This is a genomic window from Streptomyces sp. A0958 (assembly GCF_004795035.1).
GTDB lineage: Bacteria > Actinomycetota > Actinomycetes > Streptomycetales > Streptomycetaceae > Streptomyces.
In genome coordinates this window covers 1-44,361 of sequence record NZ_SSBK01000045.1, presented here as the reverse complement: position 1 = coordinate 44,361, position 44,361 = coordinate 1, and the positions used below count along the sequence as shown (strand labels likewise).

Here is a 44,361-nt window from a genome sequence, read left to right as displayed (position 1 = left end):
TGCTGGACGGCCCAGCCGTCCCGCGTCCGTACCTGTGCGCGAAGTCCCATCCCGTTCTCTCTCTCGTTGCTCAGTGGCCCGCCCGGTCGCCGGGCCCGGCCACTCAATGAGTCGGGCCCCGGGGCGGGGACGGCAGGCCGTCCCCTGCCTGCCGTCCCCGCCGCCGGGGCCCATTTCCACTGGCCGGTGCGGCGCCTCCGCTCGAAGTGCCGACCCGCCAGGGGTCTTGTGGGTCCGGGGGTGTGCCCCGGACCGCTCGGGTTACTCGCCCGGGTGGGCGAGCTCGATGTCGTGGCCGTCGATCCCGTGACCGGCCACGGTCAGGGCGCCGGCCACCGGCGGGTAGCCGGTCGCGACGACCGAGTACTCGCCCGCGTCCAGGTCGGCGAAGGCGTACGCCCCGTCCTCCCCGGTGGTCGAGGTGGCGATCACGTTGCCGGCCGCGTCGACCAGCGTGACCCGGGCGTCCGGCAGCGGCCGCCGGCTCGCACCGGCGCGGACGATGCCCTGGACCAGCGCACCGGCCTGGAGCGCGGCCTCGACCCGGGTGACCCCCTGGCCACCGACCTCCACCGGCATGGCCAGCGGGCGGAAGCCGGGCGCGTTGACCGCGACGGTCACCGCGCCGGGGACCAGCTCACCGAAGGCGAAGTCGCCCGTCTCACCGGACTTGCCGGTGGCCAGCACGTCGCCGCGCACATCGGTCACGATGACCATGGCGTCCGCGACCGCCGAGCCGCTTTCGGCGGCCCGCACGGTACCGGCGAGGCCGCTCGTACCGGAGAGCAGGATGTCGTACGCCAGCGGCTCGTCGCCGACGACCACGGTGGACGCCTGCGGCTGGAAGCCGTCGGCGGACGCGATCAGCACGTACGAACCGGCGCCCGGGGCGTCCAGGGTGTAACGGCCGTCGCCCTGTGCGGCGGCGATGCCCAGCTGGCGGCCGCCGAGCGAGATCAGCGTGACGGCGGCCCGGTCGAGGGGAGCGCCCTCGGCGCCGCGCACCACACCGTGGACGGCGGTGCCCTTGGCGAAGTCCACCGCGGCGTCCGCGGGGGCTTCCGCCACGGCCACGGCGGTGTCGACCGCGGTGACTCCGGCGGCTCCCTCGGCGACGGCCTCGGCCGTACCGGCGGGGACCTCGGCGGGCGTCTCGGCCTGTGCCTGGGCGTCGTTGCCGGCCTTCGTCCTGAGCGCGACCTCCTTGATGAAGATCGTGATCACGAAGGCGACGAGCGCGGCCGGAGCGGCGTACAGGAAGACGTCACCGACACCGTGCCCGTAGGCGGCCTCCACGACCGTGCGGAAGGCCGGGGGCAGCTTGTCCAGGTCGGGGATGCCCCCGCCGCCGGTGCCACCGTGGCCCAGGGCCGCGCCCTCGGGACCGAGGTCCGCCAAGCCGGTCTTGACGTAGTGGGTGACGCGGTTCGCCATGACGGCGCCCAGGGCCGAGACACCGATCGCACCACCGAGGGAACGGAAGAAGGTGACGACGGAGCTGGCCGAACCGAGGTCGGACGGGTCCACCTGGTTCTGCGTGGCGAGCACCAGGTTCTGCATCATCATGCCGATGCCGAGACCCATGACGAACATGTAGACGCCGATGTGCCAGTACGTCGTGTCGTACCGGATCGTGCCGAGCATGCCCAGACCGGCGGTGACCAGGAAGCCACCGCTGACCAGCCAGGCCTTCCAGCGGCCGGTCTTCGTGATGATCTGGCCGGAGAGGGTCGAGGAGATGAACAGACCACTGATCATCGGGATCGTCATCACACCGGACATCGTCGGCGACTTGCCGCGCGCCAGCTGGAAGTACTGGCTGAAGAAGACGGTGCCGGCGAACATCGCGATACCGACGAACAGCGAGGCGAGCGACGCGAGCGTGATGGTCCGGTTGCGGAAGAGACGCAGCGGGATGATCGGCTCGCTGGCCCGGGACTCGGTGAAGACGAACAGCAGCGCGAGGGCCACGGAGCCCGCGAGCATCAGGCCGGTCTGCCAGGACATCCAGTTGTACTTGTCGCCCGCGAAGGTCACCCACAGGAGCAGCAGCGAGACGGCGGCGCTGATGAAGAAGGCGCCGGTCCAGTCGACCTTGACCTCACGCTTGACGACGGGGAGCTTCAGGGTCTTCTGGAGCACGATGAGGGCGATGACCGCGAACGGCACACCCACGTAGAAGCACCAGCGCCAGCCCATCCAGCTGGTGTCGGTGATGACACCGCCGAGCAGCGGGCCGCCGACGGTGGCGACGGCGAAGACCGCGCCGAGGTAACCGCTGTAACGGCCGCGCTCGCGCGGGGCGATCATCGCGGCCATCACGATCTGGGCGAGGGCGGAGAGACCGCCGACGCCGATGCCCTGCACCACACGGCAGGTGATCAGCATGCCGCTGCTGGTCGACAGACCGGCGATGACCGAACCGCCCACGTAGATGATCAGGGCTATCTGGACCAGCAGCTTCTTGCTGAACAGGTCGGCGAGCTTGCCCCACAGGGGCGTGGTCGCCGTCATCGCCAGCAGCGAGGCCGTGACGACCCAGGTGTAGGCGCTCTGGCCGCCGCCGAGGTCGGAGATGATCTCCGGCAGGGCGTTGGAGACGACGGTGGACGACAGGATCGCGACGAACATGCCGAGCAGCAGCCCGGTCAGTGCTTCCATGATCTGCCGGTGTGTCATCGGCGTGCCGTCGGAGGCGTCATGCCCTCCGTGCTTGGCGTGGCCGCCCCGCACACCGCTCGGTGTGGTCGTAGCCATTTAAGTCCTTGTCCTTGCTTCTGTTACACGGGTGTACGGGTGTACGTGCCGTCGTGGCTGTCGGCCTGCCGGGGGCGGCAGTCGCCGCTGTGCTTCCCCGGGGCGCATCCTCCGGTGCCGCGACAGGAGAAGCTGTCGCGCAGCCGGGCCAGCAACGTGTTGAGCTGTCCGACCTCTTCGTCGGACCAATCCTGAAGATGACCGGCGAACATCTCGGTCGTCCGGCTGGAGAGGTCGTCGAGGACCCCTTCCCCCGCGGGGGTCAGCCGCAGAATGCGGGACCGCTTGTCCGCCGGGTCGGGGAATCGATCGATCCAGCCCCGTTCCGCCACGTGGGCGACGTGTCGGCTGGTCACCGACATGTCGACCGCGAGGAGCTCGGCCAGCCGGCTGATCCGCATCTCACCGTGCCGGCTCAGCAGAGTCAGCACGGCGGCGGACCCGCCAGGGCATTCGGCGGGCAGGATACGGGCGAGACCTCTCTTGACGGCTCCGATGGCGCTCAGCTGCCGGGCCAGTTCTTCGTACTGACTCCGTGCGGCCACGGAACCCCCAGACATCTCACCGGTCATCTTGTTGCTTAGGGCAACCATAGAAGCCGTTGGTTGCTGCAGGCAAACGAAAAGGGGCTTGCTGGGGTAAAGGAACGCAAAAGGCTGTGTAGGGCACTGGTCAAACCCGCAGGGTCTGCGGTAGAGGAGCGTCGAGTGTGTCGTGCGCCACAGGGGTGGTGGATCGGGAGGCGGAGCCCGGGGGTTGGGCCGTTCGGCCGAGTTCGCTAGTGTCCTGCGATATGGCACACAATCCCCACGCACCGCAGGGTCCCGAGGGCTCCCACGACCCGGCCGGCAGCACCCAGATGTTCCGCGCCTTCGTCGACGAGGGCGAGCCGCAGCGCCGGCAGCAGCCCGCCGCCGTCTCCTCCTCCTCCGGACCGAGGACCGGTCTGATCGTCGGGATCGTCGCGGTGGTCATCGTGCTCGGCGCGGTCGCCTGGCTCGCACTCGGCTGACCGGTAACCCCAGCTTCACGTCCCTCGTCACTTCCAGGCGGCGGTGACGCCCCGGGTCTCGACGTGCATGCCCAGGGGCACCCGCCAGGCGTCCACACAGACGGTGTACGTCTTCTTCCGCGCCGCTCCCGCGTCGATCGGCGCGGGCAGCGGCGCTGTCGATTCCAGGGTCGCCCAGTCGACCCCCAGCCCGCCGATGACATGCGTGGCGAAGGTGACGGTCCCCGACCGCACGGGCGCCCCTCCGGTATTACGGAACTCCACGGTCACCTTCTCGCACCAACGATCATCCGCCGCCGCCCGCACGGGCGCGCCGACGTGCAGGACTGCGGGGCCGGTGGGGTCGGCGGGGGTGGTGGGGCTGGACGGGGGCGCGGGGCTTGTGGGGCTGCCGGGGTTCTTGGTGCTGGGGGTACCTGGGGGGCCGTGCGCGGGCGCTGTGGTTCCCGTGGCCGGTGAGCCAGGCGTGCCGGGCGTGCCGGGTGCCCTGGGGGAGCCGGGTGAGCCGGTCGCGCGGCCGGAGGCGCGGTCGGAGGCAGGTCCCGAGACAGACCCCGGGCCACCGGGCCGCGTCGGGTCCGTACCCCCGCCCTCGGCCGCGCCCGGCGACGGGCTCGCGTCGCCGCCGCCCTTCGTGCCGCTGCGGGCCCCGTCCAGCGGGATCAGCGTGACGTCGTCGGAGGGGGCCACGGCCCCCGAGGGGGCCTTCCCCGGCCCCGTGGCGGCCGCGCCGAGGGCCGTGTAGCCGTCGTTGTCGCCGCCCGTCCCGCCGCAGCCCGCCAGCGCGCCGCCCAGGAACAGCACGGCCGCCGAGGCGGCGAGCACGGTGCCTCGGCGGCCGGCGGGGACGCGTGTCTGACGTCGCATCGCGCCAGTGTGCCTGACGCCCCGTCAGTTATGAACCCCCGCAGTCCGGTTCAGTCGGCGATGAGGCCTTCCCTGAGCTGGGCGAGGGTGCGGGTCAGCAGACGGGAGACGTGCATCTGCGAGATGCCGACCTCCTCGCCGATCTGCGACTGGGTCATGTTGGCGAAGAACCGCAGCATGATGATCTGCCGTTCGCGCGGCGGGAGTTTGGCCAGCAGCGGCTTGAGCGATTCGCGGTACTCGACGCCTTCCAGCGCCGCGTCCTCGTACCCCAGCCGGTCGGCCAGCGAGCCTTCGCCGCCGTCGTCCTCGGGGGAGGGCGAGTCGAGCGAGGAGGCGGTGTAGGCGTTGCCCACGGCCAGGCCGTCGACGACGTCCTCCTCCGAGACGCCGAGCGCCTTGGCCAGCTCCGGAACGGTCGGGGAGCGGTCGAGCTTCTGGGCGAGCTCGTCGCTGGCCCGCGTCAGGGCGAGCCGCAGCTCCTGGAGCCGGCGCGGCACCCGCACCGACCACGAGGTGTCGCGGAAGAACCGCTTGATCTCGCCGACCACGGTCGGCATGGCGAACGTCGGGAATTCCACGCCGCGTTCGCAGTCGAAGCGGTCGATCGCCTTGATCAGGCCGATCGTGCCGACCTGGACGATGTCCTCCATCGGTTCGTTGCGGCTCCGGAACCTCGCCGCGGCGTAACGCACCAGCGGCAGGTTGAGCTCGATGAGTGTGTCCCGCACATAGGCGCGCTCCGGACTGTCGGTTCCTCCCGGGCCCGGGACGGGGCCCAGTGCGGCGAGCCGCAGGAACAGGGAGCGGGACAGTGTGCGGGTGTCGATGGCTTCCGGCGAGCTGGTGAGCGCAACGGGTGCGGGAGCGCTCTTGGTGAGCGTGAGCACCTTCGAGCTGCCCTGTTCTTCGGACATGCCACCCCCTTGAGGTCGCGGACGGTCGCGGTGGCCACGACCATCGGAGGAACGCAGCCTCCACCTGAATACCGGAGGCGGGACTGCGGCAAACTCACTTCCCGCAGAATGTCACATGTCGGCAACACGCTGTAGTGACTTGTCGACAAGTCCAGGGGGAGTCTGTGCAGTTAACAAGGGGTGTGCGGCATTTGGCCGACGGGAATCGCCCCGAGGACGGTCTACCCGTTCGAGCTACGCCTCGATCCTGTTTGCGGATCGAAGTCGGGCGAAACTTCGGGCCAGGAGCCTTGACACGTGCATCTGGGAGACACCCAGTTCGGCACTGATCTGGGACTGCGTCAGGTTGCTGTAGTACCGCAGCAGCAGGATGCGCTGTTCGCGCTCGGGCAGTTGTACGAGCAGGTGCCGGACGAGGTCCCGGTGCTCGACTCCTGCCAGGGCAGGGTCCTCGTAGCCGAGCCGGTCGAGGAGCCCGGGCAGCCCGTCGCCCTCCTGGGCGGCCTCCAGCGAGGTGGCGTGGTACGAGCGGCCGGCCTCGATGCAGGCCAGCACCTCCTCCTCGGAGATCTTCAGCCGCTCGGCGATCTCCGCGGTGGTGGGGGAGCGGCCGTGGGCGGTCGTCAGGTCCTCGGTGGCGCCGGTGACCTGCACCCAGAGCTCGTGCAGCCGGCGGGGCACGTGGACGGTGCGCACGTTGTCCCGGAAGTAGCGCTTGATCTCGCCGACCACGGTGGGCATGGCGAACGTCGGGAACTGGACGCCGCGTTCGGGGTCGAAGCGGTCGATCGCGTTGATCAGGCCGATGGTGCCGACCTGGACGACGTCCTCCATCGGCTCGTTACGGCTGCGGAAGCGCGCGGCGGCGTACCGCACGAGGGGGAGGTTCGCCTCGATCAGCGCGGTCCGCACCCGGTCGTGCTCCGGGGTGCCCGGTTCGAGGCCCTTGAGCTGCCCGAAGAGCACCTGGGTGAGCGCCCGGGTGTCCGCGCCCCGCGACCTGGCGGGCGCGACCGTCTCGTCCGGGGTCTCGGTCTCGATCTCGATCGTCTGCACCACGCCCGGTGCCTGGGCGGACCCGGCCGGTGGTACGGCCGGTGCCGCCTGATGGGTCTGCGCCGTTTGATGGATCTGGGGAGGCACTTGAGGCGCTGTACTGGCCGGCACGATGACGCCACCCCTTCGCGGTCAACTTCAGTCAATTCGTCCGTCAAAAGCGGTCATAGCATCACAAGACATGACCACTATGTGCAAGCACCCCATAGCGCCGTGTTGACCGAGCCTTGGTTTAAAACGCCTCGCCATGGCCTCATCACAAAGAAAAGCCCCTCACCGGCGCGGTGAGGGGCTCGCAGGGCCGAAGCCGTCAGAACGGGTAGTCGGCGATCACCCAGGTGGCGAACTCGCGCCACCGGCCGGCGGCCGCCTGATGGTCCGGATGCTCGATGTAGCGCTTCAGCGCGGCCTCGTCGGCGACGGCGGAGTTGATGGCGAAGTCGTAGGCGATCGGCCGGTCCGTGATGTTCCAGGCGCACTCCCAGAACTCCAGCTCGGGGACCTTGCCCGCCAGCTCCCGGAACGCCTCGGCGCCCGCGACGACCCGGGGATCGTCCCGCTCGACGCCGTCGTTCAGCTTGAACAGGACCAGATGGCGGATCACGCGGTACTCCTAATTGACCAGCTCGGACATGAAGTCGCCGACGCCCTGAGCGGCGTTCGAAATGCCTTCGAACCCTACTTGCACCAGATCCGCGGCGCGGGCGGGGGACGTGATGATCGTGTAGAGCACGAAGACGACGATCACGTAGAGGGCTATCTTCCTCGCTTGAACCATCAGCCCCTGACTCCCCTTCGCTCCCCTGTGCGGTCGGGCGAGTCTATCCGTACGCATGCCCGTATCCGCTGGGTGTTTGCGATCGCTTGCCTAGGTTCGGGGATGGGGACGGCATCCACCTAGAGGACCAACGACCCGCCGATCGGGGCCCTTGGTCCGTCCACGCGGCCCCCGTGACGCGGCAGGATGGATAACGAGCCCTGCGGAGCCGACAGGCTTCCGGGGCCGGGGAACAGGGGCCCTTCCGTGGGACCCGTGCCGTGGCCTCCCCCGACCGCGGCAAGGAGCGGCAGGCCCCGCTCCCGGGGGAAGCGGCTTTGTCCCCCCGAGGCCGCTTCCCCCTTCACCCCACTTCTCGGGCCGTTACTTCGCCGGGCCGTCGCCTACTTCTGGGGGCTGTTACTTCTTGGGGCCGTCGCCCAGCGCGTCGTAGAGGTCCCGGCGGCTGATCCCGAACGGACGGAGCACCGTGCTCAATGTCCGAGCCGTCACGCCCTGTTCGACCAGGAGCGGAATCAGGGGCCGGAGGTCCACGTTCCAGGCGGCGCGCTCCTGGGGCGCCAGGACGAACACGCTCTCGTCGTCGCCCTCGAAGGTCTCGACCGCCTCGGGGAGCGGCATCCAGGACGCCCCGTGCCCGAGGTCCGGGCGCCCGTCCGGAACGGCGATCCGGCGCTCACCGAAGGAGCCGGCCAGCACCTCGCCGAGCACGCCCAGGTCGGCGCCCGGCGCCCGGAACACCACGGGGACCGACGCCGAACGCAGCAGGTCCGCGCAGGGCGAACCGGCGAGCGCCCGCCGGTCGACCCGGCCGAGCTGGATCACCGGCGCGACCGGCAGCCCCGCCGCCAGCAGTGCGGGTACGGCCCCGGTCGCGTCGCCCAGGACCTCGAACCGGGCCCCGAGCCCGGCCGCCTCGGCCAGCCACGCACCGGCCGCCTGCGAGACGCCCTCCAGCGAGCCGGAGGCCACCGCCGCGACCACCCCGCCCTCGGCCAGGGCCGTACGCGCGTCGTCCGGGACGCGCGAGGCGTCCAAGTCCACCGAGGCGTCCGCCGCACGCCACAGCAGCCCCGGCCGCCCCTGCGGTTCCGGCTGGTCCCGGCGGTTCACGAGCACGAGCGGCTGACGCGGCCCCGCCTCGGTGAGCGTCAGGGTCACCTCGTTCGCCGGGTCGGCCAGCGCGGCGACGAACTCCGGGTCGAGCGCGCTCGCCACCAGCGTGCTGCGGACCGCGAAGGTGTCCGGCGAGGCGTGGTCGCTGCGGCGGAGGACCAGCCGGTCGGTCACCGCGTGGAGCGGATTGACCACGGCGGTGCCGGTCGCCACGTGCGGCCCGGCCGACAGCCGGACGGCGACCGGTCCGCGCAGCAGCGCCAGCTCCTGGCCGTCGAAGGCGGCGCCGACACCGATGACACAGGTCGCCCGGGGCGTGATGTCCTGATCGCCGGTGATCTCCAGGGTCTTGGCGTGGGTCGCGCGTACGTTCTCGTGGCCCCTGGCGTGGATCTTCATGGCCTACTCACGGCTAGGTATGCTGTCCCGTTCTTCCGATAAGTCATGGTAACCTGCGCGCCCGCTCGCGGAGTTAGCGGAGTTAACCGTATGCGGCGCCCACGTAGACTCATCGGCATGTTCGAACATCTCCGCCACAAGCCGGGCTCTTCTTTGCTCCGTAAGCGCGAGCTCGTGATCGCGTGCTCGGCGTTCCGCAGCCGCGTCAATCTGTCGAGCGTGGTGCGCACGGCCGGGTGCTGCGGAGTGGAGAAGATCATCGCGTGCGGCAACGCGAAACTCGACCCGAAGATCGCCCGGGACGGCGCCGAGCACGTCGAGATCGAAATGCGCAGGAGCCTTCCTCCGGTGCTGAAGAAGATGCGCGAGGACGGCTACACGATCATCGCGCTCGAACAGGCCACCAATTCGAAGAGCCTGCACGAGATCAGCTTCCCCCGTAAGTCGGTCATCGTGCTCGGGAACGAGCGCACCGGCCTCAAGGAAGACGAACTCGCGTGCGTGGACGAGTGCGTGGAAATCCCGGTCTGGGGCTTCCCGCACAGCTACAACGTCGCCACGGCCGGCGCCATGGCCATGTACGAGTACTGCCGCCAGTTCCCGACGGGCTGACCGGCCGGCTCACTGCTCCTGTTCGGCCGCCCCAGCCTCTTCCCCCGGTCCGGCGGCGACGGCCGTCAGGGTGGCGATGACCTCGGTGCTGGCCGAGTCCAGCCTGCGGGCCCACGACGACGAGACGGCCGCGGCCTCCTCGGCCTTGGTGAGCTGGAAACCGGTGACTTCCCACCCGCAGGCGAGGGCCTTTCCGGCAAGCTCCTCGTCGACGTACGGGTGGGTCAGCTCCGGAAGGCCCTGGATGTCACGGGGCACCGGTTCGCGCCAGATGCTGGTGCCGACCGTCGCGGTGAGCGGCGCATTCGGCTTGGCCACGGACCGCAGCCCGCGCCAGATGTCCTCGTCCCCCCGCACGAGACCGTGCAGCAATTTGCCCCAGGGCATCAGGACCAGCAATTCATCTGCGGCCCCCAGCAGCTCGGGCGGGGCGTTCTCGATCGAGGCATTCACCAGCAGCAGATTCGGTACGCCGCCCTTGGCGGGCTTCCGCCGGCTGCGAATACTCGTCTGCGTCATCCGCTGCCAGGCCGGGTCCACACCCACGACCAGCCAGGACGGATTCTCCTTGGCGATGCGATAGGACGCCCTGGCGTCACCCGTCCCGACGTCCACGACGACCCGGGAGCTTTCCTCGACCAGCTGCTGGAATTCCCCCTCGGGGGCCTTTTCCAGCTTCTTGCCCCGCACGATCTGCATAACGGCCAGTGCTTTCTTTCGATGGCTCCGCAAGCGTTAATCCGCGCCGAGCCGTCTGTCTCGTACGGACCTGGCGGCGGTGGCCGGCCCGTGTGCCGCCCCCGGGCATGGTCCCCCATCCCCGGTCCCCTTGACCAACCGGCTCCGGGCGCCCGGTACCCGCCGGCCGGGCACACGCAAAACCGCCCCCGACCCGTTCGCACGGTTCGGAGGCGGTTGACGCTGGCGGTAGCGGTGGGATTTGAACCCACGGTGAGTTTCCCCACACTCGCTTTCGAGGCGAGCTCCTTCGGCCGCTCGGACACGCTACCGAGAGAGAGCTTAGACCATGTCGGCCGTCCGCCGAAATCCGATACCGGACAGCGCCTCGCGGACAGGCCGTGCCAGGTCAGCGGTGGCGGAAGAAGGCCGTCAGCCGGGCCGCGCAGTCGGCCTCCAGGACGCCGGGGATCACCTCGGGCCGGTGGTTGAGGCGCCGGTCGCGCACGAGGTCCCAGAGCGAACCGGCCGCGCCCGCCTTCTCGTCCCGGGCCCCGTAGACGACCCGGCCCACCCGGGCCTGCACCAGGGCGCCCGCACACATCGTGCAGGGCTCCAGGGTGACGACCAGGGTGCAGCCGGACAGCCGCCACTCACCGAGCGCGGCGGCGGCCCGGCGCAGCGCCAGGACCTCGGCGTGCGCGGTCGGGTCGCCGGTCGCCTCGCGTTCGTTGTGGCCCGTGGCGAGCGGCGCCCCGTCCGGGCCGAGGACGACGGCGCCGACCGGTACGTCACCGGTCGCCGCCGCACGGTCCGCCTCGGCCAGGGCGCGGCGCATGGCCGCCCGCCACGGGTCCCGCACGGGATCGGGCGGGTCGTTCGGGCTCGGGTCGCGCGGGTGGGGTGCTTCGGTCACCCGCGGACCCTAACGGACGGTCTCCAGGACCTCGGCCGCGCCCAGCGCGTCCGCGATCTCCGCCAGGGCGTCCGTCCGCAGCATCAGCAGTTCGGCCTCGGGGAGCCCGAGGTCGGACAGCACCCCGGTGTCACCGAGCGGACCGGCCGGGACGACACCGGCGCCCGGCCCGTCCTCGTCGTCGCTGTTGTCGTTGTCGTTGTCGGCAGTGTTCGGCTCGCCGTCCTCAGTACCGTCGAGGCCGACGAGCTCCTCGAGGGCGGCGATCGTGTCCTCGGCCCCTGGTTCGCGGCCGAGCAGCTCATCGGTGAGCAGAATCTCCCCGTACGAGGAGCGGGCGGCGGCGGAGGCGTCCGAGATGTAGATCCGGGGGTCCTCCTCACCGTCCACCCGGAGGACGCCGAACCAGGCGTCCTCCTGCTCGATGAATACGAGCACCGTGTCCTCGTCAACCGAGGCTTCACGGGCCAGATCCGTCAGGTCGGACAGGGTCTCCACATCATCGAGCTCCGTGTCGCTCGCTTCCCACCCGTCTTCGGTGCGCGCGAGCAGTGCGGCGAAGTACACCGTGACTCTCCCACTGGTCTCGGGGCCAAGGGCCGGTCCGGCGGGAAGGCAGTCGGTGGTCCGGCTGCCCCTGCGTCCCGCCCATTCGGAATCGTGGCAGAAACCAGGGCTTCGCGAGAGTAGTTCGGCCGTTGAGTCGGCCACCAGTTCTCCCGGCCGCCGTCACCAGGGGGTTTTCCGCAGGCCGGAGGGCTACCAGCGGAATGTGCGCATCCGCATCGCCTGGCGCATTCGGGCGGCCTTGACGCGGCGCGGCTGGACCCGGTCGCGCAGCGCCTTCGCCTCGTGGAGCTCGCGGAGGAACTGGGCGCGGCGCCGCCGACGCTGCGCTTCGGTCTCCGGTGCGTCCGGCGCGTCCGGCGTGTCCCGGGGGTCCTCCGCGCTCCCTGCCCCGTCGGCCATCGGCTCGTCACCCCCAAGGCTGGCTCCGTCGCTGGGTCCGTATGCCACCACCTTCCCCCCGAACGTGTGGATGATGCCAGCGCACGCGTACGGGAGGCGCGGCTACTGTGGGAGTCATGCGGATCCACGTCGTCGACCACCCGCTGGTCGCGCACAAACTCACCACCCTGCGCGACAAGCGCACCGACTCCCCGACCTTCCGGCGCCTCGCCGACGAGCTGGTGACCCTGCTCGCGTACGAGGCGACCCGCGATGTGCGCACCGAACAGGTCGACATCGAGACCCCGGTGACACCCACCACCGGCGTGAAGCTGTCGCACCCCCGCCCCCTGGTCGTGCCGATCCTGCGGGCCGGCCTCGGCATGCTGGACGGCATGGTCCGGCTGCTGCCGACCGCCGAGGTGGGCTTCCTGGGCATGATCCGCGACGAGGAGACGCTTCAGGCGTCCACGTACGCGAGCCGGATGCCGGACGACCTCTCCGGCCGCCAGGTGTACGTTCTGGACCCGATGCTGGCCACCGGCGGCACGCTCGTCGCGGCCATTCAGGAGCTGATCAAGCGCGGCGCGGACGATGTCACCGCGGTCGTGCTCCTCGCGGCCCCCGAGGGCGTCGAGGTCATGGAGCGCGAGCTCGCCGGCACCCCGGTGACCGTGGTCACCGCCTCGGTCGACGAGCGGCTCAACGAGAACGGCTACATCGTGCCGGGCCTCGGCGACGCGGGTGACCGCATGTACGGCACCGCCGACTAGCTCCCACCCGATCCACCCGATCCACCCGATCCACCCGATTCACCCGGGCCGCGCCCGGCGGCGTCCTCAGCAGGGGGACGGCGCCGGGGCCGGCTTGGTCAGGGCGGTCAGCGCGGCGGCGGCCGCCTGCGGCTTGCTGAACTCCTTGAACTTCGTACCGATGATCAGATCGACCTCCCCGTTCTTGCGGGCGTCGGTCTTCGTCGCGGCCCCCGGCAGCTGGGTTCCGAGCACCGGGAACGAGCCGTCGACGGCGGCCGGGGCACCCAGCAGCAGCCCCGTCCCCGGAACCTTCTTGTCGTACGCGTCGGTGGCGTTGCCCACCTCGCCGATCTTGAAACCGCGCTTCTTCAGCTCATCGGCGGCCGTCTTGGCGAGACCGCTGCGCGAGGTCGCGTTGTAGACGTTGACCGTGATCTTCGCGGGCTGCGGCAGCACCTTGGCGGGCGCCGACGGCTTCGGGGACGGGCACTGCGTGCGATCGGCGGCGCTGGCCGTCTTGTCCCCGCCCGTGAAGACATCGATGAGCTGCAGCGTGCCCCATCCGGCCAGCCCGAGGGCGACCACGGAGGCGATGGCCGCGAGGACCAGTTTGCTGCGGTGGCGGGGGCGTCGCATGCGGGGGTACTTGTCACCCGTGATGCGGTATTTTCCGCCCATGCCTGGGGGAGTGAGCATGCTCATGGGCGAAGCGTAGTGCGACCCGGTGATGATGCCTACTAAATGATCAATCGACCGCACCCGTCCGGGTGGGAAAACACCCGAACGATCCCCGTGCGCACCCCGCCCGCCCTAACCGAGTTCGAGCACGCGGGCGTGCAGTACCTGGCGCTGCTGGAGCGCGGCACGGACCGCGCGGTGCAGCCCGTCCTCCAGGTAGAGGTCGCCCTGCCACTTCACGACGTGCGCGAACAGGTCGCCGTAGAACGTGGAGTCCTCGGCGAGGAGGGTTTCGAGGTCGAGCTGGCCCTTGGTGGTCACGAGCTGGTCCAGGCGGACCGGGCGCGGCGCGACGTCCGCCCACTGCCGGGTGCTTTCCCGGCCGTGGTCGGGATAAGGCCGCCCATTTCCGATGCGCTTGAAGATCACACGGAAAGCCTACCGGTCAAGGGCCACCGCCCGCAGCCATGGGCGCCACCGCGCTGCGGGCCACGACGCCATACAAGAACGGCATATAGGACCGCATTCCGGAATTGGGGGCGCGGGTGCGCCGCCGCTCACCGGCTCTTCGCCGCCGCCTTCGCGGCCTTGGCGGCCTGTTTGGCCTCCTGCTTGTACGCGCGGACCTCGGCGAGCGAATCCGGCCCGGTGATGTCGGCGACGGACCGGTGGGAGCCGTCCTCCCCGTACGGCCCGGCCGCCTCGCGCCAGCCCGGCGGCCGGACACCGAACTGCTTGCCCAGCAGCGCGAGGAAGATCTGCGCCTTCTGCGTACCGAACCCGGGCAGCGCGTTGAGGCGCCTGCGCAGCTCCGCCCCGGTGGCGACATCGCGCCAGACCGCCGCCGCGTCACCGTCGTACTGCGCCACCAGGAACTGGCACAGCTGCTGCACCCGCTTGGCCATCGCGCCCGGATAGCGGTGCAGCGCGGGTTTGGCGTTGAACAGCTCGGTGAACGCCTCCGGGGCGTACGTGGCGATCTCGTGCGCGTCCAGATCGTCCTTGCCCATGCGCTGCGCGAGCGCGTACGGCCCGGCGAAGGCCCACTCCATCGGCACTTGCTGATCCAGCAGCATGCCCACCAGGGCGGCGAGCGGACTGCGTGCGAGAAGTTCGTCCGCCGCCGGCTCCTGGGCGATCCGGAGGGTGATGTCTCGGCCTGCGTCGCTGTTGGTCATGGGCCGAATCATGGCGAGCGCGGAAGGCGACGGCCAGCACAACCACCGTCGGCGGACCGGTTTGCAGCCGTTTGCCGCTGTGCCGGTCACTCTCCGTCGGCGGCGCCGGGTCAGGCCCGTACGGGCGTCCGGGCCGTCGTGCTCTCCGCAGCCGGGCCCGAGGCCGAGGCCGGGGCGGCGCCCGGGGCAGCGGTCGACGCCCGGCGGGTGGTGCGGCGGTCGGCCTGTGCGAGGTGGGCGATCACGTGCGAGTGAAAGCGGTCCACGGCGTTGTCGACACTGCGGATGAAACCGGACTCGGCGTTGCCGCGCGTGGCACCCATGCCCTTGAACAGGGAGAGCCGGAATCCCGTGATCCGGCTGCCGTCCCGGGGGAGCACGTCACCCGGTTCCGGACGGAGGCGTTCCAGCGTGCCGCGCGGCCCGCTCTGGCCCTCGACCAGCGTCTCGACGTGCAGATCGGCGGGCGCCTCGGCCAGCTGCCGCATCAGCCGCTTGGCCGACGTCAGGGGGTACGCCCCCTCCGGCACCGGGATCTCCACCGAGGTGCGCAGCTTCCCGGTCCGCAGGTCGGCGACGATCGTGATGGTGCCGGGCGAGCCGTCGACGCGCAGCTCGGCGGCGAGGCGCCCCTCCTCGCACAGCCGGTCGGCGAGCGCCGCCCGGCGCGAGAGGGCCGTGGTGCCGCGCTGGGTGCGCTGGACGGGCAGCGCCTTCTGGCCCAGCTCACCGCCCAGCCGCAGACAGACCTGCCGGATGAGCCGTTCCCAGCTCTCCACGACCTCGACGGCACGCGGGTCGCCCTGGCTGAGGGTCTCCTCGTCGATGCCGTTGCGCACGGGCACCCAGGAGGGGCCCATGTTCTGGAAGCCGTGGCAGCCGGAGTTCTCGTGCTGGAGGTAGTGCAGGAGCTCCTGGAGGAGCCAGGCGTGGGCGGCGTTGCCGACGCCCTCGTGCCGGATCAGCATCTGCGCCTGGTGCGCGACCTCCGCCCAGGACAGGTGCCAGAGCGCCACCTTGTGCTTGCGCCGCCCGTCGGTCTTGACCTCGACCAGCGGGCTGCCTTCCAGGGCCACGTCGTTGGACAGCGTGATCACGGCCTCGTAGCCCCGGCGCGCGGCGATGTCCATGTAGTTCTGGACCTGCTCCGACTTCAGCGCGTTCCCGTTGGTCTTCGTCTCCACGAGGGCCGTCCACAGCTTCCCGGCCCGCTCCACCCGGATCACCCCGTCCGGGCGCTTGGGGGTGTCGCCGTGCGGCAGCGAGACCTCGGTGAAGGTCTGCATCCGCCCGGCGGGCGCCCCGAAGGCGGCGGTCAGCCGGCGCCCGAACTCCGGCACCTGCGCCATCACCGACAACAGCACGGAGGTCGCCCGCACCTCCCGCTCCTTGTCGCTCTTGAGGTTCGGCGCGGGGAACAGCCGCGCGGCCCGCCAGGCGTCGTTCTCGGCGAGCGACTTGGCGGCGACGGACGGAAGCGTCACCTTCTTCTTCGCGGTACGGGGCCCACGGGCCCGCTTGGGCGCGGCAGCCACCGTTTCCGGCGTCTCCTGCGTCCGAGGCGCCTCCTGCGTCTGCGGCGTCTGCTGCGGGGGTACGGAAGGGGCCGGTGCGGGGACGGCTTCCGCGGCCTGCTCCACAGGGGGACCGCCCGCTTCACCGGCGGCGGAAGCCTCCTCCCCCTCACCCTCCCCCTCGTCGTCCACATCGATGCCGAAGTCGGTGGCGAGCCCCGCGAGGCCGGTCTCGTACCCCTGGCCGATGGCCCGGTACTTCCACTCCGTGCCGCGCCGGTACAGCTCACCGAAGATGAAGGCGCTCTCCACCGACGCGTCGGTGATCGAGAAGCCGAGCAGCACCTCGCCGGAGCGGTCGGCGACGGTCATCCGCAGATCGTCCAGGTCGCCGAAGCGGGAGCCGCCGTACCGGCTCGCGGCGACGACCAGGCGCTCGACGTCCTCGGGGACGGCGGTCAGGTCGAGGCTGATGCGGTCCTCGCTGCCGCCGTCGGTCGGCGTCTTGCCCAGCAACTGCACGCTGCCGTCGGCGGCGGCCGGGTTGTTGTAGTAGAAGAAGTCGCCGTCGGTGCGGACCTTGCCGTTGCGGTCCAGCAGGAGCACGGACACGTCCGCGTCGCCGTCCCCGGCGGTGCTGCTCCAGCTCAGGCTGGCGATGACCGAACCGGCATCGTCGCTCAGGTCCGCCAGCCCGACGTTGGCGCCCTTGGTCATCTCTCGCATGCAGTCCCCCAGACGCGCGGCCGCGTCGGGTCCCGCCCTGGCTACGGCAGCAAGTTGATCCGTGACACAGCGCAACTCGCTGCACACCGGAGAACCGTATCCCTCGTATGGACTACAAGTGAAGGAATCGTGAACTCCGAATGGACCGTGCAAGGACGGGCTCCGCCCGCCCCGCGGTATTCCGGATCGCACGGGGTGCGGTGATTGCTACCGTCGGTTCCACAACTCACCGGCCCCTCCTCCCCCACCGGAACAGAAGGATCTCCCTGATGCATGATGCCCGCGCCCTGATTGACATGGGTGCCGAAGCGGTTCGTCGGCTCGCTCGTCGCGGTTACTCGCTGGACCTGCCCGCACTGGAGGAGCTCCAGTCCCGGCGGAACCAGAACATCCGCTCGGCCGACGAGCTGCGGGCGGAGTCGAAGCGGGTGGCGAGCGAGGTCCAGCAGACGGCCAGGCAGGGCGGTGACATCACCAAGCTGAAGGAGCGGGCCCGCGAGCTGAAGGACGAGATCCGGGCGATCGAGGCCGACCAGGAACAGGTGCGGGAGCAACTCCGCGACCTCCTCCTCAGCATCCCCAACCTCCCGTCCGACGCGGCACCGGACGGCGACACCGACGCGGACGCGGTCGAGGTCAGGCGGGTGGGGACGCCGCCCGCGTTCACCTTCGAACCGAAGGACCACGTCGACCTCGGCGAAGCCACCGGCATCCTCGACTTCGCCCGGGCGACCAAGCTCTCCGGCCCCCGCTTCGCGGTCGCGCGCGGCGCCGGCGCGGCCCTGGAACGCGCCCTGGCGGCCCTCTTCCTCGACCTCCACACCCGCCGCCACGGGTACGTCGAGCACGCGGTCCCGTACCTGGTCACCCGTAAGACCATGACCGGCACCGGACAGCTCCCGAAGTTCGAGGAGGACCTGTTCAGGACGGGCGTGGCCGACCGCGAGCTCTTCCTCATCCCCACGGCCGAGGTCCCGCTGACCAACCTCTACGCGGACGAGATCATCCCGCCCGCCGAGCTGCCCCTGGCCCTCACCGCCCACACGCCGTGCTTCCGGTCCGAGGCCGGCTCGTACGGCCGGGACACCCGGGGCCTGATCCGCCAGCACCAGTTCTCCAAGGTCGAGATGGTGCGGATCGTCGACCCGGAGCAGGCCGGCGCCGAACTGGAACGCATGGTCGGCCACGCCGAGGCCTGCCTCAGGGAACTCGGCCTCGCCTACCGCGTCGTCACCCTCGCGGCCGGCGACACGGGCTTCTCAGCCCGCCTCACGTACGACATCGAGGTCTGGATTCCGAGCCAGAACACGTACCGCGAGATCTCCTCGGTCTCCGACTTCGGCACCTTCCAGGCCCGCCGCGCCAACATCCGCACCCGGGGCGAGGACGGCAAGCCCAAGCTCGTCGCCACGCTCAACGGCTCCGGCCTGCCCATCGGCCGCACCCTGGCCGCACTCCTCGAACAGTGCCAACAGGAGGACGGCTCCCTGATCCTCCCCGAAACGCTGACCCCGTACCTCGGCTTCCGCCGGATCGCGGCGGACGGGACGCCGGAGGCGTAGGCGGGGCTCAGGCAACCGTCACCGGGCGCGGGCTGCCGTGGAACACCTGGCTTGCGTGCCAGGCGCGGTGGTCCGGTGCGATCGGGCGGACGCCCGGCTGCGGGCCGATGAGCGGACGGCCGGCGAGCGCGACGACGTGCTCGCCGGCCGCCGCACTGTGACCGACGAAGCTCTGCGAGACCAGGATGCGGTGGCCCTCGCCGACACCGAGCACACCCTTGTCGAGCAGCTTGTGGTGCAGGGAGCACAGGCAGAGCCCGTTCTCCACGTCGTCGGGCCCGCCGAACGCCCACCACCGCACATGTGCGGCCTCCAGCCCGACCGGCACCGCGCCGATCCGCCCGTCGTAACCGCAGAACGCACACCGGTACTCGTACGCCGTCAGCACCAGCTCCCGCATCCGCCGGTCCCGCCGCCGCCGCACGGCCGAGACCTCGACCGTCTCGGCCCGCTGGAGCTCCAGACCGACGGTTTCGCACAGCTCGTCGTGGAGGGAGGGCGGGAAGTTGAGGTCGAGCAGCACCCGCGCCATCCGCCCCAGCAGGGACGGCTCGCGCCGCAGCGCCGACCGCAACTCCGGCGCCAGCCGCCCGGTCGCACCCGTCGCCCGCAGTTCCCGTACGCCGGTGCCGGGACTCCCCGCCCCGCGGTCGGTGCGCACCTCCCACACCCCGTCGCTGACCAGGTGGTGGAAGGGGTAGGCGGGCGTCGTCGGGTTGGCCGGACCGTACTCGGCCAGCAGCCGCTTCAGGTCCCCCTCCACGGCGCTGTACCGCAACTCGTCGGCGGCGTCCTGCTGGAAGCGCGCGAGCGCGTAGAGGACCAGCAGCGGCTTGTGCGGGGCACGGGCCCCGCTCCTCGTCCACTGCCTCAACTTCGCGGTGCGCTCCAGCCAGTCCATGACCGTGGATCGTAGGGCCACGGCCGTGGACCGACAGCGCTGGAGCCCCACCGCCCGGCCCACGCACCCGCCCGCCCCCTCCCGTGCGCGGGGCAGCGGCCTGCCGGCTCAGCCCAGCCACACCTCGCTCGTGGCGATCTTCTCCAGCTCGGCGAGCGTCAGGGCGGGGGCCTCGCGGGTGGCGGCCTCGTTCTGGTTCCCCGAGTTGAAGGCGGAGATCACGACCCGGAGCCCGTCGGGACGGATCGTGTCGACCTCCGTCATCTTCACGCCCGCACCGCCCTTCTCACCCGGCCCCTGACGGGTACTGACCTTCGTACCGTCGGGCAGGACCTTCCCGCCGGAGCCGATGAGGCCGCTCGCCTCCGCATTCGGCTGGACGTTGATCTGCACGAAGCTCTTGCCCCGGCCGTCGTCGACCACGAGGTACGCGTACTCCGTCTCCTGCTTCCCGGAGGCCTTCACCGACAGGCGTTCGGGAAGCTGCGCGGTCAGCCTGCTCAGGATCTCGTCACCGCTCATGCCCTGCGGGGCCGGCTGCTCCTGCGACGGCTCCTCGGGCTCGGGCAGGGCCTGGACGATCGGGAGCCATTCCTCGGCCCGGGCCAGCGCCTTCAGCCGGTCAGGGGCCAGCGGCGGGGTGGACCGGCTGACGGGAGCGCCCTTCTCCGCGGGCGCGTTCCACTCGGTCACCGAGACCCGGTAGCCCTCGGGCGTCAGCAGGTCCGCGTACCACCACTTGGTCTCCTCGCGCCGGTCCGGGTACTCCCAGCCCTTGAACAGCACGAGACGTGAGCCGTCCTCCAGGGCGGTGGCGGAGCAGTCCTCGAACACGGTCAGATTCTTGTCGGGGCAGGACAGTTCGCCGTCCGCCGGCTCCTGGCCGGGGGACTGCCGGCTGAGGCTCACCGACACGGCTGCCTTCCCATGCCCGTCGTCGTACACGACGGAGGCCCCCGCGTCGCGCTGCCCCTGCCCCCCCGGCCGCTCGGTGCGTCCGTCCTCCGGCGCGCTGAGCTCCGCCTCGGGCAGCAGCCCCTCAAGCGCCCTGGCCACCTGCTCGTCGGGGGAGGCGGGCCCGGACGACTTCGCCGACGCGCCCACCGCCACCCCGCTGCCCTCGTCCCGCGAGGCGTTGCCGATGCCTCCGGTGACGTACGACCCGCCGAGCCCGATCACGGCCAGCGCAGCGACGCTCCCGCTCACCACGGCGCTACGGCGCAGCACCTTCCGGCGCCGACCGCGCGCGACCCCGCCGTCCACGAGGGGCCGCCCCGCCACGGAGAACTCCTGCCCCGCCTGCCTCAACGCCTCGACGAGCCCGTCCTCGAAGGCGTCCCGGTCCTCCTGAGCCCTGTTCTCGGACATGCCGACCACCACCACCGTCCTGTTGAAGAAGAAGAAAGAGAAATGGCCGCGCGGCCGGCTCAGCGCACGGTCAGCTCACCGATGCTGCTGCCGAGTTGCTCACGCAGCCGGGCGAGCGCCCGGGTACTGCGGGTACGCACGGCCGCCGAGCTGACATGCAGCGCGTCCGCGGTCTCGGTGACGGACCGGTCCTCCCAGTAACGGAGCACGATCACCGCCCGGTCCTTGGGCGGCAGCCCCCGCAGCGCGTCAAGGAGCGTGATCCTCAGGGCCGAGTCCCCCGAGGGCCGCTCCGCCCGGTCCGGCAGCTCGCCACTCGGCCGTTCCCCCGCCGACCTGCGCCGCTGGTGGCCGAGATAGCACCGTACGAGCACGGTCTGCGCGTACGCCGCCGGATTCCCGACCCGTGCTACGCGCCCCCACACCGCGTACATCCGCCCGAGCGTGTCCTGCACAAGATCCTCGGCGAAGTGCGTGTCCCCACCGGTCAGCAGACACGCCGAACGAAACAGCGGCCCCATACGAGCCTCCGCGAACTCACGAAAGACCCCCTCCTCGGCCTGCCTCACCCGCTACCCCCCTTGTCCCCACATCCTTCTAGATGCGGTGACGGCCGGGGAATGTTTCACTCCCCGGCCCGACCGACCGAGATGCCTGCGGGGTCAATGCACCTACGGGACAGCCCTTGGGGTGGGCCTGTCCGGCGGGTGTCGCGAAGCCGGCGCAGAGCAGGCGGACGCTCCGCGTGAACTTCTCGTCCTGGCTCAGGCGTGGCGTCGACGGGCTCATGACCAGCGGGAACCGCTCGTACAGCTCGGCGTAGCGCTCGGCGGTGACGGGCGGTGGGCGCCACCTACTTCCTGGGGTGCCACCCTCGCCCTCGCCTTCCTCGCCCGCACCCGCCTGCCCAGGAAGTCGCCCTCGCGGCCGGTGCCCCGGCGCTCGGCCTCGCGATGTGGCTCGGTCGCCTGAGTGCTGCGGTCAGGCCGTACGGCCGAGGGCCGGGCGAGCCGTCCGGCTGCCTGACTCCGGGCCGTACCACTGCATGGCCTGGCCGGTGACGGCGGCGATACATTCGAAGTCGTGGTCGCGGTGCAGGAGGGTCAGCCCCTGAAGTTCCGCGGTGGCGGCAACGACGAGGTCTACAGCTCCGGCGCTGCGGTGTTGACCACGCTGGGTCAACAGCTCCTGCACTTGCCGAGCACGACCGTACGCGCGGTCGTCGATGGGCACCCAGCCGAAGAGCGACCGCAGGTCCTCGATGTTGCGCGCGCGGTCTGCGGCGGAGCGGGCTCTGTAGAAGAACTCCAGCTCGGTGACGGGGCAGGTCGCGATGAGCCCGGCCGAGGCAGCCTGGTCCCAGCCGTACTGCTCGGCGTCACCGTAGAGAAACCGGGCGAGCGCACTGGTGTCGAGCAGGAACTGTGCCGCACTCACCGCCGGTAGTTCCTCTTGTCCTCGAAGAGCTCCAGGTCGAAGCCTCCCTCGCCGGCCGCGGCCCGTAGCCGGGTGAGAGCAAGGGCCCGTCGGCGGTTCTCGAGTACCTCGCGCAGAGCGGTGTTGACCGTCTCCTTCTTGGTGCCGGTCCCCAGCGCTTGAGCCACGTCGGCCAGCAGCTCGTCGTCGAGGTCGATCACTGTGCGACTCATGAGTACCTCCAGAGATATCAACTCGTACCGCAAATCTATCCCTTGGTATAGCAAGTGGCCTGGCTGTCCGACGGCGCCGACAGAGGTCCTTCCGGCGGCTGAGCGTGGTGATGCACGGGCCGGCGTGCGGCATGCCGCACGCCGGCTGGCCGTGCCGGACGTGTCCTGTAGGGAGGGGAGCGTGCGGTGGCTCACTGCGGTGCGTCGCGGTGCGGTGGACCGCGTGAAACCGGCGCAGGAGGCCGGGGCGAGCGGACCGGAGGGCTTCGAAGGGTCTCGTTGAGACTACAAACGTCGAAGGCCCCCGCGCAGCGAGCTGCGGGGGCCTTCGACGTATTGCCCGGTGAGAGCAATGGCGGAGGATACGAGATTCGAACTCGTGAGGGGTTGCCCCCAACACGCTTTCCAAATGTTCGTATGGGGGTCCGGCGGGGGCCGTGTGTGTCCTGACCTGCGGCGGAACGTTCGGGGTGGCCTCGTCTGAACGCGGTCGGACGGGGGTGAATGAGACCAGAACCGAGACCACAAACCCCGACCTCTTACGAGGCCAGGCCCGCGCCCGAAGGAGGCATCCCAGTGTTCATGGCGTGTCCCCCAGTCGTTCCAGTACGCCAAGGCGCGGCCCGCAGTCGCTGGCAGGTTGCCAAGGAAAATCCCTCAAACTGTCGGCCCGTATTGCCACCCTCGCTTCTCTGCCTTGTCGCGCAAGAGGCTCGCTCGCTTCTTCCGTTGCTTGGGGCTCGCGACAGCCTTGAAGTCAACGAAGGCATGTGCCGGAGGACGCTCTTCGTCGTCCTCAACTTGAGAATCGTCAACGGCTCTGAGGTTTACCTCTTGAACCTCTGTGATGTCGACGCAATAAACGCCAGCCGACTTCAAATTAAGTGTCTCGGTGTGATACTGGTGAGCGTCTTCGGGGCTAACAAGCGAGGCTCTAGTTACAGATACCTCGCCCGAGTCCTTCGGGGTGGGGCTGAAGAGTTGACTGGTGACTCGACCTTCATGAATCCAGATTGGGTGAACTTGGCGCCAAAGCCTCTCTTCTTGATCCGCTATCTCGAACTCGCCAGGTCGAAGATTTGAGTCATCAGTCGGCATACCTTGCGATCCCCCCGATCACGAACTCTGTAATCTCACTCAACTGATGCCAGTGAAACGCCCTGTCATCCTCTTCGTCGTCATCTGACTTCGAGAATGCGTAAGCTTCGACCTTCCCGTCTGTTGCGACAGTCAGCGTCACTTCCCCTGTTGAGTAAGGCCACTCAAGCTGTACCCCGCCATCTTCTGTTGGGTATATGTAGGGACGCCGCACCTGCGTGTCGATGAATTCGAGCAGTAGCGACTCGACTTCTCGGAGGACTTTTCGACTTACCTGCTGACCGACGCCATCCAGCCATCCTGATTCGAGGTCGTGCAGCTCGCTTAGGCGATCGGACCAATCAGCCGGTAGTACGGGTTCAATGGACAGGACATCCTGAATCTCGATGATCTCCTCATCCATTGACTGAATGGCAACAGCGCTGATGGCCACGGTAGGCGCCATTGTCGAGCGATCAAGATGCTGTCTCAGGTCTGCAACGATGTCATCCGATGAAAAACGCCCAAGGATTGTCTTCTCGCCCCGAGTGAGGCGGAACTCAAACGTGCCTCTATCCGCGCTGATGCCAGTTACTTGTCCCAAAACGAGCGTCTCGATCTCGAATCTTTCGAGGCGTGCTTGTTCCTGAATCTTGCGGCGAATGGGTTGCGAGTAAATTACGGCATCAGGAGTCCCGCTATCGAACTCGATGAACTCGTCGCCTCGCAGGGTTCTCCCGAAACTGGAAAACTCGCGCAACGCATGCGGAGGGAAGCCTTGAGGGATGCCGGACCCTTTTTGAATCGAGAGGAGTGCATCCTGAATAACGATTCTGGCTTCTTCGAAGATGTCTGCGTCGCTATCGTCGAAGAGTGCGTCGGCGTCGACGGTGGTCCGCTCCAGGACGGGAACGACGCTGCCCCGCTGGATATCGGACAGGCGAAGCGAAAAGGATGAGGCGAACCCCCTGGGGACGCGTTGGCGTGTCGCGTGGCGCTTCTTGTAGAGACCTCGGGCCACGTCCACTACCAAGCGCTCATACCTGGCGAACTCTGCCAAGACCTCAACGGGTAGGCCCGCTTGCTCATAACGCCCGCCTCGCAAGCGCCAAGATCCAAAAGTCCGACTGTCCGTGCCCATGCCCCCACCCTACTGAGCCAGCGCCGGAACCCTGGATGTGCACTCCAACGCAGACCAATTTTGCTCCGTCGCAACGTCAGAAGCAATCGAACAGCGTCATCGCTGTGGGATGCGCGTCCTGTGCCCTCTCGTGGTTGCGCTACCCAGTCACTCTCTGGGGCTAGGGGGCTGACCAGCCAAAATGCTCCCGAGTGGCGACATTCAGGATAGACGGGCGGCCTTGCGAAGACTGTCGCATACAGCTATGGACTGCGTCGGAGGAGGGCGCCTGAGGCCGTGTCGCGATCCAGCTGGGCTTGACGTATTGCAGGGTGACCGATTGCTGCTCTCGGCACGACACGATGGGTGCGATTGGAGGCTGGCGCGTCGATTTTCGGCAGCACCACGCGCAGGCTGAGAGACCGCCGTGGAGAAAGACGTCCTCCCCGTTCATTGTGATCAACTCGGGCTGTGGCACAACGGTGTCTCGTTGCTCTCGCTGGGGATGGGATCGGGCGAGGGGCCGGGCGGTAAAGGGGGCGCTGGAAGGAGACCTACGAGTAGGGGGTTCTGCCGACGGGCAGTGGCTGGAGGCCAGCCAGCTACTGGGCATGTCGTTGAAGACCGGGGGCCGCTCGTCGATGGACAGGCAGAAGTCGGAGTTCCGTGAATCGCCACGGGGTTCTCGAGGCGGTGACGAATGCGGCGGGGCCTTCTGGGAGGTGCGTGAGTACGCCCAGGAAGAGGGTGTGGGAGACCGCTAGGAGGGGGCCGTGGCGTTGGGCAGCGTGGTGGAGGAAAGTGGCGCAGTGGCGGGCGCGGGTGTGTAGGTCGGTGAGGCTTTCGCCGTCTTCGCAGCGTAGGGAGGGGTTGGCGAGGCGGCGGGCTCGCCAGGCGCGATAGACGGGCGGGTAGGTCTCGGCACTGCGGCCGAGCACGATGCTCGGGGCGCGCCACTCCGCGAGGAGGCCGGAGGTGGCCACGATCGGCAGGCCCGTGAGGTGCGAGACGAGGGTGGCGGTCTGGCGGGCACGGGGAATCGGGCTGGTGACGATCGCGGTGACGCCCTCAGGGAGGGGCAAGGAGCGGCGTACCTGCTCGCGGCCCTCCTGCGTGAGGGTGGCCTCGTGTGGGGCGTGGTAGCCGGGGCGGTGGCCCTCGTAGGCGCCGTGGCGCATGAGCCAGATGTCAGCCAAGGATCCAGCCTCCGTCGACGCGCAGGGTCTGGCCGGTGATGAAGCCGGCGTCGTCGGTGGCGAGGAAGGCGACGGCCGCGGCGACGTCTTCCGGCCGGCCCCGGCGTTGGACGCACTGGCGGGCGAGCTGGCGGACGGTCATGGCCTCCGGGTCGTCGACGACTGCATCTTCGGCGGGGACGCGGATCGAGCCGGGAGCGACGCAGTTCGCGGTGACGCCGGCGGGGCCGAGTTCACGGGCGAGAGCACGGGTGAGTCCTTCGAGGCCGGCCTTGGCACTGATGTAGCCGGCGAGGTCGTGGCGGCCCGCAGTGGCGAGGACCGAGCCGATCGCGATGACGCGGCCCCAGCCGGTGGCCGTCATGGCGGGGGTGAGTTCGTGGGCGAGGAGATAGTGGCTGGTCAGGTTGGTGGCCAGGGTGTCCTCCCAGTGGGTCGGTGTCGTCTCTGGCCACGATCGGCGCGGGTAGGCGCCGGCGTTGCTGACCAGGATGTCCACCGGGCCCAGGGCCTCTTGGGCTCGACTGCACAGGGACCGTACGGCCTCGGCGTCTCGAAGGTCTGCCGACAGGGAGATGCAAGAGGGGAGGGAGGCTGAGAGCTCCTCTGCCGTTCGGTCGTCGTCGAAGTGGGCGAGCGCGATTGTGGCGCCGTCGGCTGCGAGGCGGCGGGCAATGGCCGTGCCGAGGCCGCCGGTCGCTCCAGTGACCAGGGCGGTGCGGCCGTTCAGGGGGCCGGGCATGACGACTCCAGGGGGCAGAAGTAGGTGGCGGGGTCGAAGGCAGGGCTCATCGCTTCGGCGAGCCGGGCGAGGAGGACGAGTCGGTCCGCTGGGGCCAGGTCGGCGAGGTTGTAGACGCCGAGGATGCGCATGGCCAGGTAGGGGCGGAGAAGGTTCGCCAGGTCCGCACCGGGCCAGAGACGGTCGGCGACCGGCCGTACGAGCTGGTTCCAGTACGTGGTCACGGCGGCTCGCCGGGGAGCCGCGAGCCGTGGGGCGTAGTCGATGCGGATGGTGCTCGTGGTGTGCTCGATGTCCGCTCGTCGGATCTCGGGGGTGTTGTCCGGGACGCGGGCGAACGTGGCGGGGTGGTCGGCGAAGGCCGCCGGGTTGTACATGGGCACGAGCCAGCCGCCGAGGGTGGAGGCGTACCAAAGGAAGTTGGCGAACTCGCCGGGGATGCTGTTCATGCCGGCGGTGTCGTAGTCGAACCAGGCGAGCGGGTGGGCGAGGTTGACGTCGGTGGGGTCGCCCTGGGTGAGCGCTGCCCAGACCGGCTCGGTCGCGGCGAAGTGGGCCCGGAGCCAGCGGAGGGTGGCGACCCAGTCCAGGTGTTGCCGACGGCCGTTGATGTTCAGGGTGTAGGTGTCGAGGCGGGAGACCAGGACGTCGATGAGGCCGTCGGCGATCAAGAAGTCCCTACCGCCGTAGTACTCGTCGAGTCGGCCGCCGGGGGCCGCACGGTCCCAGTACAGCTTGCGTACTACGCGTGTCGGGTCGGTGGGCCTCGCCGTCGCGAGGATGGCCTCGCGGTAAGCGGCGGTGAGTTGATCCAAGTAGGCGCGGAGGCCGTCGCTCGCCTGGCTCGCGTTGAGGAGGTCGAGCAGGAGCCCTCGGTCAGTGCCGCCGGGCAGACGTTCGTACGCGAGGAGCCGCCCGCCCGGCACACGCAGGTGGGCGTGGAGGGTTGGCACCCGGTAGTGCGGGGCCAGACGTGCGTGCCCGCGCACCTCGGCGAGGCTTTCCACCGGGTCGCGCGTGTACTTCAGCAGCAACGGGCGGCCGAGGAGGTCGATGGGACAGAGCAGGTTACGAGTGAAGCGCCGCACCGGGCCGAGCCGCAGAGGGCTGCGGAGGGTCATGGCCGCACCCCGTTGAGCAGGTCGAGGCACACTCGGGCCAGTTCTGCGGGCGGGAAGGCGTCCATGTGAACGTCGACGTCCGGGGGAATGGCGTCTCGCACGGGGCAGAGGTCGCCCTGGTGCATGCGGTCGGACAGGTCGGTGGCGATGGCGTGGTGGTGGGGGAGCCCGGTGCGCCACTTGCTGTGGCTGTGGCGTGCGTACAGGCCGATGACGGGCCCCTCTGCGGTGCGCGTCATCGCGGCGAGGTGGGTGAGGCCGGTGTCGTTGCCGACGATCAGGTCGCAGTGCGGGAAGAGATCGGCGAGCTGTTCGGCCGGCACCCCGTCCAGGTGGAGCACCTGAACGTGGCGTCGAGGGGCCTCTGCGCTGACGCGAAAGCCGCCTTCCGGGGCGCCGCCGATGAGCAGCAGCCGGGCCTGTGCTTGCTGGGCTTCGGCGATCTGCTCGACGAGGGCGATGTACCGCTGGGCGGTGTAGTCCTTGCGCTCCGGCCAGCTGGTGGCGGTGATGGCGGCGATGGTGAGGCCGCCCAGCCAGCCCACCGATCGCAGCTCCTCCACGAGATTGTTCGGGCCGGTCGCGAGGGTCGGTGCGAAGGGAGCCGTGCCGGGGAGGCGGATACCGAGGCGGCGTTCCAGCGCCAGGTAGTGGCGGGCCGGCAGGTCCGGGTGGGCGCGGCCGTCGCTCGACCAGCAGGGCGGGGCGGCTGGATCGAGTACCAGGCTCACCACGGCTTCGGAGCCGTGTGCGTCGATCCCCGCGCGGTCTCCGATCACGGCGCGTCGACCGTGGGGCGTGGTGACTGGGGGTTGAGTGATCAGCCCGGTCCGGGCGATCAGCCCCGCGTACGGCCCCACCGCCCGGACGGACGTGCGAACCGACCGCAGCCGCAGCCAGTCGAGCACCGCTCGGACCCCCGTAAGAGCGAGGAGGGTGTCTCCGAGCTTCCCCTCGAAGGCCACCACGACCTCGCCGCACCCGCTCAGGCGGTGGACGAGCTCGGCGGAGGCGGTCAGCGGGAGCGGCGCGCCGAGAGGGACGCTGCCACGGTCGTACCCCAGCGGAGTGGTGTGGACGGCCCCGGCGGGGACGACCGCGGAGCCGTGGTGGAACCGGACCCCTGGCGGGGCGACCGAGCTCACGCCGGGCCCTCGATCGTGGTGAGCGAGACCAGCGGCAGCTCAAGATCGTCGAGCAGGGCGCGGGCTCCGCGCGTGGTGTCCTCCACCAGACAGGCCGCCGCCAGCGGGACGGCGCCGGCCTCGCGGAGGCGGCGGGTGAGGTCGGCCAGGGTCCTACCGGTGGTGATCTCGTCGTCCACGATGACGATGCGCTGTCCCGGAGCGATGCCGTAGGCGAATACGTCGGTGCGCATGGCGTGCGGCTCGCAGAAGCGGACCGCGCCGTCCAGGGGGAGGTGCAGCTTCCAGGCGATCTTGTAGGGGAGGCGGGCGGCGTCGGCCAGGGAGACGGTGGGCAGGATGCCGCCCGCGTCCAGGCCCAGGAGGAAGTCCACGGAGCCGGCGCCCTCCGGCAGCTGCTTCTGGAGCAGACGCCACAGATCGGCCCCCGTGCTGGCGAGGGTGTCGGGATGCACCGGGCTTTCCAGGCCATCCAACGAGTGGATGACCCGCTCGCGGCGGCTCGTGGCTCCGACGCTGAGCCGCTCGACGATTCGGGCGGAGAAGGGCGGCACGGTGAGGGTTTCGGGCATGACGAAGCTCCTGTCGGTGGAGAGGGGAGAAGGAGAGGTGCCTGGTTCAGGCGGCGAGCTGGAGGGCGTACCAGGTGAGGAGCTGGTCGACCGCCGCGGTGACGGGCTTGAGCACGAGCTCGGTGTCACCGTCACGCCAAGCGTTCGCGACCTCGGCCAGAGGAGGGACCGCGAGGGCCCTCAGGCCCGGCATGCGGGAGGCGGCGGCGAGGATCCGGTCGGGGCCGGACTCCCACTGGTTGTGCTCGCGCAGGAGAAGGCGGCAGGCGAGCACGAGGTGCTTGTAGAGCTGCCGCAGGGCGGTCGCCCCCTCCGCAGTACGCAGACGGCGCATGGTGAGCATGACCTGGGGCAGTTCACGGACGGCGGCGAACGCGAGCTCGTCCCGGCTGATCGTCGGAAGTTCGAGGTCGGATGCCGCATGCAGGACGGGGCTGCCTTGCTGGAGCTGGTGAAGGACGAAGGCCAGGCGTGGAGTGAGGCGTCGGGCGGTCAGTTCTCCGGGCGTGACGAGGGTGGGGCCGAGAGAGGCCGCATTGCCGAGGGCCGTCCGGTACTGCTCCAGGGCCTCTTGGATGCCGCCGCTGACCTCGTGCTCGGCGATCACCATGAGGTCCAGGTCGGACCAGCCGGCGATCCAGGTGCCCTCTCCGGGGCTTCCGGTCAGGGCGACGAGTCGGACGCCGGATCCGTACGCCCGCACCGCGTCGGTGAAGTCGGCCGTCGCCGACGCGACTGCTGCCGGAAGACCGAGCCCGTACGGGGTGGCCACGCGCAGCGCAGTCGTAGAGGGCGGGGCGGCGATGCGCCGGAGGCGGGCGCGAAGGGCTGCGATGCTGCCCGTGTTGTCGATGACGTGGTCGGCTAGAGCGGCGACCTGGTGGGCGCCGCGGCTCATCTTGATCTCGTCCTTCGCGGCGACGGCCTGGGCCGGTGTGCCGGACCGCTCGACGCGTACGGCGAAGGAGGCGTCCAGGTAGACGATCTGGAGCGTGTCGCCCATGAGCTGCTTGAGCTCGGCGATCGAGGCATCGTCGTGGACGGACTCGATGGTGAACAGCTTCGTGTCGACGTGGGCGTCCGCGAAGCGGTTCAGCTCGCCGAGGAGCAGTTCGGCCTGCCGACGGGCCGAGAGGGCGTACGGGTCCGCGAGCCCTTCCCGATGGGCTGCCTGCCGTAACAGGAAGCCGATCTTGAGGCGTTGGGCGCCGCAGGTTCGCTGAACGAACTGTGCGCTGGTGCTCTTCCCGCACTCGCTCAGCCCACCGAAGGCGAGCACCTGGCGCAGATGCCGACTCGGCTTGATCTCCGCCGGAGCGACGTCCTCCCGCCCGTACAGCTTGAAGCGGGCCGGCACGGGGAGCCGACGACGGCCGGCGACGACTTCGGAGACCAGCGCGTCGAGAGCGGCGCACAGCTCCTCACGTTGCCCGTGAAGGGCCGGGACACGTCGCGCGGCCAGCTCATCGCGGCCCGCCGCCCGCTCGCTGTGCCAGATCCGCAGTGTCAGCACCGACATGCGGTCCACGACGGAGGCGAGCGTTTCGGTGTGCAGCGGCACATCGGCACGGCCCGCGTCCGCCAGCGAGCCGAGCACTTCGTCTGCCCGCTCGGCGAGGGCGTTGCGTTCGGCGTTGAGCTGGTCGATCTCTCGCTTGCAGTCGGCGACCTGGGCGGCGGAGAGCAAGGCGCTACGCACCCGGTCCTCGGTGTCCCACAGGCGCCCGTTGACGGTGTGGAGCCGGGTGACGGTGTCGTCCAGGCGGCGCCGGTCCTTGTCCTGGAGGGTGGCCATGGCGCGGGTGAGCCCCGGAGGCAGCACCAGGGGCGGGGAGTTCTGGGTCATCGGGGACTTCCGTCGGTGAGTGGAGTGAGGCCGAGGTGATGGAGTACGGCGCTGTGCACGTCGTCCAGGGAGCGGTTCTCGCAGTCCACGACGGCGGCGTACGTGCCGTGGCTGGCCTGGTGAAGCAGAACAGCGTGCAGTGTCTTCTGGTAGGCCGGGTAGATCCCGGTCCACGGGCGGCCCTCGCGGGCGCTGGTGATGGCGTAACTGCGCTCGGCGTCGAAGGACGCGAGCAGCAGCACCGAGGTCTCTGATGCGGTGGCGCGCGAACCGGCGATTTCCGTCACGGTCTTGAACGCCTCGCCCACCGTCAGCCCGTCCTTGACCACGCATGTCGCGGTGGCCACAGCGAGGAGCATGGGCAGGCCACGGTCCAGCAGTCCCGTACGACCGGGCTCGCGTGCGGCGGCCCGCTTGGCGTGACCGACGAGCAGCATCTCCGTCAGCTCGACCGTCGTGGACGTCTCGAACCACCACCGGGCGTAGTCGCCGGCCGCTACCCGCGCCCACGGCTCGGGGTCGTGCTCGTGGACAGCCCCCAGCGGCTGAAAGGCGTGCCGGCGCGCGGCCAGCCGATCGAGGTGAGTCGTCTTGCCGACGTTGTCAGGGCCGTTGAGGCTGACGAAGTCCGGTAACCGCTCCATCGCTCATGCCTCGCGGATCGGTGTGTCAAGGACGGAGGTGATCGCGTCGGTGTTCGTGGCGATGAACTCGGCCAACTCCGGCGGCATCAGGTTCAGCTCACGGACGGCCTGGGCGGTGAAGGGCACCCGGACCACCTCGTACCCGCCCCGCTCCGGCTTGTCGAACTCGGTGCCCGTCCGTGCGGCCAGGTCCATCGATTCCAGGCGCGCCGCGAAGATGTGCTGGACTCCGACGCCTCCCTCCAGCGCGTCGGTGATGAGGTGCACGAGCTCGGCGCGCTCCAGCTTGCCGCCCAGCTCCTCGAACACCTCCCGGTGCAGCGCCGCCTCGATGGTCGCGTCCTCTTCCTCGACGCCTCCGCCGACGGATACCCAGTACGGCTCCCTGCCGGGCTTGGTGCGCTTGATGAGGACCAGTTCGTCGCCGTCGAGAAGGATGGCGCGGGCGTTGCGCTTGACGATGTCGGTCATGCCGTTTGCTCCTTGGGTGTGTAACCGGAGAGAACGGGCGGAGGGGCGCTTTTGGGCCGTGGCCGCTTTCCCCGGTTCGTGAATACAGCATGGTGCAAACTGATCGCTGAGTGTGACGCACGGGTGCTGCAGCAATGCCGCAGTAATGCCGAACAGGACTGCTCGCACAGGGTGTTTCGGCGTTTCACCAGGCGACGGACGGGGGGTACGACGGTGGTGACTGTGCAGAGATGGTCCGGGCGTGAAGCACGGCTGCTGCGCGAGGCCCTTCGCATGAGCCTGCGTGACTTCGCCGCCTACCTCGGAGTCAGTGACCGGACCGTGTCGAACTGGGAGGGTGGCGGCGCGGGTTACCAGCCGCGTGCCGAGTCCCAGGCTGTGCTCGACACCGCACTTGACCGCGCATCGAACGAAGCGCAGGCGCGCTTCGCGGCGGCGCTGGGAACGAACGGCGCTGCGCCGCCCGTGACAGGCCAAATCGAAGTCGACTCCCACAAGTTCCTGCCAGTTTTCATCGGCGTCGAACGCGCCGGCCGACTCCGTGCGCACATGAGACCGAGTGCGCACGACGGTTGGCTGGAGTCCTCCTCGGCCCACGTCGACCACCCCGAGGCACAGGAGTGCGTCCTTCACGTCTTCGCGTGCGGGGTGGCCGTCTTCCACCTCGTTCAGCCGCACCAGCCTGCCGCGCTCACCGACCTTGCGGTCTGGCGGTACCGCTCCTACGCCTCCGACCTTCCCTGGGCACGAGACAAGCTCCGCGACCTCCTGGACGAGGAACCCGCCGGCGTTCCCAACCCCGAGTACGTCCTCTCCCTCTACTGGCTCACCTCGGGCCCCTGGTCCGGCGACGCCCACGACACCGCACTGCGCCTGCTGTCCACGCCCTCTGTCCTGGTCGACCGCGGCGCCCCGGACGGCCCAGCTCCTCTGGGCGGTGCGGTCGAGGAGTCTCTCCTCGCCACCGGCTTCGACCACCCCGACATCGTGTCCTTCGGCGTACGGGGTGTGTCCACCGCCTACGCGGGCTGGTCCGGCGTTGCCTATGCCTCTCACTCCCGCGAGCGCAGCCTCACCATCGACGAGTTGGTTACCTGCGAACTGACCGTCCAAGCCCTCTGGTGCTTCACCCGCCAGGTGCAGCAAATGATCGAGGACGGCCAGGACCCCTTCATGCCCGAGCAGTACGGCTGGCGCTTCCTGCGTGCTGCCTCCTCCCGGCTCACCACCGCCCGAGCCCAGGAGACCGCTCAACACGTTCTGATGCGGGAGGCCATCATGAAGACCAGCGGGCTGGCCGAACGGCTGCGCGCCGCGCAGGACGCTCTGCGAGAGGGCGTCGGGTGAGAACACAGGGCAGGAGAAGCAACGGATGGACATCGGCAGCGCCGCGCTGGTCGTGATCGACATGCAGAACGGCTTCGTGAACGAGCGAAGCCGCCACGCGGTGCCCGCGATCTCCGATCTTGTCGCGCAGTGGACCGGAGCCGGCCGACCTGTGATCTTCACCCGGTACTTCAATTATCCGGACAGCCCGTACGAGCGCTTCTTCCAGTGGCGCCGCCTCCAAGAACCACCGGAGACCGACATCGTCCCCGAACTCGCGGAGGCGGCAGCCCGCGCGCACGCGGTCGTCGACAAGACCGGCTACACGCTCTTCACCCCCCAGGCAGCCGAACTGGTCCGCGGGGGCGGCTGGACCGACCTCGTCTTCTGCGGGATCGCTACCGAGAGCTGCGTCCTGAAGTCCGCGGCCGACGCCTTCGAACACGGCCACGCACCCTGGATCGTCACCGACGCCTGCGCCAGCGACGCCGGCCCTGACGTACACGACGCCGGACTCGTCGTCGCACGCCGCCTGATCGGAACCGGCCAACTTGTCACCACCGAGCACGTGGTCGACCAACTCGCGGCGTATGCAGGGGCCCCGGTGCTGGAATAGCTCCATGGGCGACACGCTGTACGACACCGACCTCATCATCATCGGCGGCGGACCCGCCGGGTGCGCTGCCGCACGCATGGCCGCCAGCGTCGGCATGGGCTCGATTCTGGTCGAGCCGGACCGGCTGTGCCGGAACCTGTACCGGATCCCGGCTCTGAACAACGTCCTCGGCGGCTACACCGGCGGCCCCGAGCTGGCCGACGCCATCGTTGCCGAGCTGAAGAACACGGAGCTGTGCCGCCTCGCGCTCGGTAGGTACGTCACCGAGCTTCGCGCCGCCGACGACCAGGTGACCGTCACGTTGGACACGGGCGCTTCCCTCACCGCCCCGTACGCCATCGTCGCCACGGGCGTCGGCCCTCTCCAGCCCAGCGAAGCGCCCTGGATCACCGCCCCCGCCGGCCTGACCCTGCCTGCGCTCTGGCAGACCGACGCCGACGACGCCCAAGGCCGGACCCTCCTCGTCCTCGGCGGCGACCGCCCGATCGGCACCTTCCTGCGCGCCCACCCGACCACGGACACGCGCCTTCTCGTGGCGTACCCGGCGACGGACGCGTACAAGATCGACGAGATCCGCGACGACTCACGGGTCACGCTCCTCCCCGCCGATCACCTGACGCTGCACGGTGGGGAAGGTGCCCAGCTGTCGGCCGAGGCAGTGGGAAGGGACGGTGTCCGCCGGACGATCACGGCGGACGCGGCGTTCCTCAGCCTGGGAAACGCCCCCGCCGCCCCACCCGGAGACCTGATCCGTGGCACGGACGGATACTGCCCGCCCACCGACCAGCACCCCCGCGTCATCGTGGCCGGCGACCTCCGCTCCGCCCGCTTCCAACGGATCATGACCGCCCTGGGGTCCGGCAGCGAGGCAGCGCTGCACGCGTACTACGCGGCCCGGGACCTGCTCATCAAGGGGTGAGGCCCCGGCGTTGTGCATCAGGGGATGGCTCTTGGAGGGGGGAACCCTTGTGACCAGCAGGGCAGAAGTGGCGGTCGCTGCTGCCATCGTCGCTCGGGACGCGCGCGTTCTGCTCGTACAACGACGCGTGACGGAAGGCGCCCTCTCGTGGCAGTTTCCGGCGGGAAAGATCGAACCCGGTGAAACACCCGAAGAAGCCGCCGTACGTGAGACCCAAGAAGAGACCGGACTACGAGTGGCCCCACAAGAGTCACTGGGGTGCAGAGTGCACCCTCTGACGGGTCGGGAGATTCACTACATCGCATGTCGGCCCGTTAGGGGCGAGGCGGCCGTTGCGAGCGCTGGTGAAGTGGCCGACACGGTCTGGGCCATGCTCGGTGAGATTCCTCAGTACGTGCCGTACGGGCTGTTCGAGCCGGTGCAGCGCTATCTCGACGCTGTTCTGCCGGCGTGAGCCCTGCCGAGCATGCTTCCTTGAAACGCCACGAGTGTGCGGCTGGCGCGGCAGGGCTGGAACGTGCGGTCAGCGCCGCCGTGGGGAGCCATTCAGAGGCATGACGTCGCTCCGGAGTACTGGCTCCGGTGGGGCGACGGGGCGCTTCCCGTGAGTGAGTGGAACCTGGAGATTCCGAGGGCCAGAAGGAAGATCGGCTGACCTCCGTAGCCGCCACACGAGTACGTCACTCATGTGCGCTGCCGAGCCCAGTTCCCTGCGGGCCGCTGCCGCGGTGAGCAGAGTGGTGGCGCTGTGCCCGGCTGCCTGAACTTCGTCGAGCGTGGCAACGAGAGCGTGCCAGCCGGGTTCGGCGATGATCCGGTCGGCCAGTTCAGGCAGGGCTAGCCGTACGAGGGCGGCATGGCGGTGTTGCCGGGAGGGAGCCATGCGTACGCCTCGCTGGTGCAGAGCCGCTATCGGGCGCTCGGCGGCGGTCCGGTAAGCCAGGCGGAGATGTTCAGCAGCCCGGTGCGCGGCTTCAGCCTGCTGGGCATGCTGCTTCCCGGCGTGCCAGTGAGCGGCGGCAGAGACCAGAAAGATGAGCATGTCGATGGCCATCGCGGTGGCGGCGCCGTCCTCGCCTCGGCCGAAGGCCGGGCCACTCTGCACGAGGTCACGGGCGGCTCGGCGCGGGGCGTGGTCGTGGCCGCGTGAGGCACGTACGTGAGAGCGGGAAGCGCGCTCGAACGCGGCCGCTGCGGCTTGGAGCTCGTGGCGGGTGTGGGCCGCAGACGTCTGGGCGAGGGCGTCGAGCACTTCCCCGGTGGCGGCGATCTGCGCGGCGACGACGCCGTTCTCGCCGTGGTCGACGACGAACAGGGCCTGCCAGGCGGCGCTGGTGGCGCGACGACGGGCGGATGCAGGTCCGGTCACCGGCGGCAGGGCCGGCTGCTGGGCGGGGTGGTCAGGGTTCCCGTTCCAGCGCTCGCGGATACGGGGCAGGGAGAGATCCGGGGCGAGCTTGGAGCCGGAGTAGAAGACTGGCTTGCCCGTGGCGTTGCGGTCGCCGGGGAGGGCGACGGTGTAGCCGAGGGGGTCGCCCGACGGTGCGACACGGCGTCGCACGAGCAGGCCGGCCCCGGCGAGGCGGTCGAAGAACTCCTCCTCGCTTCCGGCGCCGGCCACCGAGCGCCGGACCGCCTCCCGCAGTTCCTCGCGCGGGGTGCGTTGTCGACCTTGGCGTTCGGCCTTATGACGTTCGGCGCTGGTGGGTCGCTTGGCGGCGGTGCCATCGCCCGGCGTGACCCGGCGCAAGCTGTAGTCCGTCTCGATGAGGCGGGCCTCGGCCTGAGCGCGGCGGGCTTCGTTGTGCAGGCGGGGCCGACGGCCGTCGTCGCGGACCAGGGTGGCGACGATGTGGATGTGGTCGGCGGCGTGCCGGACGGCCGCCCACCGGCAGGCGGCGTCGTCGCCCTCGGGGTCGATGCCGGTGGCGGCGACCATGCGGCGGGCGATGGCTGCCCAGGCGTCGTCGGGCAGAACCGGGTCTTCAGGGCTGGCGCGTACGGACAGATGCCACACGTGCTTGTCAGGGCGGCGGCCGGTGGGCAGGGCGTTGACGGGCTGGTCGAGCAGCCGCTGCAGCTGCCCGTAGGTGGCCTGCGGATCGCGGCCCGGGTCGGGCATGAGCGGGTCGAAGGCCGCCACGAGGTGCGGGTCGGTGTGCTCCTCGTGCGTGCCGGGGCCGTACAGGTAACGGATGAGGCCGATCGTCGCGCTGCCGCGCTTATGGATTCGAGGGATCATGCCGGGCAGCCACCGTCCCGGTGGGCGAGCAGGGTGTCGGCGGCGTCTTCCATCCGGCGGGCAGCGTTCAGGACGGCCTGAGCGGCGGCGTCGAGGTGGGGTGCGTCGGCGCCGGAGTTGAGTGCCTTGGCGACCTGATTGAACAAGCCATGAATCCGACCCAGGTGCCGGCGGGCGGCGAACACCTCATCGAGGACTTCCCGCTCGGTGGCGATCTCGGCCGCAGTGCGGGTCAGGTCGCGGGCCGCCTTGTCGACTGCGTAGGCGAGGAAGGCGGCATTGGTCATCTGGCACTGGGCGGCTGCGTCGGTGAAGCGCTGGTACTCGGCGTCGTTCATGCGGCAGCTGGGCTGGTGCAGGCGCTTTCGGGGCTTCGGCTGACGGGCGCGCTGGCGTCGCCGCGAAAGGGGCTCGGCCTGCCGTCCCCCTCCTGGCTGCGGTCCGCCTTCGGTCGCAGCCTGCCGGTCCGGCGCCCCCTCGCGAAGGGCCGGTCCCGCCGCCCTTGGGGCGGGAATTCCGGGAGCATTGCTCCCGGGACAACTTGCTCCGCCTTCTGCTGGGGTGGTGGTCGGCTGCTGTTGGCATGCGGCGGGTTCGTGATGGGGGTCGCGCACGGGATCTCCGTCTCAGGTCACCGCTGGGGTGAGTCGTTGCGGTCTTGGGTCAGGAATCTGCGTGTGCGGCCCCGATCCGGGACTTGAACTCGCGGACGACACGGCCCACGACGTTGCTGGAGACGCTGTAGCCGGCGTCGCGCACGGCGTCCTCCACACGGTCGCGTCCGACGCTGCCGGTCTCCTCGTACACGCGGCGGGCGGACGCGAGGATGACCTCGTCGGAAGCGCTGGGCTTGCGCACGGACCGCTTCGGCTTCGGCGTGTGATGCCTGGCCGATGGGGTGAGTGAGGTGCTGCCCGTAGGAGGCGGAGCGGCGTCTTGCGGGCGCGCCACCTGGTGCGAGCGGGCGGCCGTTTTCGGGCTGGAGTGGTCGGTGGGATTGGGGCCGGCGCCCGGGTCGGGCGCCCCGTCGACCGGATCTGACGGGTGCGGGCGGGCGTGGTCTTCTGCCCGCCCGTCGCGGTCTGCCCGATCGTGGTCGGTCGCTTGCCCGTCGGCTTCTGCCTGGGAGGATCCGGGCTGCGCAGTGGGCAGGTCGAGGGGCTGCCCGACGGGCAGGCTCCAGCGCTCGGGCAGATTGACGGTGGCCAGGGCGGCTGCTTGACGGCGGGTGGCGAGCTGGCGCAGCAGCTGCTCGTTCCGGAACGGGTCGGCATCGATGCCGGAGCGGGCGAGCGCCTTGGCAAGCCGACGTATGGTGCGGCGGCCTGCCCGTTCGGTCCGCTGTCCGGGAGTCATCTCAGCGAGGCGAGTAGCCAGGGCGACGGCCCGCTGCGTGGCCCGATCGCGGATGATCTCAGCCGCGCCCTGGTCCTGTTCGAAGACCCCCAGCCGGGCGAGCAGCCGCTCGCGGGCCTGCCGAGTGAGTACAGCGCCGAACCCGTGGGAGGTGGCGTCGGGAGTGCGCTGACGGAGCTCGATGCCCATGGCCAGGTGCCACAGCACGGCCGCCATCACCGGGCCGGTGAAGGCGCGTACGGTGCCGCCGACCGGGCCGGACTCGGCGTAGGCGGGAATGGTCTGCATGGCGGTGATCACCCAGACCAGGACTCCGGGCAAGCCGGCCGTCTGCCGTGGACCATGCAGGTTCTGCCGGGCCATCAGCGCCATCGAGAACAGGGCGAGTTCAGCGGCGGAGAACATCGCTGTGCGCTCGGCGGTGTTGCGCATGTCGAGGTAGTGGGCGGCGAACCGCCAGCTGGTGTCCGCGCTGTAGGCCGTGCACACGAGCGCCGCCACGGTGGCGGTGACGACGGCAGCCGAGGGCCGCCGCTTCCGATCATGGGGGAGGCGTTGGCTGCGTCGGGCCCTCAGGCCCGCGAGCAGTGCACCGGCGGCAACCGCCAAGACGGCGGCGGGCAGGAGCGGGCTGTCGGCGTACGGGAAGGGGGCGGTGGCGAGTGTTTCGGGTATGGCGGGCGGCATGCGCGGATCTACTCCGGGGGAAGGGCGGGGAGACGACCACGGCGTTCACGGAGGGGGCGTACACGCGGGCCCCCTTCTAAAGGGGGGCCCGCGCGTGATCGCTTAGGCACGTGTACGGCGTGTACGGGCGCGTGATCGCTCTACCTGCGGTTTTTCGGTGACCGTGTGCCCTGTGAGCGGTTCACGAGGGTGCACGGGCGTGGAGGCCACGTGCACGGTCCCGTGAACGCTTCGAGGGGGCTGGCGAGGAGGTCAGCCGACGGCGGTGAGGTGGCGGGCGGAGGCGTAGTAGCGGGCCTGCTGGCCGCCTCCGGCCCCTCCGGCGATGCCGTCGGTCTTGGTGGCCAGGCCGCTGTCGACGAGGCGGCCGAGGTGGCGTCGGGCCTTCTCGATGTCGGCGCGGTGGGGTTCGCCTCCGCCGATGAGGACGGTGGCCAGGTCGCGTGCGGTCAGCCCGTTGGGGGCGTTGCGCAGCAGGACGGCGGGGTCCTTGGTGGGGTCGACGATGGTGGTGCCGCGCACATGGTCGTGCGTGACGTCCAGGGGGCCGACCTCACCGGTGGGGGTCTTGAGGTGGTGCAGGGTGACCGCAGGATCTCCTGCCCGTCCGCTCACGAACAGGACACTGCCCGCGCCGGCGGTGATCCAGGTGGAGCCGTAGACCTGGTCCAGGCTGGGGCGTTGCCCACGTGGGGCGTCCGCGGTTGCCTTGCGCTGGTGATGCAGTTCCAGGATCTCCACGCCGTTGCGCAGGGCGCGCATGCGGGCGTTGTGGAAGGCGACCGCGAGACTGTCGTCGACCATCGTGCTGACCGCGTCCTTGAGGCTGTCGATCACGATCGTGTCGGCCTCGTGGGCGGCGGCGAGATCGGCGAGGAGGTCGGGCTCCTTGTCGAGGGTCGCGGGCAGCGGGCCCTGCCAGACCACGAGCCGCTCGCGCAGGATCTTCTCGTCGGTCGAGAAAACGCGGCGGGCCATGGCCTTGGCGATCTGCTTGGGGCGGTCCATTGCCAGGTAGAGCACTCGCCGGCTTGGGGCGACGGGCATCTCCAGGACGGTCTCCTGGAGACCGAGGCGGGCGAAGATCACTTGATGGGCCAGCGTGGTCTTGCCGACGCCCGGAGCGCCGACGATCATCAGGCTCTCGCCCGGTGCCCAGACGGTCTTCTCACGCGTACCCCACAAGGGCTCGGCGTCCGCCCCGCTCTCTTTGACGAATGACCACCCGTCGGTGGCGAAGCGGGACAACCGTCCTTGCCCCGAGGCGAGCGCACGCTCACGCTCTGCGCGCACTTCCGCTTCGACTTCGCTGCGGATCGCCTCGGGATCGGCGCCGGGTTCCCGGGCCCGCTGGAGGGTTCGTACCGCCGAGGTCACCAGGCGGCGAAGGTCAGCCTTCGAGCGGAGGATCTCCGCGTGGTATTCGGCGCTGCTGGTGCCGTAGGGGGCGTTGGCGAGTTGAGACAGGTAGGTGTGGCCACCCACGCGCTGTAGGTCCCCTTGCTGCTGGAGCAGCTCGGTGAGGACGATCGGGTCGGTGGGTTTGTCCTCGCGGTGCTGAGTGAGGAGCGCGCGCCAGATGGTCTCGTGCGCGGGCCGGTAGAAGGCGTCGTCGCCGAGGATGGGCCTGACCGCGGCGATGACGCCGGGTTCGTGCATGCAGGCGCCGAGGACTGCGCACTCGGCGTCCAGGTTGAATGGATGCTCCGTCGGGGTGGAGCCTTCGTCGAAGCGGGATGGCGTCTGGGATGGCAGGGTCGTACCCTGGTTCACGGAGCTCCTCACCCGGCAGGCCATATGGGGCGGCAACCCCGGCCTCCGGTTTCGATCGTTCAGGGATGGATGGTTGTGCGGTGGAGCCTCTATTCGGCCCCGGTGTTCGTAGCACCGGGGCCGCTTGCGTGTGCGGTTCCCTCCGTCGCTGTACGGCGGAATACGACCATAGCCGAGATTTTCGGCAACGCAATGCCTTGCATTTCAATCCGCAACGATGTTTAGTTGTGGACGCTGGATCGATTGGACCTGTCGACGTGTGAAGGGAGGCGCGAGTGAGCGGTGAGGAAGGCGCGGAGCGCGCCGGCCCAGGTCGACCGGTGCCGGAAGATCACGTCGCCGCACGCGTCAAGCTGGAACGCGAGGTCCGTGGTTGGAGCACGGTGAAGCTCGCCGAGGAGATGGCTGCTGTCGGTCATCCGATCAACCAGTCCGCGATCTGGCGCATCGAGAGCGGCAAGCCCCGTCGCAGGGTGAACCTCGACGAGGCGCTCGGCTTCTGCAAGGTTTTCGACCTCACCATGCAGGACCTGACCGGCCCGCCGGGGGAGCTGGCCACGCCCCGCATTCGGCAGCTGGCCCATGAGTACGTCCAGATGACGCGGGAGTACCACCAGCTTCGAGCGGCGATCGACCGGAACCAGATGCACCTGGGCGAGATCCAGAGGGAACTCGATGCCTACGGGGACAAGGGACCCGAGCGGAGAGGGCAGGTCGACGAGCTCCTCCGGCTCGAAGAGCGGGCGTTGATGAGAAGCATGCACCCGTCCCGGGCCCACCTGCGAAACCAGGGGCAGCGACCCGTCGGCGAATAGCCGACCACTGTCTCTTCCACGGCGCTACGAACGCCGAGAACACCACACGTGGCGACCTCCGTCGCCGACGATCAACCATCCATCCCTGAACGACGCCACCGGCCAGGCCGGCGGGAGTTGCCGCTCCCGCGACGCCGCGAGGCCGGCGGGAGGAGTATCCCCATGCCGCAGCCCACGCTGCCCATTTCCCAGATAGCCCAGCTCCTGGACGTCCCCGAAGACGCCCTGCGCATCCTGATGGCCGAGCGGCGACCCGTCGGCGACACGACCTTGGTCGCCCTGACCGTCTCCGAGGCCGCCCGTCGAATCGGCATCGGCCGCACCAAGCTGTACGAGTACGTCTCGTCCGGTGAGATCGCCTCCGTCAAGATCGGGAGCTTGCGCCGCATTCCAGCGGAGGCGGTGAACGACTTCATGGCCCGCCGACTGTCGGCGACCGATTTCGGGGCCGCCGCGTGACTCGCACCTCCACACCGAAGTCTCGCCAGCCCAACGGCGCCTCCTCCATCTACCTCGGCAAGGACGGCCGCTGGCACGGCCGAGTCACCGTCGGCGTCAAGGACGACGGCACCCCGGACCGGCGCCACGTCAGCCGTAAGACCCGCGCCGAGGTCACCAAGGTCGTCCGCGAGCTGGAGCGCCAGCGCGACAAGGGCGCGGTGCGCAAGGCCGGCCAGTGGTGGACCGTGAAGACCTGGCTCACCCACTGGGTCGAGAACATCGCTGCCGCGCATGTCTCGGAGAACACGATCGACGGCTACCGCGTCGCCGTCTATCACCACCTCATCCCCGGCCTCGGCGCCCACCGACTGGAGAAGCTGCAACCCGAGCACCTGGAGCGCTTCTACAAGAAGATGCAGGACAGCGGCAGCAGCGCTGGCACCGCCCATCAGGCGCACCGGACTCTCCGCACCGCACTGAACGAGGCCGTACGGCGCCAGCACCTCACGACGAACCCGTCCTCCATCGCCAAGGCCCCCAAGGTCGAAGAGGAAGAGGTCGAGCCGTACACGGTCGAGGAGGTCCAGCACCTTCTCGCCGAGGCTGCCAAGCACCGCAACACCGCCCGCTGGGTCATCGCGCTCGCACTCGGCCTGCGCCAGGGTGAGGTCCTCGGCATGCATTGGGCAGACGTCGACTTCGACCTCGGCGTTATCCGCGTACGTCGCGGCCGGCTGCGGCCCCGCTACAAGCACGGCTGCGGAGACCGCTGCGGACGCAAGCCCGGCTTCTGCCCTCAGAAGATCAACACGCGGCGCGAGACCAAGAACGCGAAGTCCCGCGCCGGCCAGCGGCCTATCGGCGTACCCGAAGAGCTGCTCCAGCTCCTGCGCCGGCACAAGGAGGACCAGGCCCGCGAGCGAACCGTGGCCCGTGACCTCTGGTCTGAGAAGGGGTACGTCTTCACCTCGCCGACCGGCGAGCCTCTGAACCCGAACACGGACTATCACAAGTGGAAGGAGCTACTGAAAGCCGCAGGCGTCCGAGATGCCCGTCTCCACGACGCCCGCCACACGGCCGCCACGGTCCTGCTCATCCTCGGCGTCGCCGACGCGGTCGTCGACGCCATCATGGGCTGGGAGCCCGGCAAGTCCGCCCGGATGCGTCGCCGCTACCAGCACCTGACCAGCCGCGTCCTCAAGGACACCGCAGCCAAGGTCGGCGGCCTCCTGTGGGGTACGGACGAGACCGCGGGAAGCGCTGCGCCGCCGGAGGCCAGCCAGAGTCCCGTCCCCGCCGAGCTGGTGGTCCACGTCGCCCGCCTCGGCGAGCGGTGCGTGCCCTTCCTCTACCGCGAGCACGCCGACGAGGTCGTCGCACGCTGGGGCGAGGACTGGCCCGACTACGCCGCCGAGGTCGAGGAATGGGACCGGTGGCGGTGGGAACACCAAGGCCCGGAGGGCGCGAGCGCCATCCGCGACCGCATACCGGAGCGGGCCGTGGTCTTCCACGCCCGAGCCTTGTTCCTCCCCGGCGGGGAACGCACGGCGACCGGAGGCCCAGAGCATTGGTCGATGCCGGCCTGGGACTTCGAGACAGACCGCTACACCGACCGCGCCTCGGCCTGGCGCACCGCCCGACGACCCGGCACGGGCCAGGAGGTCGAGGCGCAGGTGCGAGGCATGGACAAGGCCGCCGTAGAGGCTGCCTTCGCCGAGGCGTGTGCACAGGCTGTGGATGAGGTTCCCCCGAGATGCGAAAGATGCTGACAGCGGGTCAGATGGGTGTCATGAGAGGAGCCCAGACGATGCCTGCCCCGAGAAAGTACCCGCTGGAGTTGCGTGAGCGTGCGGTCCGGATGTACC

45 protein-coding genes and 1 tRNA gene are annotated in these 44,361 nt (G+C 69.9%); 11 read left to right on the top strand and 35 right to left on the bottom strand.

Going from position 1 to position 44,361, the window contains the following annotated elements; all coding sequences use genetic code 11:
• Window positions 1-261: 261 nt before the first annotated feature.
• Both E6P78_RS29225 and E6P78_RS29220 read right to left on the bottom strand, forming a co-directional pair.
• A complete protein-coding gene (locus E6P78_RS29225) occupies window positions 262-2,757 on the bottom strand; it encodes an MFS transporter (protein ID WP_136206649.1) in 2,496 nt (831 codons plus the stop codon).
• Between the two features lie 23 nt (window positions 2,758-2,780).
• On the bottom strand, window positions 2,781-3,302 hold the full coding sequence (locus tag E6P78_RS29220; RefSeq protein ID WP_136206648.1) for a MarR family transcriptional regulator: 522 nt from the start codon (window positions 3,300-3,302) through the stop codon (window positions 2,781-2,783).
• Between the two features lie 248 nt (window positions 3,303-3,550).
• Here E6P78_RS29220 and E6P78_RS29215 point away from each other — a divergent pair, with 248 nt between their 5' ends.
• Window positions 3,551-3,769 carry a hypothetical protein gene (locus E6P78_RS29215; RefSeq protein ID WP_136206647.1) on the top strand — a complete coding sequence of 73 codons (219 nt, stop codon included), beginning with the start codon at window positions 3,551-3,553 and terminating at the stop codon, window positions 3,767-3,769.
• Between the two features lie 27 nt (window positions 3,770-3,796).
• Here the strand turns inward: E6P78_RS29215 and E6P78_RS29210 are convergent, their stop codons facing one another.
• From E6P78_RS29210 to E6P78_RS29190, 6 genes are all read right to left on the bottom strand, one after another.
• On the bottom strand, window positions 3,797-4,636 hold the full coding sequence (locus tag E6P78_RS29210) for a hypothetical protein (RefSeq protein ID WP_136206646.1): 840 nt from the start codon (window positions 4,634-4,636) through the stop codon (window positions 3,797-3,799).
• Window positions 4,637-4,686: 50 nt separating this feature from the next.
• Window positions 4,687-5,553: an RNA polymerase sigma factor SigF gene (locus E6P78_RS29205; protein ID WP_136206645.1), complete on the bottom strand. Its 867-nt coding sequence runs from the start codon at window positions 5,551-5,553 to the stop codon at window positions 4,687-4,689.
• A 234-nt stretch (window positions 5,554-5,787) separates the two neighbouring features.
• Window positions 5,788-6,612 carry an RNA polymerase sigma factor SigF gene (locus E6P78_RS29200; protein WP_136206652.1) on the bottom strand — a complete coding sequence of 275 codons (825 nt, stop codon included), beginning with the start codon at window positions 6,610-6,612 and terminating at the stop codon, window positions 5,788-5,790.
• 307 nt (window positions 6,613-6,919) lie between these two features.
• Window positions 6,920-7,213 carry a Dabb family protein gene (locus E6P78_RS29195; protein ID WP_136206644.1) on the bottom strand — a complete coding sequence of 98 codons (294 nt, stop codon included), beginning with the start codon at window positions 7,211-7,213 and terminating at the stop codon, window positions 6,920-6,922.
• Window positions 7,214-7,222: 9 nt separating this feature from the next.
• On the bottom strand, window positions 7,223-7,357 hold the full coding sequence (locus E6P78_RS33940; RefSeq protein ID WP_276607236.1) for a hypothetical protein: 135 nt from the start codon (window positions 7,355-7,357) through the stop codon (window positions 7,223-7,225).
• Between the two features lie 429 nt (window positions 7,358-7,786).
• Window positions 7,787-8,902 carry a DUF371 domain-containing protein gene (locus tag E6P78_RS29190; RefSeq protein WP_136206643.1) on the bottom strand — a complete coding sequence of 372 codons (1,116 nt, stop codon included), beginning with the start codon at window positions 8,900-8,902 and terminating at the stop codon, window positions 7,787-7,789.
• 117 nt (window positions 8,903-9,019) lie between these two features.
• Between E6P78_RS29190 and E6P78_RS29185 the strand changes: the two genes are divergently transcribed.
• Window positions 9,020-9,514 carry an RNA methyltransferase gene (locus tag E6P78_RS29185; RefSeq protein ID WP_136206642.1) on the top strand — a complete coding sequence of 165 codons (495 nt, stop codon included), beginning with the start codon at window positions 9,020-9,022 and terminating at the stop codon, window positions 9,512-9,514.
• A gap of 9 nt (window positions 9,515-9,523) precedes the next feature.
• Here E6P78_RS29185 and E6P78_RS29180 read toward each other — a convergent pair whose 3' ends face one another.
• The 5 genes from E6P78_RS29180 to E6P78_RS29160 form a co-directional block, all read right to left on the bottom strand.
• Window positions 9,524-10,213: a class I SAM-dependent methyltransferase gene (locus E6P78_RS29180; RefSeq protein WP_136206641.1), complete on the bottom strand. Its 690-nt coding sequence runs from the start codon at window positions 10,211-10,213 to the stop codon at window positions 9,524-9,526.
• A 223-nt stretch (window positions 10,214-10,436) separates the two neighbouring features.
• Window positions 10,437-10,524, bottom strand: a tRNA-Ser gene (locus E6P78_RS29175).
• A gap of 77 nt (window positions 10,525-10,601) precedes the next feature.
• Window positions 10,602-11,030: a tRNA adenosine(34) deaminase TadA gene (gene tadA, locus E6P78_RS29170; RefSeq protein ID WP_240799416.1), complete on the bottom strand. Its 429-nt coding sequence runs from the start codon at window positions 11,028-11,030 to the stop codon at window positions 10,602-10,604.
• A gap of 87 nt (window positions 11,031-11,117) precedes the next feature.
• The gene (locus E6P78_RS29165) at window positions 11,118-11,675 is read right to left on the bottom strand and encodes a hypothetical protein (protein WP_136206639.1); all 558 of its coding nucleotides are present in this window, start codon (window positions 11,673-11,675) and stop codon (window positions 11,118-11,120) included.
• A gap of 192 nt (window positions 11,676-11,867) precedes the next feature.
• Window positions 11,868-12,077 carry a hypothetical protein gene (locus E6P78_RS29160; RefSeq protein WP_136206638.1) on the bottom strand — a complete coding sequence of 70 codons (210 nt, stop codon included), beginning with the start codon at window positions 12,075-12,077 and terminating at the stop codon, window positions 11,868-11,870.
• Window positions 12,078-12,193: 116 nt separating this feature from the next.
• Here E6P78_RS29160 and upp point away from each other — a divergent pair, with 116 nt between their 5' ends.
• Entirely contained in the window at window positions 12,194-12,829 is a 636-nt protein-coding gene (gene upp, locus E6P78_RS29155) for a uracil phosphoribosyltransferase (RefSeq protein ID WP_136206637.1), read from the top strand.
• 66 nt (window positions 12,830-12,895) lie between these two features.
• Here upp and E6P78_RS29150 read toward each other — a convergent pair whose 3' ends face one another.
• The 4 genes from E6P78_RS29150 to E6P78_RS29135 all read right to left on the bottom strand — a co-directional run bounded on the left by E6P78_RS29150 (window position 12,896) and on the right by E6P78_RS29135 (window position 16,907).
• Window positions 12,896-13,489 (bottom strand): LytR C-terminal domain-containing protein, encoded by a 594-nt coding sequence (locus E6P78_RS29150; RefSeq protein WP_136206651.1) that lies wholly within the window; start codon window positions 13,487-13,489, stop codon window positions 12,896-12,898.
• A 132-nt stretch (window positions 13,490-13,621) separates the two neighbouring features.
• Window positions 13,622-13,918, bottom strand: coding sequence for a type II toxin-antitoxin system VapB family antitoxin (locus E6P78_RS29145; protein ID WP_003955420.1), 297 nt, complete (start codon window positions 13,916-13,918; stop codon window positions 13,622-13,624).
• A gap of 128 nt (window positions 13,919-14,046) precedes the next feature.
• Window positions 14,047-14,667, bottom strand: a complete 621-nt coding sequence (locus E6P78_RS29140; RefSeq protein WP_136206636.1) for an HhH-GPD-type base excision DNA repair protein — start codon at window positions 14,665-14,667, stop codon at window positions 14,047-14,049.
• Window positions 14,668-14,777: 110 nt separating this feature from the next.
• Window positions 14,778-16,907 carry a TerD family protein gene (locus E6P78_RS29135; RefSeq protein ID WP_240799415.1) on the bottom strand — a complete coding sequence of 710 codons (2,130 nt, stop codon included), beginning with the start codon at window positions 16,905-16,907 and terminating at the stop codon, window positions 14,778-14,780.
• 269 nt (window positions 16,908-17,176) lie between these two features.
• On the opposite strand from E6P78_RS29135, the gene serS reads away from it, so the two are divergent.
• Window positions 17,177-18,469, top strand: a complete 1,293-nt coding sequence (serS, locus tag E6P78_RS29130; RefSeq protein WP_136206635.1) for a serine--tRNA ligase — start codon at window positions 17,177-17,179, stop codon at window positions 18,467-18,469.
• 7 nt (window positions 18,470-18,476) lie between these two features.
• Here the strand turns inward: serS and E6P78_RS29125 are convergent, their stop codons facing one another.
• From E6P78_RS29125 to E6P78_RS29060, 14 genes are all read right to left on the bottom strand, one after another.
• Entirely contained in the window at window positions 18,477-19,370 is an 894-nt protein-coding gene (locus E6P78_RS29125; protein WP_136206634.1) for a phosphorothioated DNA-binding restriction endonuclease, read from the bottom strand.
• A 108-nt stretch (window positions 19,371-19,478) separates the two neighbouring features.
• Entirely contained in the window at window positions 19,479-20,738 is a 1,260-nt protein-coding gene (locus E6P78_RS29120; protein ID WP_136206633.1) for a hypothetical protein, read from the bottom strand.
• Window positions 20,739-20,797: 59 nt separating this feature from the next.
• Entirely contained in the window at window positions 20,798-21,307 is a 510-nt protein-coding gene (locus E6P78_RS29115; protein ID WP_136206632.1) for a SigE family RNA polymerase sigma factor, read from the bottom strand.
• A gap of 412 nt (window positions 21,308-21,719) precedes the next feature.
• Window positions 21,720-22,175 carry a PIN domain nuclease gene (locus E6P78_RS29110; protein ID WP_136206631.1) on the bottom strand — a complete coding sequence of 152 codons (456 nt, stop codon included), beginning with the start codon at window positions 22,173-22,175 and terminating at the stop codon, window positions 21,720-21,722.
• A complete protein-coding gene (locus E6P78_RS29105; RefSeq protein WP_136206630.1) occupies window positions 22,172-22,387 on the bottom strand; it encodes a type II toxin-antitoxin system VapB family antitoxin in 216 nt (71 codons plus the stop codon). Before E6P78_RS29105 ends, E6P78_RS29110 begins: the two co-directional genes overlap by 4 nt.
• A 1,087-nt stretch (window positions 22,388-23,474) precedes the next feature.
• Window positions 23,475-24,605: a hypothetical protein gene (locus E6P78_RS29100; RefSeq protein ID WP_136206629.1), complete on the bottom strand. Its 1,131-nt coding sequence runs from the start codon at window positions 24,603-24,605 to the stop codon at window positions 23,475-23,477.
• 581 nt (window positions 24,606-25,186) lie between these two features.
• On the bottom strand, window positions 25,187-25,780 hold the full coding sequence (locus E6P78_RS29095) for a histidine phosphatase family protein (RefSeq protein WP_136206628.1): 594 nt from the start codon (window positions 25,778-25,780) through the stop codon (window positions 25,187-25,189).
• On the bottom strand, window positions 25,773-26,522 hold the full coding sequence (locus E6P78_RS29090) for an SDR family NAD(P)-dependent oxidoreductase (protein WP_136206627.1): 750 nt from the start codon (window positions 26,520-26,522) through the stop codon (window positions 25,773-25,775). The genes E6P78_RS29095 and E6P78_RS29090 overlap by 8 nt, the downstream gene beginning before the upstream one ends.
• Complete coding sequence (locus E6P78_RS29085; RefSeq protein ID WP_136206626.1) at window positions 26,507-27,643, bottom strand: hypothetical protein; 1,137 nt, start codon at window positions 27,641-27,643, stop codon at window positions 26,507-26,509. The genes E6P78_RS29090 and E6P78_RS29085 overlap by 16 nt, the downstream gene beginning before the upstream one ends.
• Window positions 27,640-28,788 (bottom strand): glycosyltransferase family 9 protein, encoded by a 1,149-nt coding sequence (locus tag E6P78_RS29080; protein WP_136206625.1) that lies wholly within the window; start codon window positions 28,786-28,788, stop codon window positions 27,640-27,642. The genes E6P78_RS29085 and E6P78_RS29080 overlap by 4 nt, the downstream gene beginning before the upstream one ends.
• Window positions 28,785-29,360, bottom strand: a complete 576-nt coding sequence (locus E6P78_RS29075; protein ID WP_136206624.1) for a phosphoribosyltransferase — start codon at window positions 29,358-29,360, stop codon at window positions 28,785-28,787. The genes E6P78_RS29080 and E6P78_RS29075 overlap by 4 nt, the downstream gene beginning before the upstream one ends.
• A gap of 46 nt (window positions 29,361-29,406) precedes the next feature.
• A complete protein-coding gene (locus E6P78_RS29070; RefSeq protein ID WP_136206623.1) occupies window positions 29,407-31,206 on the bottom strand; it encodes a DUF4254 domain-containing protein in 1,800 nt (599 codons plus the stop codon).
• Window positions 31,203-31,850 (bottom strand): hypothetical protein, encoded by a 648-nt coding sequence (locus E6P78_RS29065; protein WP_136206622.1) that lies wholly within the window; start codon window positions 31,848-31,850, stop codon window positions 31,203-31,205. Before E6P78_RS29065 ends, E6P78_RS29070 begins: the two co-directional genes overlap by 4 nt.
• Window positions 31,851-31,853: 3 nt before the next feature.
• Complete coding sequence (locus E6P78_RS29060) at window positions 31,854-32,321, bottom strand: NUDIX domain-containing protein (RefSeq protein WP_136206621.1); 468 nt, start codon at window positions 32,319-32,321, stop codon at window positions 31,854-31,856.
• 213 nt (window positions 32,322-32,534) lie between these two features.
• On the opposite strand from E6P78_RS29060, the gene E6P78_RS29055 reads away from it, so the two are divergent.
• The 4 genes from E6P78_RS29055 to E6P78_RS29040 are packed head-to-tail and all read left to right on the top strand — an operon-like array spanning window position 32,535 to window position 35,636.
• Window positions 32,535-33,668 (top strand): helix-turn-helix domain-containing protein, encoded by a 1,134-nt coding sequence (locus E6P78_RS29055; RefSeq protein ID WP_346765634.1) that lies wholly within the window; start codon window positions 32,535-32,537, stop codon window positions 33,666-33,668.
• 25 nt (window positions 33,669-33,693) lie between these two features.
• Entirely contained in the window at window positions 33,694-34,263 is a 570-nt protein-coding gene (locus tag E6P78_RS29050; RefSeq protein WP_136206619.1) for an isochorismatase family cysteine hydrolase, read from the top strand.
• A 4-nt stretch (window positions 34,264-34,267) separates the two neighbouring features.
• Window positions 34,268-35,182 (top strand): FAD-dependent oxidoreductase, encoded by a 915-nt coding sequence (locus E6P78_RS29045; RefSeq protein WP_136206618.1) that lies wholly within the window; start codon window positions 34,268-34,270, stop codon window positions 35,180-35,182.
• Between the two features lie 49 nt (window positions 35,183-35,231).
• Window positions 35,232-35,636, top strand: a complete 405-nt coding sequence (locus E6P78_RS29040) for an NUDIX hydrolase (protein ID WP_136206617.1) — start codon at window positions 35,232-35,234, stop codon at window positions 35,634-35,636.
• Window positions 35,637-35,705: 69 nt separating this feature from the next.
• Here the strand turns inward: E6P78_RS29040 and E6P78_RS29035 are convergent, their stop codons facing one another.
• The 4 genes from E6P78_RS29035 to E6P78_RS29020 form a co-directional block, all read right to left on the bottom strand.
• Window positions 35,706-37,424 carry a mobilization protein gene (locus E6P78_RS29035; protein WP_136206616.1) on the bottom strand — a complete coding sequence of 573 codons (1,719 nt, stop codon included), beginning with the start codon at window positions 37,422-37,424 and terminating at the stop codon, window positions 35,706-35,708.
• Entirely contained in the window at window positions 37,421-37,762 is a 342-nt protein-coding gene (locus E6P78_RS29030) for a hypothetical protein (RefSeq protein WP_076967746.1), read from the bottom strand. Before E6P78_RS29030 ends, E6P78_RS29035 begins: the two co-directional genes overlap by 4 nt.
• 325 nt (window positions 37,763-38,087) lie before the next feature.
• A complete protein-coding gene (locus tag E6P78_RS29025; protein WP_168712731.1) occupies window positions 38,088-39,467 on the bottom strand; it encodes a hypothetical protein in 1,380 nt (459 codons plus the stop codon).
• A 252-nt stretch (window positions 39,468-39,719) separates the two neighbouring features.
• Window positions 39,720-41,240, bottom strand: coding sequence for a DnaB-like helicase N-terminal domain-containing protein (locus E6P78_RS29020; RefSeq protein WP_136206615.1), 1,521 nt, complete (start codon window positions 41,238-41,240; stop codon window positions 39,720-39,722).
• 320 nt (window positions 41,241-41,560) lie between these two features.
• Between E6P78_RS29020 and E6P78_RS29015 the strand changes: the two genes are divergently transcribed.
• From E6P78_RS29015 to E6P78_RS29005, 3 genes are all read left to right on the top strand, one after another.
• Complete coding sequence (locus E6P78_RS29015; protein ID WP_136206614.1) at window positions 41,561-42,055, top strand: helix-turn-helix transcriptional regulator; 495 nt, start codon at window positions 41,561-41,563, stop codon at window positions 42,053-42,055.
• A 162-nt stretch (window positions 42,056-42,217) separates the two neighbouring features.
• The gene (locus tag E6P78_RS29010) at window positions 42,218-42,514 is read left to right on the top strand and encodes a helix-turn-helix domain-containing protein (protein WP_136206613.1); all 297 of its coding nucleotides are present in this window, start codon (window positions 42,218-42,220) and stop codon (window positions 42,512-42,514) included.
• A complete protein-coding gene (locus tag E6P78_RS29005) occupies window positions 42,511-44,265 on the top strand; it encodes a tyrosine-type recombinase/integrase (RefSeq protein ID WP_136206612.1) in 1,755 nt (584 codons plus the stop codon). Before E6P78_RS29010 ends, E6P78_RS29005 begins: the two co-directional genes overlap by 4 nt.
• Window positions 44,266-44,361 lie beyond the last annotated feature (96 nt).

Bases quoted from the DNA above. Each gene is read 5' to 3' on its own strand.
- E6P78_RS29225 (WP_136206649.1), bottom strand. From the start codon at position 2,757: ATGGCTACGACCACACCGAGCGGTGTGCGGGGCGGCCACGCCAAGCAC.
- E6P78_RS29215 (WP_136206647.1), top strand. From the start codon at position 3,551: ATGGCACACAATCCCCACGCACCGCAGGGTCCCGAGGGCTCCCACGAC.
- E6P78_RS29210 (WP_136206646.1), bottom strand. From the start codon at position 4,636: ATGCGACGTCAGACACGCGTCCCCGCCGGCCGCCGAGGCACCGTGCTC.
- E6P78_RS29205 (WP_136206645.1), bottom strand. From the start codon at position 5,553: ATGTCCGAAGAACAGGGCAGCTCGAAGGTGCTCACGCTCACCAAGAGC.
- E6P78_RS29190 (WP_136206643.1), bottom strand. From the start codon at position 8,902: ATGAAGATCCACGCCAGGGGCCACGAGAACGTACGCGCGACCCACGCC.
- E6P78_RS29185 (WP_136206642.1), top strand. From the start codon at position 9,020: ATGTTCGAACATCTCCGCCACAAGCCGGGCTCTTCTTTGCTCCGTAAG.
- E6P78_RS29180 (WP_136206641.1), bottom strand. From the start codon at position 10,213: ATGCAGATCGTGCGGGGCAAGAAGCTGGAAAAGGCCCCCGAGGGGGAA.
- tadA (WP_240799416.1), bottom strand. From the start codon at position 11,030: ATGCGCCGCGCCCTGGCCGAGGCGGACCGTGCGGCGGCGACCGGTGAC.
- E6P78_RS29160 (WP_136206638.1), bottom strand. From the start codon at position 12,077: ATGGCCGACGGGGCAGGGAGCGCGGAGGACCCCCGGGACACGCCGGAC.
- upp (WP_136206637.1), top strand. From the start codon at position 12,194: ATGCGGATCCACGTCGTCGACCACCCGCTGGTCGCGCACAAACTCACC.
- E6P78_RS29150 (WP_136206651.1), bottom strand. From the start codon at position 13,489: ATGGGCGGAAAATACCGCATCACGGGTGACAAGTACCCCCGCATGCGA.
- E6P78_RS29140 (WP_136206636.1), bottom strand. From the start codon at position 14,667: ATGACCAACAGCGACGCAGGCCGAGACATCACCCTCCGGATCGCCCAG.
- E6P78_RS29135 (WP_240799415.1), bottom strand. From the start codon at position 16,907: ATGCGAGAGATGACCAAGGGCGCCAACGTCGGGCTGGCGGACCTGAGC.
- serS (WP_136206635.1), top strand. From the start codon at position 17,177: ATGCATGATGCCCGCGCCCTGATTGACATGGGTGCCGAAGCGGTTCGT.
- E6P78_RS29125 (WP_136206634.1), bottom strand. From the start codon at position 19,370: ATGGACTGGCTGGAGCGCACCGCGAAGTTGAGGCAGTGGACGAGGAGC.
- E6P78_RS29120 (WP_136206633.1), bottom strand. From the start codon at position 20,738: ATGTCCGAGAACAGGGCTCAGGAGGACCGGGACGCCTTCGAGGACGGG.
- E6P78_RS29105 (WP_136206630.1), bottom strand. From the start codon at position 22,387: ATGAGTCGCACAGTGATCGACCTCGACGACGAGCTGCTGGCCGACGTG.
- E6P78_RS29100 (WP_136206629.1), bottom strand. From the start codon at position 24,605: ATGGGCACGGACAGTCGGACTTTTGGATCTTGGCGCTTGCGAGGCGGG.
- E6P78_RS29090 (WP_136206627.1), bottom strand. From the start codon at position 26,522: ATGCCCGGCCCCCTGAACGGCCGCACCGCCCTGGTCACTGGAGCGACC.
- E6P78_RS29085 (WP_136206626.1), bottom strand. From the start codon at position 27,643: ATGACCCTCCGCAGCCCTCTGCGGCTCGGCCCGGTGCGGCGCTTCACT.
- E6P78_RS29075 (WP_136206624.1), bottom strand. From the start codon at position 29,360: ATGCCCGAAACCCTCACCGTGCCGCCCTTCTCCGCCCGAATCGTCGAG.
- E6P78_RS29070 (WP_136206623.1), bottom strand. From the start codon at position 31,206: ATGACCCAGAACTCCCCGCCCCTGGTGCTGCCTCCGGGGCTCACCCGC.
- E6P78_RS29065 (WP_136206622.1), bottom strand. From the start codon at position 31,850: ATGGAGCGGTTACCGGACTTCGTCAGCCTCAACGGCCCTGACAACGTC.
- E6P78_RS29060 (WP_136206621.1), bottom strand. From the start codon at position 32,321: ATGACCGACATCGTCAAGCGCAACGCCCGCGCCATCCTTCTCGACGGC.
- E6P78_RS29050 (WP_136206619.1), top strand. From the start codon at position 33,694: ATGGACATCGGCAGCGCCGCGCTGGTCGTGATCGACATGCAGAACGGC.
- E6P78_RS29045 (WP_136206618.1), top strand. From the start codon at position 34,268: ATGGGCGACACGCTGTACGACACCGACCTCATCATCATCGGCGGCGGA.
- E6P78_RS29035 (WP_136206616.1), bottom strand. From the start codon at position 37,424: ATGATCCCTCGAATCCATAAGCGCGGCAGCGCGACGATCGGCCTCATC.
- E6P78_RS29030 (WP_076967746.1), bottom strand. From the start codon at position 37,762: ATGAACGACGCCGAGTACCAGCGCTTCACCGACGCAGCCGCCCAGTGC.
- E6P78_RS29025 (WP_168712731.1), bottom strand. From the start codon at position 39,467: ATGCCGCCCGCCATACCCGAAACACTCGCCACCGCCCCCTTCCCGTAC.
- E6P78_RS29010 (WP_136206613.1), top strand. From the start codon at position 42,218: ATGCCGCAGCCCACGCTGCCCATTTCCCAGATAGCCCAGCTCCTGGAC.